The 56524-nt window shown below is 66.3% G+C and carries 53 protein-coding genes (2 of these 53 cut by a window edge); 27 read left to right on the top strand and 26 right to left on the bottom strand.

All coding sequences use genetic code 11. The features are described from left to right. The 3 genes from QW861_RS21135 to QW861_RS21125 form a co-directional block, all read right to left on the bottom strand. Positions 1-82 carry the 5' portion of a hypothetical protein gene (locus tag QW861_RS21135; RefSeq protein WP_315751274.1) on the bottom strand. The gene continues 485 nt to the left of window position 1, outside the view, so the window shows 82 of its 567 coding nt (coding positions 1-82); the start codon lies at positions 80-82; the stop codon falls past the left edge of the window. A gap of 272 nt (positions 83-354) precedes the next feature. Further along, positions 355-3876: a hypothetical protein gene (locus QW861_RS21130; RefSeq protein ID WP_315751276.1), complete on the bottom strand. Its 3522-nt coding sequence runs from the start codon at positions 3874-3876 to the stop codon at positions 355-357. 188 nt (positions 3877-4064) lie between these two features. Continuing rightward, positions 4065-4652 (bottom strand): PadR family transcriptional regulator, encoded by a 588-nt coding sequence (locus tag QW861_RS21125; protein ID WP_315717938.1) that lies wholly within the window; start codon positions 4650-4652, stop codon positions 4065-4067. A 137-nt stretch (positions 4653-4789) separates the two neighbouring features. On the opposite strand from QW861_RS21125, the gene QW861_RS21120 reads away from it, so the two are divergent. From QW861_RS21120 to QW861_RS21105, 4 genes are all read left to right on the top strand, one after another. Continuing rightward, the gene (locus QW861_RS21120) at positions 4790-5188 is read left to right on the top strand and encodes a nuclear transport factor 2 family protein (RefSeq protein ID WP_315717936.1); all 399 of its coding nucleotides are present in this window, start codon (positions 4790-4792) and stop codon (positions 5186-5188) included. Positions 5189-5317: 129 nt separating this feature from the next. Then, positions 5318-7108 carry an acyl-CoA dehydrogenase C-terminal domain-containing protein gene (locus QW861_RS21115; protein ID WP_315751277.1) on the top strand — a complete coding sequence of 597 codons (1791 nt, stop codon included), beginning with the start codon at positions 5318-5320 and terminating at the stop codon, positions 7106-7108. 83 nt (positions 7109-7191) lie between these two features. Next, positions 7192-8400, top strand: coding sequence for an acetyl-CoA C-acetyltransferase (locus tag QW861_RS21110; protein WP_315717934.1), 1209 nt, complete (start codon positions 7192-7194; stop codon positions 8398-8400). Between the two features lie 168 nt (positions 8401-8568). Beyond that, entirely contained in the window at positions 8569-10782 is a 2214-nt protein-coding gene (locus tag QW861_RS21105) for a 3-hydroxyacyl-CoA dehydrogenase NAD-binding domain-containing protein (protein WP_315751279.1), read from the top strand. Positions 10783-10970: 188 nt separating this feature from the next. Here the strand turns inward: QW861_RS21105 and gstA are convergent, their stop codons facing one another. Next, positions 10971-11585, bottom strand: coding sequence for a glutathione transferase GstA (gstA, locus tag QW861_RS21100; RefSeq protein ID WP_315717932.1), 615 nt, complete (start codon positions 11583-11585; stop codon positions 10971-10973). A gap of 147 nt (positions 11586-11732) precedes the next feature. Here gstA and QW861_RS21095 point away from each other — a divergent pair, with 147 nt between their 5' ends. From QW861_RS21095 to QW861_RS21085, 3 genes are all read left to right on the top strand, one after another. Beyond that, a complete protein-coding gene (locus tag QW861_RS21095; RefSeq protein ID WP_315717931.1) occupies positions 11733-12221 on the top strand; it encodes a helix-turn-helix domain-containing protein in 489 nt (162 codons plus the stop codon). A gap of 96 nt (positions 12222-12317) precedes the next feature. Further along, positions 12318-13688, top strand: coding sequence for a glutamate--cysteine ligase (locus tag QW861_RS21090; protein WP_315717930.1), 1371 nt, complete (start codon positions 12318-12320; stop codon positions 13686-13688). 234 nt (positions 13689-13922) lie between these two features. Continuing rightward, entirely contained in the window at positions 13923-14564 is a 642-nt protein-coding gene (locus QW861_RS21085) for a PAN domain-containing protein (protein ID WP_315717962.1), read from the top strand. 269 nt (positions 14565-14833) lie between these two features. Here QW861_RS21085 and QW861_RS21080 read toward each other — a convergent pair whose 3' ends face one another. The 4 genes from QW861_RS21080 to tldD form a co-directional block, all read right to left on the bottom strand. Further along, entirely contained in the window at positions 14834-15403 is a 570-nt protein-coding gene (locus QW861_RS21080) for a nucleotidyltransferase family protein (protein ID WP_315717961.1), read from the bottom strand. 76 nt (positions 15404-15479) lie between these two features. Beyond that, positions 15480-15818: an MmcQ/YjbR family DNA-binding protein gene (locus QW861_RS21075; RefSeq protein ID WP_315717929.1), complete on the bottom strand. Its 339-nt coding sequence runs from the start codon at positions 15816-15818 to the stop codon at positions 15480-15482. A 10-nt stretch (positions 15819-15828) separates the two neighbouring features. Beyond that, positions 15829-16617, bottom strand: a complete 789-nt coding sequence (lepB, locus tag QW861_RS21070) for a signal peptidase I (RefSeq protein WP_316204550.1) — start codon at positions 16615-16617, stop codon at positions 15829-15831. A gap of 11 nt (positions 16618-16628) precedes the next feature. Then, entirely contained in the window at positions 16629-18053 is a 1425-nt protein-coding gene (tldD, locus tag QW861_RS21065; RefSeq protein WP_315751283.1) for a metalloprotease TldD, read from the bottom strand. An 84-nt stretch (positions 18054-18137) separates the two neighbouring features. Between tldD and QW861_RS21060 the strand changes: the two genes are divergently transcribed. Next, positions 18138-18638 carry a GNAT family N-acetyltransferase gene (locus QW861_RS21060; RefSeq protein WP_315751517.1) on the top strand — a complete coding sequence of 167 codons (501 nt, stop codon included), beginning with the start codon at positions 18138-18140 and terminating at the stop codon, positions 18636-18638. A gap of 83 nt (positions 18639-18721) precedes the next feature. On the opposite strand, the gene QW861_RS21055 is transcribed toward QW861_RS21060, so the two are convergent. Continuing rightward, positions 18722-19303, bottom strand: coding sequence for an invasion associated locus B family protein (locus tag QW861_RS21055; protein WP_409998641.1), 582 nt, complete (start codon positions 19301-19303; stop codon positions 18722-18724). A gap of 525 nt (positions 19304-19828) precedes the next feature. Here QW861_RS21055 and coxB point away from each other — a divergent pair. From coxB to QW861_RS21005, 10 genes are all read left to right on the top strand, one after another. Continuing rightward, a complete protein-coding gene (coxB, locus tag QW861_RS21050) occupies positions 19829-20665 on the top strand; it encodes a cytochrome c oxidase subunit II (RefSeq protein WP_315717925.1) in 837 nt (278 codons plus the stop codon). Positions 20666-20732: 67 nt separating this feature from the next. Next, positions 20733-22346: a cytochrome c oxidase subunit I gene (gene ctaD, locus QW861_RS21045; protein WP_315717924.1), complete on the top strand. Its 1614-nt coding sequence runs from the start codon at positions 20733-20735 to the stop codon at positions 22344-22346. A 146-nt stretch (positions 22347-22492) separates the two neighbouring features. Next, entirely contained in the window at positions 22493-23431 is a 939-nt protein-coding gene (locus QW861_RS21040; RefSeq protein WP_315751287.1) for a heme o synthase, read from the top strand. A gap of 20 nt (positions 23432-23451) precedes the next feature. Then, a complete protein-coding gene (locus tag QW861_RS21035; RefSeq protein WP_315717922.1) occupies positions 23452-23628 on the top strand; it encodes a CoxF protein in 177 nt (58 codons plus the stop codon). 8 nt (positions 23629-23636) lie between these two features. Continuing rightward, positions 23637-24296, top strand: coding sequence for a cytochrome c oxidase assembly protein (locus QW861_RS21030; RefSeq protein ID WP_409998642.1), 660 nt, complete (start codon positions 23637-23639; stop codon positions 24294-24296). An 87-nt stretch (positions 24297-24383) separates the two neighbouring features. Further along, positions 24384-25241, top strand: a complete 858-nt coding sequence (locus tag QW861_RS21025) for a cytochrome c oxidase subunit 3 (protein ID WP_315751289.1) — start codon at positions 24384-24386, stop codon at positions 25239-25241. A gap of 166 nt (positions 25242-25407) precedes the next feature. Next, entirely contained in the window at positions 25408-25797 is a 390-nt protein-coding gene (locus QW861_RS21020; protein ID WP_315717920.1) for a DUF983 domain-containing protein, read from the top strand. A gap of 205 nt (positions 25798-26002) precedes the next feature. Beyond that, complete coding sequence (locus QW861_RS21015) at positions 26003-26764, top strand: SURF1 family protein (protein WP_316170723.1); 762 nt, start codon at positions 26003-26005, stop codon at positions 26762-26764. Positions 26765-26848: 84 nt separating this feature from the next. After that, positions 26849-27316: a MerR family transcriptional regulator gene (locus QW861_RS21010; protein WP_315751293.1), complete on the top strand. Its 468-nt coding sequence runs from the start codon at positions 26849-26851 to the stop codon at positions 27314-27316. After that, entirely contained in the window at positions 27255-27659 is a 405-nt protein-coding gene (locus tag QW861_RS21005; RefSeq protein WP_315751295.1) for a carboxymuconolactone decarboxylase family protein, read from the top strand. The genes QW861_RS21010 and QW861_RS21005 overlap by 62 nt, the downstream gene beginning before the upstream one ends. A 25-nt stretch (positions 27660-27684) precedes the next feature. On the opposite strand, the gene QW861_RS21000 is transcribed toward QW861_RS21005, so the two are convergent. The 4 genes from QW861_RS21000 to QW861_RS34045 form a co-directional block, all read right to left on the bottom strand. After that, positions 27685-28272: an NAD(P)H-dependent oxidoreductase gene (locus tag QW861_RS21000; protein ID WP_315828026.1), complete on the bottom strand. Its 588-nt coding sequence runs from the start codon at positions 28270-28272 to the stop codon at positions 27685-27687. An 86-nt stretch (positions 28273-28358) separates the two neighbouring features. After that, on the bottom strand, positions 28359-29192 hold the full coding sequence (locus QW861_RS20995; protein WP_316172612.1) for a PhzF family phenazine biosynthesis protein: 834 nt from the start codon (positions 29190-29192) through the stop codon (positions 28359-28361). 267 nt (positions 29193-29459) lie between these two features. Then, positions 29460-29687 (bottom strand): hypothetical protein, encoded by a 228-nt coding sequence (locus QW861_RS20990; RefSeq protein ID WP_315735893.1) that lies wholly within the window; start codon positions 29685-29687, stop codon positions 29460-29462. After that, positions 29684-29851, bottom strand: coding sequence for a heavy metal-binding domain-containing protein (locus tag QW861_RS34045; protein WP_409998643.1), 168 nt, complete (start codon positions 29849-29851; stop codon positions 29684-29686). The genes QW861_RS20990 and QW861_RS34045 overlap by 4 nt, the downstream gene beginning before the upstream one ends. A 1801-nt stretch (positions 29852-31652) precedes the next feature. Between QW861_RS34045 and thrC the strand changes: the two genes are divergently transcribed. The 4 genes from thrC (at position 31653) to QW861_RS20965 (ending at position 35819) form a co-directional block, all read left to right on the top strand. Then, complete coding sequence (thrC, locus tag QW861_RS20980; protein ID WP_315717913.1) at positions 31653-33068, top strand: threonine synthase; 1416 nt, start codon at positions 31653-31655, stop codon at positions 33066-33068. Beyond that, a complete protein-coding gene (locus QW861_RS20975) occupies positions 33068-34357 on the top strand; it encodes a pitrilysin family protein (RefSeq protein WP_315751523.1) in 1290 nt (429 codons plus the stop codon). Before thrC ends, QW861_RS20975 begins: the two co-directional genes overlap by 1 nt. 114 nt (positions 34358-34471) lie before the next feature. Next, entirely contained in the window at positions 34472-35059 is a 588-nt protein-coding gene (locus QW861_RS20970) for a GNAT family protein (RefSeq protein WP_315717912.1), read from the top strand. A gap of 142 nt (positions 35060-35201) precedes the next feature. Further along, complete coding sequence (locus QW861_RS20965) at positions 35202-35819, top strand: hypothetical protein (RefSeq protein WP_315717956.1); 618 nt, start codon at positions 35202-35204, stop codon at positions 35817-35819. 107 nt (positions 35820-35926) lie between these two features. Here QW861_RS20965 and QW861_RS20960 read toward each other — a convergent pair whose 3' ends face one another. The 5 genes from QW861_RS20960 to QW861_RS20940 all read right to left on the bottom strand — a co-directional run bounded on the left by QW861_RS20960 (position 35927) and on the right by QW861_RS20940 (position 38498). After that, positions 35927-36418: an ATP F0F1 synthase subunit B gene (locus tag QW861_RS20960; RefSeq protein WP_315717911.1), complete on the bottom strand. Its 492-nt coding sequence runs from the start codon at positions 36416-36418 to the stop codon at positions 35927-35929. Further along, a complete protein-coding gene (locus QW861_RS20955; RefSeq protein WP_316172613.1) occupies positions 36418-36993 on the bottom strand; it encodes a F0F1 ATP synthase subunit B' in 576 nt (191 codons plus the stop codon). Before QW861_RS20955 ends, QW861_RS20960 begins: the two co-directional genes overlap by 1 nt. 28 nt (positions 36994-37021) lie before the next feature. Next, positions 37022-37249, bottom strand: a complete 228-nt coding sequence (locus QW861_RS20950; protein ID WP_006615622.1) for a F0F1 ATP synthase subunit C — start codon at positions 37247-37249, stop codon at positions 37022-37024. A gap of 40 nt (positions 37250-37289) precedes the next feature. Continuing rightward, the gene (locus QW861_RS20945; RefSeq protein WP_315735910.1) at positions 37290-38033 is read right to left on the bottom strand and encodes a F0F1 ATP synthase subunit A; all 744 of its coding nucleotides are present in this window, start codon (positions 38031-38033) and stop codon (positions 37290-37292) included. Positions 38034-38120: 87 nt separating this feature from the next. Continuing rightward, positions 38121-38498, bottom strand: coding sequence for an AtpZ/AtpI family protein (locus QW861_RS20940; RefSeq protein WP_315717908.1), 378 nt, complete (start codon positions 38496-38498; stop codon positions 38121-38123). A gap of 284 nt (positions 38499-38782) precedes the next feature. Here QW861_RS20940 and QW861_RS20935 point away from each other — a divergent pair, with 284 nt between their 5' ends. The 3 genes from QW861_RS20935 to QW861_RS20925 all read left to right on the top strand — a co-directional run bounded on the left by QW861_RS20935 (position 38783) and on the right by QW861_RS20925 (position 40567). Beyond that, positions 38783-39406 (top strand): 2-hydroxychromene-2-carboxylate isomerase, encoded by a 624-nt coding sequence (locus QW861_RS20935; RefSeq protein ID WP_315751301.1) that lies wholly within the window; start codon positions 38783-38785, stop codon positions 39404-39406. 102 nt (positions 39407-39508) lie between these two features. Further along, the gene (locus QW861_RS20930; protein ID WP_315751303.1) at positions 39509-40075 is read left to right on the top strand and encodes a hypothetical protein; all 567 of its coding nucleotides are present in this window, start codon (positions 39509-39511) and stop codon (positions 40073-40075) included. A gap of 24 nt (positions 40076-40099) precedes the next feature. Further along, positions 40100-40567, top strand: coding sequence for a secondary thiamine-phosphate synthase enzyme YjbQ (locus tag QW861_RS20925; RefSeq protein WP_316193452.1), 468 nt, complete (start codon positions 40100-40102; stop codon positions 40565-40567). A 107-nt stretch (positions 40568-40674) separates the two neighbouring features. Here QW861_RS20925 and QW861_RS20920 read toward each other — a convergent pair whose 3' ends face one another. After that, positions 40675-42345: an MFS transporter gene (locus QW861_RS20920; RefSeq protein WP_316165574.1), complete on the bottom strand. Its 1671-nt coding sequence runs from the start codon at positions 42343-42345 to the stop codon at positions 40675-40677. A 352-nt stretch (positions 42346-42697) separates the two neighbouring features. On the opposite strand from QW861_RS20920, the gene QW861_RS20915 reads away from it, so the two are divergent. Beyond that, positions 42698-43372, top strand: coding sequence for a response regulator transcription factor (locus QW861_RS20915; protein WP_315717903.1), 675 nt, complete (start codon positions 42698-42700; stop codon positions 43370-43372). A gap of 1106 nt (positions 43373-44478) precedes the next feature. Here the strand turns inward: QW861_RS20915 and QW861_RS20910 are convergent. Both QW861_RS20910 and QW861_RS20905 read right to left on the bottom strand, forming a co-directional pair. Beyond that, positions 44479-44853 (bottom strand): alpha/beta fold hydrolase, encoded by a 375-nt coding sequence (locus QW861_RS20910; RefSeq protein ID WP_315717902.1) that lies wholly within the window; start codon positions 44851-44853, stop codon positions 44479-44481. A gap of 26 nt (positions 44854-44879) precedes the next feature. Continuing rightward, complete coding sequence (locus QW861_RS20905) at positions 44880-45851, bottom strand: alpha/beta hydrolase (RefSeq protein ID WP_315717901.1); 972 nt, start codon at positions 45849-45851, stop codon at positions 44880-44882. A 103-nt stretch (positions 45852-45954) separates the two neighbouring features. Here QW861_RS20905 and QW861_RS20900 point away from each other — a divergent pair, with 103 nt between their 5' ends. Next, the gene (locus QW861_RS20900) at positions 45955-46887 is read left to right on the top strand and encodes a LysR family transcriptional regulator (RefSeq protein ID WP_316193451.1); all 933 of its coding nucleotides are present in this window, start codon (positions 45955-45957) and stop codon (positions 46885-46887) included. Between the two features lie 14 nt (positions 46888-46901). On the opposite strand, the gene QW861_RS20895 is transcribed toward QW861_RS20900, so the two are convergent. The 5 genes from QW861_RS20895 to QW861_RS20875 form a co-directional block, all read right to left on the bottom strand. Continuing rightward, complete coding sequence (locus QW861_RS20895; protein ID WP_315717899.1) at positions 46902-50420, bottom strand: PAS domain-containing hybrid sensor histidine kinase/response regulator; 3519 nt, start codon at positions 50418-50420, stop codon at positions 46902-46904. 269 nt (positions 50421-50689) lie between these two features. Next, on the bottom strand, positions 50690-51919 hold the full coding sequence (gene hemA / locus QW861_RS20890; RefSeq protein ID WP_315717898.1) for a 5-aminolevulinate synthase: 1230 nt from the start codon (positions 51917-51919) through the stop codon (positions 50690-50692). A gap of 209 nt (positions 51920-52128) precedes the next feature. Beyond that, positions 52129-53187, bottom strand: a complete 1059-nt coding sequence (locus QW861_RS20885) for an MBL fold metallo-hydrolase (protein ID WP_316193450.1) — start codon at positions 53185-53187, stop codon at positions 52129-52131. Between the two features lie 274 nt (positions 53188-53461). After that, entirely contained in the window at positions 53462-55600 is a 2139-nt protein-coding gene (locus QW861_RS20880) for a methyl-accepting chemotaxis protein (protein ID WP_316193449.1), read from the bottom strand. A gap of 243 nt (positions 55601-55843) precedes the next feature. Then, positions 55844-56524, bottom strand: the 3' portion of a protein-coding gene (locus QW861_RS20875; protein WP_315717895.1) for a porin family protein. It continues 54 nt past the right edge of the window; only the last 681 of its 735 coding nucleotides appear in the window; the start codon falls outside the window, past its right edge — the gene reads right to left on this strand; the stop codon is at positions 55844-55846.

Raw genomic sequence — 56524 nt, 5'->3', positions numbered from 1 at the left:
CTCCGCCGAGCACGATTGCAACGAAGAAGATGACGGAAGCCAGCCGGCGCCATCGGAACGCCGCAGGATAGCCGTCGGTCACTTGCTGCATTCGTTGGCGAGGAGGCGGAGCAGCGGCGACGTTCGCCGTGGTCCGCGGCGGCCCGTCGGCGACTGCAGGAAGCGCGCGCCGTCCTGTTGGTCGTTCCCCGCTGACACCCGTCGATGCTCCCTCGCGGCGCTCGTGATGATCCGCCGCGACAACCTATATCGATCGACCGCGCGACACTATGGCGGCGCGATCGCAAGCCGGGAGGATTTTTCAGGCTGTGCGCGGACGCTCGTCCATGTCGAAAGAGGGGCAATATGCCCTTGTCAGCGCGGCGCCGTCGCAGCCGCGCGCTTCGCCAGCGCCGCCTTGGCCGCGGCTGCCTTGGCGATCGCCTGCGTGCCATCCCAGCCGCCGACGGGCGCCGGCACGTTCACGGCGTCGTCGGGCTGCGGTTCGACCGTGAAGGTCTGGATCGCGAGCTTGGCCGCGGCGAGCGACTGGACATCGAGCCGCTTGGCGACATCGTCGCGCTTGCGCCCCGCGTCGACGTCACCCTGCGCTGCGGCCAGGGTGAACCATTTGTAGGATTCGGCGAGGTTCTGTTCGACGCCGATGCCACGGGCATAGAGGATGCCGAGGTTGAACTGGCTATCGGCGACGCCGCGCTCGGCGGCCTTGCGGAACCATTGCGAGGCGCTCTTGTAGTTCGCGCCCTTGCCGCCGCCGTCGGCGTCCAGCACGGCGAGATTGTGCATCGCCTTGGCGTTGCCGCGCTCGGCGGCGACCACGTAGTAGCGGCGGGCGATGTCGGCGTCCTTCTTCACGCCGAGACCCTTCTCGTAGAAGGTGCCGAGACGGAAGACGGCCGGGATCAGCCCCGCCTGCGCGGCGCGGTCATACCACTTCGCGGCTTCCTCATAGTTCGCCGCGACGCCCTTGCCCTCGGCAAAGCGCACGCCGACTTCGTAGGCGGCGGTCGGATCACCCTTCAGGGCGGCATTGCGCAGCGCCAGTCCGCCGATGGCATCGGGCAGCTTCTCGGAGGCGGGCACTTGCACCAAGCCGAGCTTCTGGCCGTTGGCAGCGGTTGGGATCGTGCCGGTGATATCAGTGGGGACGGCAGCAGGTAATGTGGCTGGCTTTTCGACGTCCTGCGGGATCGCGAGCATTGCGATCGTCTCCGCTTCGCTCGGCATGGCCCGATTGTAGGACTGACGGTCGATCGGCGTCGGCGACGTCAACGACGGCACGCTCTGGTCGGGCGTCGTCGGCCGCGGCGACAGGCTCGGCGAGGCCGACGGCATCTGCGCGCGCGGCGCCTCGCCCTGGGTTTCCATCGGCGAGATCGGTGGCGGCGTGCTGCCGCTGTCGAGCAGCGACATCGCGAATTTGAAAGTGCCGAGCACGATCACGACGACGCTGGCCCCGACCAGGAGCGAGCGGATCTTCGACCCAATGGTCGAGACTTCCTCGTCACCCTCGGCGGTGAGAGCGAACGTCGGCTTGTCCTTGGGTTTGGCCTTGGGCTTGACAGCGTCGCTGGCGACGTCCTTGGGGAGGTCTTTCGGCGGTTCCTTGGCCTTCTCCTTCGGCTTGTCCTTCTTCGCCTTCTTGGCGTCCACGGGCTGTGCAGCCGCCGCGGCCTGCGCCGCGCGGCGCGCAGCCGCGATGAAGCTCGACGTCGACACCGGCTCCCGCTTGCCGGCGGGAAGCTCGCTCAGCGCATCCTCGGACGCGGCGATCCGCTCGGCGGGCGATGCGGTCCGGCCAGGCGGACGGGTGCCGGGTTCGAGCGGATGATCCGGCGGCAGCTCGGGGACGATGACGGTCGGGCGGGGCGCCTGTGCTGTGTGCGGCTCGAGGATGTCGGCGATCGCCTTCGGCGGAATCGGCGGCGGCATGGCGGCCGCCGGCGCCTGCGCGGCGTGGAAGTCGCGCGAGGCGGCCGCGAACGCCTGTTGACCCGCGGCCGGAGCGACAATCTGTCCCGCTGGCTGCTCGGCCGCCGGATTGGGCAGCTCAGGCCGGTAGGCGGGCTCTGGCCTGGCCGGCTCGGCAAAGGCCTGGGGCGCCGGCGCGCGTGCGGCCGGCATCGGCGACTCGATTGGCGGTGCCAGCGGCGGCAGCGCGGCCGGCGGGCTCGCGGTGGCGCGCACATTGCGCAGGTCGCCTTCGATCATGGCGAGGCGGTCGACGACGTGCCCCAGCGTGTTGTGGACGGCCTCGAGCGAGTCCTGGGTGTTGCGGTCGGTCTCGGTCTGGCTGAAGCGGATGTCGGACAGCTCGCGCTTGACCATGTCGATCAGGCCGCCGTCCTGCGACGTTTCGCGCTGCGACCGGCTCTCCGCCAGCGCTGCGAAGGTCGCCTGCTGCCGTTCGAGATAGCGCAGGATGTCCTGCAGGCCGTCCTCGACGCGGGTCATGTTGCCGCCGCGCGGGTCGTTGGCGGCCTCGAGCCGCTCCAGCAGATAGCTGATCCGCTGTTCGAGATGGGTGATCGCCGATGAGCCGTCGTTGCCGACCTGCAGGCGGTCGATGCGGTCGGACAGGCCGCGCAGCGCGTCCTCGATCTGGGCCGTGTGGTCGGGCGCGGCCGCCGGCGGCTCGCGGCTTTCCAGGGTCGAGGTCAGCGCGGCAATGCGCTGTTCGAGCGCCGCAAACGACTCGTGGAACGAGTCGTGATTGTCGCGCGCCTGTGTGACCTGGTCGACCTTCGACGACAGCTGGCGGAGATCGTCCGACAGTCGTTCCAGCGCGTCGTTGGAGGCGACATTGGCGACGATCGCACGCAGCGCCGCGATGGCGCTTTCGAGCTGCTGCACGGTGCCAGGGTCGTCATTGGCGCGCAGGATCAGGTCGAGCTTGGCGCCGAGATTGCGGATCGCCTCGTCATAGACGGCGAGCTGCTCGGCAGGCTTCAGCGAGCCGACGACCTCGCGGATGTCGGTCAGCGCGCGCTCGATCCCGGCCAGTGCGTGGCCGTCGACGCCGGTGTTGCGGTTCTCGTCGATACGGCGCGACAGCGAGCGAATCTCGTTCTCGATCGACTCGATCGCCCGGCGCGGCATCGCCTCGGTGATGGCGTGACGAATTTCGGAGAGCTCGTTGCGGAAGCCGGCGATCGACTGCTCGATGCCGTCGTCGGGGCGATGCAGCGCCTCGATCTGGCTCGTGATCTTCAGCAGATGGCGTTCGAGCAGCGAGAAATCGGGAGTGGGGGCTGCCGGTTGCGGCGGCGTCAGCGGCGCGCTGATCGGTGTCATCAGCGGCGCTGCTGCGGATGCCATGGCAGGCGCGGTCGGCGGTGCCTGGTGCGGCGGCAGCGGGCGCGCATTGTCGAGCTCGCTCTGGCGGGCGCTGATCTCGGCCACGGCCACGTCGAACGAACCCGCGCTGAGCGGCTGGGCGGGCCGGTAGAGCTGCGCAGCGGCGCGCTCGACGCCGTCCGGACCACGATAGCGGTCCTCGGTGTCCGGCTTGCGCTGCGGCGTCGAGATCTGTGACAGGCGGGCGTCGAGCCGCGAGATCGCGTCGTTCAGCTGACGCGCGACGCCCTGCTCGTCGCGTGGCCCATCCTTGCGCGCGACGGGGCGCGACATTTGCTCGATCTGCCGTGCGATGGAGTCGAGCCGCTGATGGATGTCGGTCACCTCGCGGGCATCGCGGCTGACGGTCGGCGTGCTGCGTGGCGCGGGGCTGCCGCGGAAATCGGGCGGGGTCGATGCGCCGAGCGTGGAGTTGATCCAGTCGTTCAGCGTCATTCCGGCGCGTTGCGCCGCGGCCTCGGCCCTCTCGCGGACGGACGGGTCGATGCCTTCATTACTCCACGGTACGCGCGAATTCATGTCTCGTCCGGTTCCGCTTCCAGCGCTCCACCAAGCGCCTCCAGCCTCCCCACGCGTCCCGGACATGAACATGAACGGGTCCGCGCAGATCGTCTGCTCCAGGTCCCGACTTTTGACTTTTACGGTAAATAACGCGTTAAGTTTACCGCCGGCGCGGCCAGAAGTTTTGCCCTATCAAACGGCGGGTATCAGCCGGCATTTTCACGCGATGATGGATCGAGCGGCCGCACGCTGCTCGCGCCGGATATCGTCGACAGCGCGGTGATCGCTTCCTCGCACCATTCCGCCACCATGCGTTCGTGGCGCAAGCCGAGACGCAGGTTGAGGAGCTTGCCCATATCGGCCGGGGCCACGTTGCCGTCCGCATAATGCTTCTTGAGGATGCGATCGTAGCGCTCGGCGCGGTCGCGATGATGCTCGAGCCGCGCCATCAGGTCGGCCCGGATCGGCCCGATGTCGGCGGCGCCCAGTGCATAGAGCCGGACGAGAAGATCGTCCTTCGTCGAGGCCGGCGTGCTCGGCCGCGCCGCCCAGCTGCGAAACGCCGCGCGGCCCTCCGCGGTCAATGTGTAGACCAGCTTGTTGGGCTTGCCGGTCTGCACCACCTCGCGCCCCTGGATGTAGCCGCGGTCGCGCAGCCGCGACAGCTCGCGGTAGATCTGCTGGTGGTCCGTCTTCCAGAAGAAGCCGATCGAGGAGTCGAACGTCTTGGCGAGCTCGTAGCCCGTCATCGGATGTTCGGTGAGGCAGGCGAGGATGGCGTCGCCGAGGGCCATGGCCGGAAACTGCTCCCGTTTTTCTGATCGTGTTCTGCCCCGCTCCACGCTTGACATTATGCACACTAGCGCATATGCGTCAATGTGCATATGGGGTGGTTGTGGTGCTGGCCTGTTCCGCCCCGAGGAGACGCCCAATGACAATGACCGGCCTCGATGGATGGTACGGCTACATGAGGTCTCACGATCTCGGCGCTTTGCGGGAGCTGCTGCATCCCGACGCCGTGTTCGAAAGTCCCGTCGTGCACACGCCGCAACGCGGCCGCGACATTACCTTCAAATATCTCGCGAGTGCTGAGAAAGTCTTAGGCGGTCCCGGATTCAAGTATGTCGGGGAGTGGCGTAACGCCACGGGCGCCGTGCTCGAATTCGAGAACGAAATCGAAGGGATCAAGCTCAACGGCGTCGATATCATCAGCTTTGACGACGCCGGTCTGATCACACATTTCAAGGTCATGGTGCGCCCGCTCAAGGCGATCAATCTGCTGCACCGCCTGATGGGCGAACAGCTCGCCGCCATGAGCAAGCCGTCGTGACGCGACCGACAGTCGCAAACTAACGGCTGCCGCAAGCCTTGAGAAATCGCTACAGTCCGCGGCCTGCATTGCCTGCCGCGTCCGTGGAATTCCCCGTCTGAAACTTCAGCCTTCCTGCCGGAGACGCCAATGCCGATCTACAAAGCCCCCGTGGAAGATGTCACCTTCCTGCTCAACGACGTGTTCCAGATCGACCGCTACGACAATCTGCCGGGATTCTCCGATGCCTCGGCGGATGTCCGCGAGGCGATCCTCGGCGAAGCCGCCAAGCTCGCCGAGGAGGTGCTGCATCCGCTGAATCGCGTGGGTGATCTCGAAGGCTGCAAGCGCCATGACGACGGCAGCGTGACCACGCCGAAAGGCTTCAAGGACGCCTACAAGCAGATCGTCGAGGGCGGCTGGCTCGGCCTGTCGGCGCCAACCGAATATGGCGGGCAGGGCCTGCCGGTGACGCTCAGCCAGACCGTCAACGAATTCCAGTGCTCCGCCAACATGGCGTTCTCGATGTATGGCGGCCTCACCATGGGCGCCACCGCCGCGCTGATCGTGCATGGCAATGAGGAGCAGAAGAAGACCTACGTGCCGAAGATGGTCGCCGGCGAGTGGACCGGCACCATGAACCTCACCGAGCCGCATTGCGGCACCGACCTCGGCCTGCTCCGCACCAAGGCGGTGCGCCAGGCCGACGGCAGCTTCAAAATCTCCGGCACCAAGATCTTCATCTCCGCCGGTGAGCACGACTTGGCCTCCAACATCATCCATCTCGTGCTCGCCCGCATCGAGGGCGCGCCGGCCGGCATCAAGGGCGTGTCGCTGTTCGTGGTGCCCAAGTTCATGGTCAATCCCGACGGCACGGTGGGTGCGCGCAACGGCGTCACCTGTGGCTCGATCGAGCACAAGATGGGCATCCACGGCAATTCGACCTGTGTGATGAACTACGACAACGCCACCGGCTGGCTGATCGGCGAAGAGAACAAGGGCATGCAGGGCATGTTCGTGATGATGAACGAGGCCCGGCTCGGCGTCGCCGTGCAGGGTCTCGCGCAGTCCGAGGTGGCCTATCAGAACGCGGTCGCCTATGCGCGCGAGCGCATCCAGGGCCGCTCGCTGACTGGGCCCAAGGCGCCCGACAAGGCCGCCGATCCGATCATCGTGCATCCCGACGTACGCCGCACCCTGCTGTCGATCCGCGCCTTCAACGAGGCGGCGCGCGCGATGGTGGTGTGGACCTCGCTGAAGAGCGACGTCGCGCACCGCTCGCAGGACCCGAAGGACCGCCAGGCCGCCGACGACCACATGGGCCTGATGACCCCGGTCATGAAGGGCTACATGACCGACATGGGCTTTGCCAACGCCGTCCAGGCGCAGCAGATGTATGGCGGCCACGGCTACATCGCCGAGCACGGCATGGAGCAGTTCGTGCGCGATGCCCGCATCGCCATGATCTACGAAGGCGCCAACGGCATCCAGGCGCTGGATCTCGTCGGCCGCAAGCTGCCGCGCGACGGCGGCCGCGCCGTGATGGCCTTCTTCAACGAGGTCGGCTCGTTCGCCAAGGAGCAGGGCGGAAACGATGCGATGAAGCCGTTCGTAGCCCCGTTGTCGACCGCGCTCGGCCATCTGCAGCAGGCCACCACGTGGCTGATGCAGAACGCGATGACCAAGCCGGACAATGCCGGCGCCGCCGCGACCGACTACATGCATCTCTTTGCGCTGGTCACCTTCGGCTACATGTGGGCGAAGATGGCGAAGGTGGCGCAGGACAAGATTGCGGCCGGCGACGGCTCGACCTATCTCACCACCAAGCTGGTGACGGGCCGCTTCTTCATGGAGCGCGTGCTGCCCGAAACGGCGGCGCATCTCGCCCGCCTCCAGGCCGGTTGTGCGACCGTGATGGAACTGCCGGCGGAAGCCTTCTGAGGATCAGACGAGAGCCGGTGCGCGCCGCGCGCCGGCACCGTCGTCAATGCGAACAACAAATCTGACCAGATGAGGAGGGCGTGATGCCTGAGGCCTTTATCTACGACCACGTACGGACTCCCCGCGGCCGCGGCAAGGCCGACGGCAGCCTGCATGAGGTGACCGCGCTCGCGCTCGCCACCGTGCCTTTGAAGGCGCTGAAGGACCGCAACAACATCCCCGAGGACGCGGTCGACGACGTCGTGCTCGGCGTGGTCGATCCGGTCGGCGAGGCCGGCTCCGACATCGCGCGCTTCGCCGCGCTGAATGCGGGTCTCGGCGATGCCGTTCCGGGCATTCAGATCAGCCGCTTCTGCGCCTCCGGCCTCGACGCCGTGAACTTCGCCGCGGCGCAGATCATGAGCGGCCAGCATGAGCTGGTCATCGGTGGTGGTGCGGAATCGATGAGCCGCGTCGGCATCGGTGCGTCCGGCGGCGCCTGGCCGATGGATCCGTCGATGGCGGTGCCGTCCTACTTCATGCCGCAGGGCGTCTCGGCGGACCTGATCGCGACCAAATACGGCTTCTCCCGCGACGACGTCGACGCCTATGCGGTGCAGAGCCAGCAGCGCGCGGCGAAGTCCTGGGAGGAAGGCCGCTTCGACAAGTCGGTGGTGCCGGTCAAGGACATCAACGGCCTGACCATCCTCGCCAAGGACGAGCACATGCGTCCCTCGACGACCATGCAGTCGCTGGCGCAGTTGCAGCCGTCGTTCGTGCAGATGGCGCAGATGGGCGGCTTCGATGCGGTGGCGATCCAGTCGCATCCGGAGATCGAGCGCGTCAACTACGTGCATCACGCCGGCAACTCCTCGGGCATCGTCGACGGCGCCGGTGCGGTGCTGCTCGGCAGCAAGGAGGCAGGCGCGAAGTACGGCATGAAGCCGCGCGCGAAAATCCGCGCCTTCGCCAATATCGGCTCGGAGCCCGCGATGATGCTGACGGGCCCGGTTGACGTTACCGAGAAGCTGTTCGAGCGCTCGGGCATGAAGAAATCCGACATCGATCTGTTCGAGCTCAACGAGGCGTTCGCCTCGGTCGTGCTGCGCTACATGCAGGCGTTCGAGATCGACAAGGACAAGATCAACGTCAATGGCGGCGCGATCGCGCTCGGCCATCCGCTGGGCGCCACCGGCGCGATGATCCTCGGCACCGTGCTCGACGAGCTCGAGCGCACCGGCAAGGCGACCGCGCTGGTGACGCTGTGCATCGGCGGCGGAATGGGCACCGCGACCATCATCGAGCGGGTGTGACGGTGTGCTCCCTCCCCCCTTGCGGGGGAGGGTCGGGGAGGGGGGTGCCACGCGCTCCACTGCCCGTGAGGACCCCCACCCCCGACCCCTCCCCGCAAGGGGGAGGGGAGACGAAACATCGGGGCTGACGCAGCACAGACGCGCCCCTGCCAAATCTGGGAGCACCACATGGCCTTCAAGAACTTCAAACTCGAAACCGATGCCGACGGCATTGCGCTGATCACCTGGGACATTCCGGGCCGTTCGATGAACGTGCTCGACGAGACCTCGGCGATCGAGCTCGAGACCATCGTCAAGGAGACGACCGCCGACGCTGCCATCAAGGGCGTCGTCATCACCTCGGCCAAGGAGGCGTTCTGCGCCGGCGCCGATCTGTCCATGCTGGAAGGCATGAACCGCACCTATCTGGACGTGCTGAAGAGCAAGGGCGAGGAAGCCGCCAACCAGATGCTGTTCGACAACAGCCGGCGCTTCTCGCAGATCTACCGGGCGATGGAAACGTCGGGCAAGCCGTGGGTCGCCGCCATCAATGGCCTCGCGCTCGGCGGCGGCTTCGAGCTAACCCTGGCCTGCCACCATCGTGTCGCGGCCGAGAACCCGAAGACCCGGCTCGGCCTGCCCGAGATCAAGGTCGGCCTGTTCCCGGGCGCCGGCGGCACCCAGCGCGTGCCGCGCATCGTGCAGCCGCAGGACGCGATGAACCTGCTGTTGAAGGGCGAGGCGCTGACGCTCGACAAGGCCAAGGCCATGAAGCTGGTCGATGCGATCGTGCCGGCGGCCGACCTCATCAAGGCCGCGAAGGATTGGATCAAGGGCGGTGGCAAGGCTGTCGCACCGTGGGACGAGAAGGGCTTCAAGCTGCCCGGCGGCCCGGTGTTCTCGAAGAACGGCATGATGATGTTCCCGGCCGGCAACGCCATCTATCGCCGCGAGACCTACGACAACTATCCGGCCGCGCGCGCGATCATGAGCTGCGTCTATGAAGGCCTGCAGCTGCCGATCGATGCCGCGCTGCGCGTCGAATCGCGCTACTTCACCAAGATCCTGCGCTCGAAGGAAGCGGCGGCGATGATCCGCAGCCTGTTCCTGTCGATGCAGGAGTTGAACAAGGGCGCGCGCCGCCCGGCGGACGTGCCGGCGACCAAGATCAAGAAGATCGCCGTGATCGGCGCCGGCTTCATGGGCGCCAGCGTCGGCTACGTCTCGGCCCGCGGGGGCCTCGAGGTCGTGCTGATCGACCGCGACCAGGAGAGCGCCGACAAGGGCAAGGCGCATGCGCAGAGCGTGATCGACGGCCTGGTCAAGAAGGGCCGCGCCAAGCCGGGCGAGGCCGAGGCGATCATGGGCCGCATCACTGCGACCGCGGACTACGCGGCGCTGAAGGAATGCGATCTCGTCATCGAGGCCGTGTTCGAGGACCGCAAGGTCAAGGCAGAGACCTACGCCAAGGCGCAGGCCTATCTGAAGGACGGCGCGATCTTCGCGTCGAACACTTCGACCCTGCCGATCACCTCGCTGGCCGAAGAGTTCAAGGACCAGGGCCGCTTCATCGGCATCCACTTCTTCTCGCCGGTCGAGAAGATGATGCTGGTCGAGATCATCATGGGCAAGAACACCGGCGACGTCGCGCTGGCGACCGCGCTCGACTACGTCCGCGCCATCGGCAAGACGCCGATCGTGGTCAACGACTCCCGCGGCTTCTTCGCCAATCGCTGCGTGATGCGCTACATCGCGGAAGGCAACGAGATGTTCCTCGAAGGCGTGCCGCCGGCGATGATCGAGAACGCCGCCAAGATGGCCGGCATGCCGGTCGGCCCGTTGTCGCTGTCTGATGAGGTCGCGCTCGACCTCGGCCTCAAGATCATGAAGGCGACCGAGCATGATCTCGGGCCCAACGCGATCAACCAGGACCACAAGAAGCTGATGGTCGAGCTGGTCGAGAAGCAGGGCCGCTTCGGCCGCAAGAACGCCAAGGGCTTCTACGACTATCCCGAGAAGGGCAAGGGTCAGAAGAGCCTCTGGCCCGATCTCGCCAAGCTGCAGCCGAAGCATCTCGATCCCGACACGCTGGATGTCGAGGAGCTGAAGCAGCGCTTCCTGGTGGTGCAGGCGGTGGAAGCCGCGCGCACCGTCGAGGATCACGTCATCACCGACGTGCGCGAGGCCGATGTCGGCTCGATCTTAGGGTTCGGCTTCGCGCCGTTCACCGGCGGCACGCTGTCCTACATCGACTTCATGGGGACGAAGAAGTTCGTCGAGCTGTGCCACAAGTTCACGGCGAAGTACGGCTCGCGCTTCGCCCCGCCGAAGCTCCTGGAGGAGATGGCCGCCAAGGGCGAAACCTTCTACGGCCGCTTCCCGCCGAAGAAGGCGGCGGCTTGAGACCGGAATGATGGACGGAAGCGAGCCGCGCTTGCTGTCCATTCCCTCCCCCCTTGTGGGGGAGGATTAGGGAGGGGGGTAGCCACAGGCACCAGCGCTTGTGGCTACCCCCCTCTCTATCTCTCCCCCACAAGGGGGGAGAGAACAGACTGCCCGAGAAGCAACAGCGAGTCCTTTCAAGATCTCGCTTACCCCGCCTTCATCAGCCCTTCCTTGGTCAGCGCCTCCTGCACCTTCGGCCGTGCGGCGACGCGGTTCTTGTAGGCCACGAGATTCGGCATCGCCGACAGGTCGAACTTCATCCGGTCCGCCCAGGTCAGGATGGTGAACAAATAGCCGTCGGCCACCGTGAATTGCTGGCCCATCAGGTAGTCGCGGCCGGCGAGCTGGCTGTCGATGTATTTGAACTTGCCCATCACGCGGTCCTTGAAGAACGCCTTGGCGTCGTCGGCGAGCACCGGTGAGAACATCGGGCCGAAATTCTTGTGCAGCTCGGAGGTGATGAAGTTCAGCCACTCCAGCAGCTTGTAGCGCTCGCCGCTGTCGCGCGCCGGGGCGAGGTTCTTGGTCGCCGCCTGGTCGGCGATCATCTGGACGATCACCGGGCCTTCGGTCACGATCTCCCCGCTCGGCAACCCCAGCGCCGGCACCTGGCCCTTCGGATTGATCTTCAGGTAATCGTCACCATTTTCCAGGGTCTTGGCGCGCAGATCGACCTTGACCAGGTCGTAGGGCAGGCCGGCCTCGAGCAGGGCGATATGGGGCGAGAGCGAGCAGGCGCCGGGTGAATAATAAAGCTTCATCTTGTATTCCCTCCGTGAGACCGTTTTTGTCCTTGGAACCTATCGAGCGGTCACACCCGCCCTTACATGCAGGTGCATGGAATAGTCAAGATTGATGCAGCTGCATCGAATGCGCTAGACTGCGCATCCGAGGATACGAGCCGGCCCATGAAACGCAAACCATCGACCGAGGCGACCGCCGCCTGGATCCGCCTGATGCGGGTCCAGAGCCGGGTGCTGGACTGCGTCGAGCAGGAGCTGAAGAAGGCCGGTTTTCCGCCGCTCGCCTGGTATGATGCGCTGTTGGAGCTGTCCCGGGCGCCCGCGGGCGAGCTGCGCCCGGTCGAGCTGGAGCGGCAGATGCTGATCCCGCAATATTCCACCTCCCGGCTGATCGACCGGCTGGTCGACGAAGGTCTGGTCGTTCGGCGCGAATGCAAGATGGACAAGCGCGGCCAGTTCGTCGAGATCACCGAGGCCGGACGCGAGCTGCAGAAGCGGATGTGGTCGGCCTATTCGGCCGCGATCGAGAAGCATGTCGGCTCCAAGCTGTCGGATACCGACGCTGCCAAGCTTTGCATGCTGCTGGATCGCCTTGGCTGCTCCTGTGGTCAGGCCGCTCCGTTGGCGGCTGGAGAGGGCGCGGCGACCCGATGAAGCATCCGTTCCCATTCACATCCGCGGCCCCCTGGGGTCCGCGGCCCTTCCTGTCACCCCGCGCGACCCTCGAAGCGCTTCTGAACCGAGACTCCCATGGCGCGTGACCAGATCGATATGACCCCGCTGCAGTCGCGCGACGAGCTGGTGGCGTGGATTGCGGCCGGCGTGAAGCCGCCGTCCGCCTTCCGCATCGGGACCGAGCACGAGAAGACGCCGTTCACGCTCGACGGTCACCGCCCCGTGCCCTACGAGGGCGCGCGCGGCATCGGCGCGCTGCTCGAAGGCATGAAGCTCCTGCTCGGCTGGGAGCCGATCATGGAGCGCGGCAACATCATCGGGCTCTATGACGTGACCGGCGGCGGCGCCATCTCGCTGGAGCCGGGCGGGCAGTTCGAGCTGTCCGGCGCGCCGGTCGAGACCGTGCACCAGACGCATGCGGAACTGATGGCGCATCTGGCGCAGGTCCGCGAGATCGCGACTCCGCTCGGCATCGGCTTTCTCGGCCTGGGCATGACGCCGTCCTGGTCGCGCGCCGAAATTCCCGTGATGCCCAAGGGCCGCTACAAGATCATGACCAGCTACATGCCGAAGGTCGGCCGCTACGGTCTCGACATGATGTACCGGACCTGCACCGTGCAGACCAATCTCGACTTCTCTTCCGAAGCCGACATGGTCAAGAAGCTCAGGGTCTCGGTGGCGCTGCAGCCGATCGCGACCGCACTGTTCGCCAATTCGCCGTTCACCGAAGGCAAGCCGAACGGCTTCCTGTCGTTCCGCTCCGAGATCTGGCGCGACACGGACAATCAGCGCTCGGGCATGATCCCGTGGGCGTTCGAGGATGGCATGGGTTTCGAGCGCTGGGTGGACTACGCGCTCGATGTTCCCATGTATTTCGTGAAACGCGAGGAGACCTATATCGACGTCTCCGGCACCTCGTTCCGCGACTTCTTCGCAGGCAAGAACCCGGCGATGCCGGGCGAGCGTCCGACGCTGTCGGACTGGGCCAATCACCTCTCGACGATCTTCCCGGAGGTGCGCTTGAAGCGCTACCTGGAAATGCGCGGTGCCGACGGTGTGCCATGGGGCCGGCTGCCGGCGCTGCCGGCGTTCTGGGTCGGCCTGCTCTACGACGACGTCAGCCTCGACGCGGCGTGGGACCTGGTCAAGACCTGGACCGCGTTCGAGCGCCAGAACCTGCGCGACGACGTGCCGCGCCTCGGCTTCAAGGCGCGTGTTCGCAACCGCTACGTGTTCGAGATCGCCAAGGAATGCCTGACCCTGGCGCATCTCGGCCTCCGCCGGCGCAGTCGCATCGACCATCTCGGCCGCGACGAGAGCCGCTTTCTCGAGCCGCTCGATCAGATCATCGATTGCGGCCGCTCGCCGGCCGAGGAGATGCTGGAGAAGTTCGACGGCCCGTGGGGCGGCTCGGTGGAGCCGGCCTACGACGAATATGCGTTCTGATCGGAACGGCCGAGCCTGCAGGTTCGCTGCGTCGCCTGTTCCGCGTTGAGGCGGCACGGGTCCGCTGTTTTTTGTTGCTATTTGTGTCCCAGGTTCGATTCAGCGCCTGGGCGCCGCTGCTTTGCCTTCCGCAGCTCCCGCCGGTCCGGGCCGTTCATCCGCCATACAGGTTCGTGGCGATCAAATGACTGCCTAAAAACTCGTAAGAAAACTCGAACATTAACAATGGGTCGGATGGTTCAGCGGCGGCGCGTGGGGCGCTTCATCGGGGCATGGCTGAGGGTACTGGCGTGCCTGTTCGCGGCTGCGTGCCTGACGCCGGCTTCAGCCCAGACCTATTCCGATCGTCCCGGCGGCGACTACATGAGCGCGCCGATCGCCTCCGGCGACCCGGCGGACTGCGCGCTGCTGTGCGAGCACGACCGGCGCTGCCGCGCCTGGAGCTTCAACTATCCGACCGTGATGGAAGCGGGCGCGGTGTGTTGGCTGAAGAACAGCGTGCCGGCGCGCGTGCCGGACAATTGCTGCGTTTCCGGCGTGCGCGGTGCGGGCGTCGTCGAAATCCGCAACGATGCGGTCGAGACGTCGATCGACCGTCCCGGCGGCGACTACCGCAGCTTCGACATCAAGACCACCGATCTGAAGGGCGGCGAGAAGGCCGCTGACAAGGGCAGCGACAAGGCGGCGGACAAGAAGGAAGAGAAGGCCGCCGACGCCGAGGACATCTGCAAGGCCGCATGCACCGGCGACAACAAATGCCGCGCCTGGACCTTTGCGCGGCCCGGCTATGCCGGCAAGGAAGCGCATTGCTTTCTGAAGAAGGAAATCAAGCCGCCGCGCCGGCGGGCGGGCTTTACGTCGGGCGTCGTGCGATAGTGCGCGACGATGAGTCTCGCTCCTTCTTGTCGATCGTCAGAGCCACCGTTATTGCGAGCTCTCGCAATGATGCCAACTGAAGATGCGATGTCGAAGAAGCATCGTGCACCGGTGGCGCGCCAAACTCAGTCGTCATTCCGGGACGTGACGCGCAGCGGCACGGGCCCGGAATCCATAATCACGATGGTGGTTATGGATTCCGGGCTCGCGCTGCGCGCGCCCCGGAATGACGGATGAGAGAGGGGGCTCCCGATCCTGTCTGGTCGCGCTCAATCCGCCGCGGCTATCACTGTGATCTCCGGCCACAGCGTCTTCCAGCGCGTCGCCTTGGCCGCATAGTTCGTCGCCGAAAAGTTGGCTGTATAGTTTGGCCGCACGATCATCTGCGCGATGTCAGCGAGGCCCCTGGGCGCATAGAGCTCGTATCCATCGGTAACGGGGCGGAGCCCGACCTGCGTGTTGACGGTGAGAAACCGGTCGATTCCATCGGTTGATCGCGACACGGCGGGGTAGGGACGACCGTGCTTGGCGGGATACCAGAGATGGACGCGGGCCTGGTTGCGCACCTCCACCTTGGCTTCGATGTCATGGAGGTAGGATGCGATGCGCCGGATGACGGCGTCCTCAGCATCCCACGACGTATCCGGATCGAAATAGAAGATGTCGTAGTCGTTGATGCCGTGGTCGATCGGACGGCCGGTCCGCACGTTCCAGACGCTCTGAGTCAGGCAGCCGGCGACGACCCAGGCATCGGGCACGGCCGTTTCACGCATCACGTGCATGATCGCGGCGTTGACGGGGTTGCGCAGCGCGGCTGCGATGAAATCGTCCTTGGTCATGATGGTCGAAGGCATCAGAACATGGGTGCCGTCGACACGTTCAATACACGAGATGGAGGACGGCGTGCAGCCCGTTTCAGCTGCGATCGAACACGGCGAGCGCCTTCTTCGAGGCCAATGCCCGCCACTGCCGGCGCAACAGCGGCTCTGCGTCGGCGCGCCTCGCCTTCGACAGGCGCAGCAGCACGATCGGATAGTCGCGGTAGTGATCGGTGACGTAGAACAGCTTCGGCCGGCTTTCCACCAGCATCGCGCGTTCGTCCGGCGGCACGCCCGGAAGGACGAGACTGTCCCCGTCCTCCTTCAGGCGCGCCAGCATCTTCTTGCGCACCTTCAGCGCGGGTGTCCCATAGGACGTGCCGGCCTCGACTTCCGGCCATGCCAGCGCAAGCGCCCTGACATCGTCGAAGGTCATCGGCGTTCGCTCAGCGCACCGCGGTGAAGAAGCGATCGAGCCGGAAGCCCGACAGCCAGGCCCAAACCGGCTGGTTCTTGAAGCCGAGGTCCCAGGAGCCGACCACGGCATCGGCGCGGCCGACGAGGTTGTCGATCGGCAGCAGGCCGACGCCGCCGTCGCGCAAGGCCACGCGGCTGTCGGCGGAGTTGTCTCTGTTATCGCCGAGCACGAACAGCTTGCCGGGCGGCACCGTCACCTCCGGCGTGTTGTCGAGCCGGCCGTTGTCGCGCATCTTGAAGATCAGGTGCGACACGCCATTCGGCAGCGTCTCGACGTAGCGATAGGCCGGCTCGTTGCGGCCGGTGTCGTCCTCGGCATCGCCGATGCCGTCGGGCTTGAGCGCCGCGGCCTGGCCATTGATGTAGAGCTGGCCCTGGCGCATCTGGATGCGGTCGCCGGGCAGGCCGACGACGCGCTTGACCCAGGCCTGCGAGTTGTCGCCCGGCCAGCGGAACACGACGACGTCGCCGCGCTTCGGCGTCTCGCCGAACAGGCGTCCCGTCTCCGGCAGCGTGATCTGCATCGGCAGCGACGAGGTGCCGTAGCCATAGGGGAATTTCGACGCCAGCAGGGCGTCGCCGATCATCAGGGTCGGCTCCATCGAGCCCGACGGCACGTAGAACGGCTCGGCGATGGCGCCCTTGGCGACGAACACCACCATGACGACCGCGACGAGCTGCGCGAGCTGGCCGCCCCAGGTGCTTTCCTTGCGGACGCTGCCCGTGCGCGTCGCCTTGGTGGTCTTGTCCGTGGACATCTTCTCAAGGCTCATCGGCCCGTGCCTCCCACCGTAATGCGATCCATGCGAAGCGTCGGCTGACCGACGCCGACCGGCACGCCCTGGCCGTTCTTGCCGCAGGTGCCGATGCCGGTATCGAGCGACAGATCGTTGCCGATCATGCTGATGCGGTTCAAATCCGTCGGGCCGTTGCCGATCAGCATCGCGCCCTTCACCGGCGCACCGGCCTTGCCGTTCTCGATCCTGTAGGCCTCGGTGCACTGGAAGACGTATTTGCCCGAGGTGATGTCGACCTGGCCGCCGCCGAAATTGACGGCATAGATGCCGTTCTTGACCGAGGCGATGATCTCGGCCGGATCGCGCTCGCCGGCCAGCATGTAGGTGTTGGTCATGCGCGGCATCGGCACGTGCGCGTAACCCTGACGGCGGCCGTTGCCGGTCGGCGCCATGTTCATCAGCCGCGCGTTCTGGCGGTCCTGCATGTAGCCGACCAGGATGCCGTCCTCGATCAGCACGGTCCGGCTGGTCGGCGTGCCCTCGTCGTCGATCGATAGCGAGCCGCGGCGCGAGGCCATGGTGCCGTCATCGACCACGGTGACGCCCTTGGCGGCGACCGGCTTGCCCATCAGCCCGGCGAAGGCCGAGGTCTTCTTGCGGTTGAAGTCGCCCTCGAGGCCGTGACCGACGGCTTCATGCAGCATCACGCCGGGCCAGCCGGCGCCGAGCACGACGTCCATCTCGCCGGCGGGAGCGGGGACGGATTCGAGATTGACCAGGGCCTCGCGCAGCGCGCCGTCGGCGGCCTCGCGCCACGCCTTGGTCTCGATGAAGCGGGCATAGGCCTCGCGGCCGCCATAACCCTTGCTGCCGGTCTCCTGGCGATCACCCTGGCCGGCGACCACCGAGACGTTCACGCGCACCAGCGGGCGGATGTCGCGATAGCTCTCGCCGTCGGGCCGCAGGATCTCCACGACCTGCCAGGTTGCGCCGAGGCTCACGGTCACCTGGCGCACGCGCGGATCCTTGTCGCGCAAGTAAGCGTCGATCTCGCCGAGCAGCTTGACCTTGCTTTCGAATCCGGGAGCGTCCAGCGGATTATCGTCGCCATAGAGCCGGACGTTGGTGTGCGGCGGCGGGCTCGCGAACGTGCCGGAATAGCCGCCGCGCACGGCGCTGACGGCATCGGCGGCGCGCATCAGCGCCGGCAGCGAGACGTCGGAGGAATGGGCATAGCCGACTGCATCGTCCTTCACCGCGCGCAGGCCGAATCCCTGGCTGGTGTCATAGGTCGCCTGCTTCAGCCGGCCATTGTCGAAGGTCAGCGCTTCGGTCTGGCTGTATTCGAAGAACAATTCGCCGTCATCGGCGCCAGCCAGGCCACGCGCGACCTCGCTCCGGACCGCATCACGGTCCAGATTGGCGCGTTCGAGCAGGGAAGTGGTGGGAGCAGTCATGGGTCAATCCGTTGTCGGAGCGTTCATTCCAAGATAGTTGTTTTGACGCCGGGGCGCGAGGGGCTGGATGATTACCGAACTGACATGGTTGAGATCGTTCCCATCACGTCCGCTCACATCGAGAGCTTCCACCGCACGCTCGATTACGTCGCGCGCGAACGGCGCTATCTGTCGTTCGTGCAGGCGCCGCCGCTGGAGTCGACGCGCGCCTTCATTCTGAACAACATCCACGAGGGATATCCGCAATTCGTTGCTCTCTCTGCCGGGGAGGTGGTCGGCTGGTGCGATGTGACGCCCAAATCGGGGCCAATCGATGCCCGGATCGGGGTGCTCGGCATGGGCCTAATGCCGCAGTTCCGGCACCAGGGCCTGGGCAGACGACTGATGGCGGCGGCGCTCGAGGCGGCGCGGGTGGCCGGCTTCTCGCGTGTCGAGCTCACGGTTTACCGCAGCAACACCAACGCCATCAGGCTGTACCAGAAGGCCGGATTCCTGCTCAAGGCGGTGCAGCCGCGGGAGCCCGGCGATGACGGGTTCGACAAGACCCTGCTGGTGATGGCGCTGGCGCTCGACGGGCGGCGCTGAGGCCGCTGGCGCGCATCAGACGCGCGAACTCACGGCTCGATCACGGCATCGTGCTGCGAAGGGTCTGTCAATCGCCGCCGACGTCAGGGCAGCTTGTCGAAGCCTTCGGCGAGGCCGTTGAGGCTCAGCGGGAAGCCGATGCCTTCCTCCGGCGTCTCGAAGATGATGAAGGTCGCGGTCTTCGCCGTCTTGAGCTGGCCGAGCAGCTTGTCCTCCAGCACCACCTCGGCGACGCAGCCATTGGGCAGGCAGCGCACGAAGCCGGCGCGGCCGACGTCCTGGTTGTCGAGCTTCAGGCCGAGGCCGGACGGCAGCAGCACGCCGAGCGGCGCCACGACGCGCATCAGCCGGCTCTTCTGGTCTGCGGTCTTCAGCATGATCACGGTGAGGCCGGCATTGGAACGGTCCTCGGCCACGACGCTCTGGATCAGCGCGCACTGCTCGCTCTGCGCGCCGGGCGGGGTGTCGCAGCGGATCTGCCAGTCGCCATGCACCGAGCGCACCGCGCCCTGCGCCAACGCGGCGTGCGGCAGGCCGATCACCGTCGCAGCGATCATCACGACCGCGGTCGCCGCGGAGGTCATCGCGGCAACACGCGCGAGTCGCGCACGCACCGCGCTGAATCGGTACAAACGGCGCGAGTCATTCGCAGCTGGGGTCGACATGTCAGCTGTCCTGTCCGTTGAAACCCTGATCCGGGTCGGTGCCATGACAATTTCCTGTGGGTGATCTGCGCGTCCGACGCCATGATACGGCAATGATGGCGTCTTGAGGACAGCGTCACCGGCGTACGGCACGAAACGATACCAAATATGGCCGCACCCTGGTGGGCGCTGCCGCTGCGCCTCGCCGAATCAGCCTCGCAAACGGCCGTGTCCCGTTTGCCTACATCGCGCCGCACGCCTGTCAAGCGCCCGTTGCCCGCGAAATCACGGCATGCGGCAATCTCCCGGAAAATACGCTTGTCGCGACGAACAGCGCCGCGCGCGATATCCGGCGCAAGACTGCATTGCGATAGATCAAGAATTATGGTTTGAGAAGAAAGATTTCGTCATTCCAGTGAACTGGCCCAGGTGCTTTTCTATGCATCCGCCCGAAGGCCATTTGTCAGGAGAGCGGATCGAACGGCGCGCCGCTGCGTGAAGCGGGCGGTGCGCTGAGGGGGAAAGTTCTGAAGGGAGCGCGACGGCATGAAGATGTCGAGAGGCCAATTGAGCGCCTTGCTGGGGTTGGCTGTAACGGGCATGACGCTCGTGTCGGGTGGAGCGGCGTTTGCTGAAACGGGCCAGCCGGCGCCATGGGAAGTCAAGCTGCAGGAGGCTGCGACGCCGGTGATGGAGAACATCACCTGGTTCCACGGCCTGCTGCTGACGATCATCACCATCATCACGCTGTTCGTGCTGGCGCTGCTGGTCGCCGTGGTGGTCAAGTTCAACGCGCGCGCCAACCCGGTGCCGTCGCGGACGACGCACAACACGCTGATCGAGGTGGCTTGGACGCTGATCCCGGTGCTGATCCTGGTCATGATCGCGGTGCCGTCGTTCCGGCTGCTCTTCCTCGAGCTCGATGTGCCGAAGGCTGATATGACCATCAAGGCCACCGGCAAGCAGTGGTACTGGAGCTACGCCTATCCCGACAACGGCAAGTTCGAGTTCGACTCGCTGCTGGCGCAGGACAAGCAGCCGCGCCTGCTCGCCGTCGACAACGAAATGGTCGTGCCGGTCAACAAGGTGATTCGCGTCCAGACCACCGGCGCCGACGTGATCCACTCCTGGGCGATCCCGTCGTTCGGCGTCAAGATCGACGCCATTCCCGGCCGCCTCAACGAGACCTGGTTCAAGGCGACCAAGGTCGGCATGTATTACGGCCAGTGCTCGGAGCTGTGCGGCAAGGACCACGCCTACATGCCGATCGCGGTGCGCGTCGTGAGCGACCAGGAATTCACCGCCTGGGTCGAGGACGCCAAGAAGAAGTACGCCAGCGCGCCCACGAGCACCTATGCGTCGGCTGCGGGCGTGTCGCAGTAGCCGAGCGGGATGAACGCTGAGATTGAGGGCCGCCTTGGCGGTCCACGGGGACACTGAGGATTGGACAATGGCGACGAACGCGACGACCCTGACCGGCCATGACGATCACGCGCACGACCATCCGACCGGATGGCGGCGCTGGATCTATTCGACCAACCACAAAGACATCGGCACGATGTATCTGATCTTCGCGGTGTGCGCCGGCATCATCGGCCTCGCCATGTCGGTCGCGATCCGCATCGAGCTGATGTATCCGGGTGTGCAGCTGTTCCACGAGAACCACACCTACAACGTGTTCGTGACCTCGCACGGCCTGATCATGATCTTCTTCATGGTCATGCCGGCGATGATCGGCGGCTTCGGCAACTGGATGGTGCCGCTGATGATCGGCGCGCCGGACATGGCGTTCCCGCGCATGAACAACATCTCGTTCTGGCTGCTGCCCGCCTCGTTCGCGCTGCTTTTGACCTCGACCTTCGTCGAGGGCGAGCCCGGCGCCAACGGCGTCGGCGCCGGCTGGACGATGTATGTGCCGCTGTCGACCTCGGGCCATCCCGGACCGGCGGTGGATTTCGCGATCCTGTCGCTGCACCTTGCCGGTGCGTCGTCGATCCTCGGCTCGATCAACTTCATCACCACCATCTTCAACATGCGCGCGCCGGGCATGACCCTGCACAAGATGCCGCTGTTCGTGTGGTCGATCCTGGTGACGGTGTTCCTGCTGCTGCTGTCGCTGCCGGTGCTCGCCGGCGCCATCACGATGATGCTGACCGACCGCAATTTCGGCACCACCTTCTTCGATCCGGCCGGCGGCGGTGACCCGGTGCTGTTCCAGCACCTGTTCTGGTTCTTCGGCCATCCGGAAGTGTATATCCTGATCCTGCCCGGCTTCGGCATGATCAGCCAGATCGTGTCGACCTTCTCGCGCAAGCCGGTGTTCGGCTATCTCGGCATGGCCTACGCCATGGTCGCGATCGGCGGCATCGGCTTCGTGGTGTGGGCGCACCACATGTACACGGTCGGCATGTCCTCGGCGACGCAGGCCTATTTCGTCGCCGCCACCATGGTGATCGCGGTGCCGACCGGCGTGAAGATCTTCTCCTGGATCGCCACGATGTGGGGCGGCTCGATCGAGTTCCGCGCGCCGATGCTGTGGGCGGTGGGCTTCATCTTCCTGTTCACGGTCGGCGGCGTCACCGGCGTCGTGCTGGCGAACGCCGGCGTCGACCGTGTGCTGCAGGACACCTACTACGTCGTCGCGCACTTCCACTACGTGCTGTCGCTCGGCGCCGTGTTCGCCATCTTCGCCGGCTGGTACTACTGGTTCCCGAAGATGTTCGGCTACATGTACAACGAGACGATCGCGAAGGCGCACTTCTGGGTCACCTTCGTCGGCGTCAACCTGGTGTTCTTCCCGCAGCACTTCCTCGGCCTGTCGGGCATGCCGCGCCGCTACATCGACTATCCCGATGCCTATGCGGGCTGGAACCTGGTCTCGTCGATCGGCTCCTACATCTCGGCCTTCGGCGTCCTGATCTTCATCTATGGGGTGGTCGACGCCTTCATGCGCAAGCAGCAGGCCGCGAACAATCCGTGGGGACCGGGTGCGACGACGCTGGAATGGACCCTGTCCTCACCGCCGCCGTTCCACCAGTTCGAGGTGCTGCCGAAGGTGCAGTGAACCTGATCTCTCCGACGCGGCGCCATCCGGCGCCGCGTCGATCTCTGCCGGTGGCGCGCCTGGTGCCGCGCCGGAAGCGCGGTTCTGGCACTCCCTGTCCCAGAACCTTTTGAATTGAAGTCTGTGAATTGAAGTCTGGATTCGCCGTGTCGGTCATCGATCAGAACGCCATTGCCGTCGGCCCGCGGATTTCCGAGGCCGATGTCGGCGATTATCTCGCGCTCCTGAAGCCGCGGGTGATGTCGCTCGTGATCTTCACGGCGCTGATCGGCCTGCTGATCGCTCCGGGCCATTTCCACCCGGTGCTCGCCATCACCTCACTGCTGTGTATTGCGGTCGGGGCCGGCGCCTCCGGCGCGCTCAACATGGCGCTGGAAGGCGACATCGACTCGCTGATGTCGCGCACCGCCAACCGCCCGATTCCGCGCGGCCGCGTCACCCGCCAGGAGGCGCTCGCCTTCGGCATCACGCTGTCGTTCTTCTCGGTGCTAACGCTCGGCATCCTCGTCAACTGGTTCGCCGGTGCGCTGCTCGCCTTCACCATCTTCTTCTACGTCGTCATCTACACGCTGTGGCTGAAGCGCTGGACTGCGCAGAACATCGTCATCGGCGGCGCCGCCGGCGCCTTGCCGCCGGTGGTCGCCTGGGTGTCCGCCACCGGCTCGATCGCGCCGGAGCCGCTCTGGCTGTTCCTGATCATCTTCTTCTGGACCCCGCCGCATTTCTGGGCGCTGGCGCTGTTCCGCAGCGATGATTACGCCCGCGCCGGCGTGCCGATGCTGCCGGTGGTCGCCGGCCCCGATGCGACCCGGCTGCAGATCCTGCTCTACACCATCGTCCTGGTGGCGATCGCCGCCGCGCCGTGGCCGCTCGGCTATTTCGATGCCGTCTACGGTGTCGTCTCGCTGGCGCTCGGCACGGGCATGCTGTGGCTCGCGGTCGAGGTGTTCCGCAAGCGCGAGCGCAGCGCCTCGCTACGCGCCAACCGCAAGCTGTTCGCCTTCTCGATCCTTTATCTGTTCGTGCTGTTCGCTACGCTCGGACTCGAAGCGGTCGCGCGCATGATCGCGCCGCTGATCTGGTAAGAGGCGCGAGACTGGAAAACATGGCGACCACGATGGCAGATCCGAACGAGCAAGAGGGCATCGTCCTCACCGAGGCGCAGCTGCGCAGCCGCCGTCGCCGCTCGATCGCGATTGCGCTCGCGCTCGGCGTGCTGGTGGTGCTGTTCTTCGCGGTGACCATGGTGAAGGGTCCCGCGGTGCTGAATCGGCCGATGTAGAAGACGTGATGCAGGACGGGACGAAGCAGACCGCGATGGAGACAACCGACCAGATCGTTTCGGCGACCGCGCCGGCCGCGCCGCGCCGCGGCCTCAGCCGCGATGCGCTAGTCGGCGGCATCTGCGGCGCCGTCGTGGTGCTGATGGTCGGCGCGTCCTATGCCGCCGTGCCGTTCTACAACTGGTTCTGCCGCGCCACCGGCTTCAACGGCACCACGCAGGTCGCGACATCAGCGCCATCCTCGGCGCCGCTGGCGCGCCGGATCTCCGTGCGCTTCGATTCCAATGTCGCCGGCGGTTTGCCCTGGAAGTTCGAGCCGGAGAAGACCGAGATCGAGGTCGCGATCGGCGAGGTGGTCACGGTCTACTACACCGTCACCAACCAGTCGGCGCGCACCACCATGGCGCAGGCGGCCTACAATGTGTCGCCGCTGACATCGGGCGCCTACTTCCAGAAGATCAACTGCTTCTGCTTTACCGAGCAGACCATGGCGCCGGGCGAGACCCGCGAGATGCCGGTGGTGTTCTACGTCGACCCGGCGATAACAGCCGATCACGAGAACGACAGTTTGAAGACGATCACGCTGTCTTACACCTTCTATCCCGTCCGCGACGCACCGAAGCCGGTCGCGGCGGGCGAGCCGGACAAACCGCGGGGCAGCCTATGACCGCGCGGACGTCCGATATTCGGGGACCATCGCCGTTGAACGACACCGTGCCGGCGCGACCGGCATCGATCTGGGGAGAGACTTGCCATGGCTGAGGCGCACGCCAAGCATCACGACTACCATCTCGTCGATCCGAGCCCTTGGCCGTTCGTCGGCTCGGTTTCGGCCTTCATCATGGCGTTCGGTGCGATCGGCTGGATGCACAAGATGTTCGGCGCCGCGCCGATCGTGTTCGGCATCGGCACCATCGGCGTGCTCTACACCATGGCGAGCTGGTGGGGCGACGTCATCAAGGAAGCGCAATACAAGGGCGACCACACCCGCGTGGTGCAGCTCCATCACCGCTACGGCATGATCCTGTTCATCGCCTCCGAGGTGATGTTCTTCGTCGCCTGGTTCTGGGCCTATTTCAATGCCGCGCTGTATCCGAACTTCGAGGTGCAGGCCACCCGCGAGGCCCTGTTCGGCGGCGTCTGGCCGCCCAAGGGCATCGAGACCTTCGATCCCTGGCACCTGCCGCTGCTCAACACGCTGATCCTGCTGACCTCGGGCACCACGGTGACCTGGGCGCACCACGCGCTGCTCGAGGGCGACCGCAAGGGCCTGAAATATGGCCTGATCCTCACCATCCTCCTGGGTGCCACCTTCACCTGCGTGCAGGCCTATGAGTACAGCCACGCAACGTTCTCGTTCGCCGGCCACGTCTACGGCTCGACCTTCTTCATGGCGACCGGCTTCCACGGCTTCCACGTCCTGGTCGGCACGATCTTCCTGACCGTCTGCCTGGCGCGCGCCTATGCCGGCCACTTCACGCCCAAGCAGCATCTCGGCTTCGAGTTCGCCGCCTGGTACTGGCACTTCGTCGACGTGGTCTGGCTGTTCCTGTTCATCTGCATCTACGTCTGGGGCCACGGCGCCGAGGCGATGGCCCACGGCGCGCACTGAAGCCGGCGCGCACCGGTTCCGTCGAACGTGCTAAGAAGGGGCGGCCGTCGGGCCGCCCTTTCTCGTTGCAGCGGCGCCCGGCGGTTGATCGAAATGTGATCCGCTCTCGTCGCCTCCGGTTGTATCACCATGAGGCGTCGCGCGGCCGCCCAGGGGGCAAGACACCATGACCACCCATCCGCCCGTCACTTTGGCCCAGACCGTCCTGCGCGGGCTCGCCTGCCGCTGCCCGCGCTGTGGCCAGGGCAAGCTGTTCGACGGCTTCCTCAACCTGCGCAAGCGCTGCGAAGCCTGCGATCTCGACTACGCCTTCATCGACACCGGCGACGGTCCGGCGATCTTCATCATGATGCTCGCCGGCGCCATCGTGGTCGGCGCCGCGCTGATCGTCGAGGTGAAGTATCAGCCGCCGTTCTGGGTCCATGCCGCGCTCTGGGGACCGCTGATCCTGGTGACGACGCTGCTGCCGTTGCGCGCGATGAAGTCGCTGCTGATCGCCCTGCAATTCCACCACAAGGCCGCCCCCGGCCGCCTGGTGGACAAGACGCCGCGATGAGCTGGCGCCTGCGCGTGCGAGTCGCACATCTGAGCGGCGCCGAAGGTGTGCTCCCTCCCCCCTTGTGGGGGAGGGCCGGGGAGGGGGGTAGCCCCAGCGGCAGTCTTTGTTGGGCCACCCCCACCCCCAACCCCTCCCCGCAAGGGGGAGGGGAGCGCACCGTTCGCTCCGGCAAAGCGTTCACCTCGCCGCGGACATCTGCGCAATGACGAGTGCGCCCAGCCGCAAAACGTCCTCCCGCGCCTTCGCCGCCTTCACCGTCGTCATGGTCGCGCTGTTCGCAGGCCTCGGCATCTGGCAATTGCAGCGCCGTGCGGAAAAGCACGCGCTGATCGCAGCGCTCACCGATCGCGTTGCTGCTGCGCCCGCACCGCTGCCGCCACAAGACGAGTGGCGTATGCTCACTCCGGAACGCGACGAATTCCGTCGCGTCAGCTTCACCGCCACCTACGCCGGACTGCCCGATGCGATGGTCTACAGCGCCGGCTCCGCCGTGCGCGAGGACGTCTCCGGGCCGGGCACCTGGGCGTTCCTCCCTGCGCGCTTGCCGTCCGGCGAGACCGTCGTGATCGACGCCGGCTTCGTCGCCAACACGATGCAGGAACGCGCGGTGCAGGACCGCGCCACCGCCAAGCTCGTCACCGGCGAGCCCGTGACCCTGACCGGCTATCTGCGCTTTCCCGAGGCTGCCGGTTTGCTCACCGCCGCCGAGAGCCGCGAAAAGCGGCTGTGGTTCACGCGCGACCATCGCGCGATGGCCAAGACGCTCGGCTGGGGCGAGGTCGCGCCGTTCTACATCGATCTGGAATCGCCGGTGCCCGACAATGGCATTCCCAAGCCCGGCCCGCTGTCGCCGCATCTGCGCGACGAGCACATGCAATACGCGATCACGTGGTTCTCTCTGGCCGCCGCGTTGATCGTCGCGTTCGCGGTGTGGGCGCGGGGTCGGCGCGCAGCGAACCGATGAGCCCGTAGTCCGCGAAACGTCGCTTGACTTAGAGCGCACTCGAACCCGTAGCCTGCGTGGCGTCGTGAATGGGGATAGGGGCGCATGAAGATCGGCGAACTGGCCAGGCAGTCGGGGCTGACGCCCCATACGATCCGCTACTACGAGCGGATCGGGCTGCTGCCCAGGGCCGATCGCGATCATGCCCGCCAGCGGGACTACGACGCATCGATCCTGACCTGGATCGAATTCCTCGGCCGTCTCAAGGCCACGGGAATGCCGATCCGGGACATGCTGCGCTACGCCGAGCTGCGTGCGGGCGGCGCTGCTACGGAGCCGGAACGACGCCGGCTCCTGGAGCGGCATCGCGACGCGGTCCGGGCGCGTGTCGCCAGCCTGCAGGACTGCCTTCTCGTTCTCGACGGCAAGATCGCCGGCTATGCCGGCAGCAGCGAGAGGACGAACGATGATGACGCGATCCACGCCCAACCAGGCCACGACGACGAGCCCGATGCCATCCAGCGCCAACAACGATCAGGATCGGCTGGCGCGCGGCCGGCGCGCGCTCGATAGCATCGACGGCGAGGCCGGCCGCAATGTGATCGCGGCGCTCGCCGACATCGCGCCGGATTTCGCGACCTACGTGATCGAGTTTCCGTTCGGCGACATCTATTCGCGCCCCGGCCTCGATCTGCGCAGCCGCGAGATCGCGACCATCGCAGCGCTGACCGCGCTCGGCAATGCCAGCCCGCAGCTCAAGGTGCACCTCCATGCGGGCCTCAATGTCGGCCTCAGCCGGGCGGAAATCACCGAGGTGATCATGCAGATGGCGGTCTATGCCGGCTTCCCCGCCGCGCTCAACGGCCTGTTCGCGGCCAAGGCGGTGTTCGCGGAAGCGGACGCGAAGCCCGCATGAATTCGGGCGCCCGCGGTGAGCCCAGTCATGACGATGGCTGGGTGTTCTCATCGCCTGCGGACGCGGCCAAGGCCAGTGCGGCGATCGCATCCGCGATGGCCGCACGCATGTCGGGGGCCGCGATGCGACCATCTGCGGTCATTGCCGTCGGCGGCACCGGTACGGCGACGCAAGCCTCATCGACGATCGTCGCGCCCGCGCGCTCCAGCACCCTGCGCAGGTCGGCATGGGCGTCGTGCGCGCCACCATGGGCCGAGCAGTTGATCCAGCCGATCGGCCGTCGATAGAGGCTGCCGGCACTGACGGTCCAATCGATCATGTTCTTGAAGCTGCCCGGCAGCGAGCCCGCATATTCCGGGGTCGACAGCATGACGGCGCGGGCGTCGCCGAGCAGCTTGCGCAAGCGAATGACCGGCTCGGGCAAGGGATCGCAATCGTGGTCGGGATTGAAGTGCGGCAGCTCGCTCAGCCCGACGTAGATCGCCGGCGTGACATCCGCTGGCGCCAGCTCGGCCGCGGCGACGATCGCTGCACGGCAGGCCGAGCGGGCGCGCAGGCTGCCGCTGATCAGAACGATGAGCGATGTGTCCTGCTGCATCTCGGTCGACATCATCACGGCGTGCTCCGCTGGCGAACGAAGCGCTCGTTCTTGCAGCCCGCGCACTATGGCAGCCAAGCGCCCCGGGATTTCAAATCAAATCACGCGTGAATCAACCGGGCTCGCCCGGACACCCGGACCGGCGCGCCTGGAGGGCCGTCGAGATCGACCTGCAGGCAGCAGGGCACGCCCATGTCCTCGCCCTGGCGGATCACGATCGGCCGCTCGGTCGCCCAGGCGAGCTCGCGCAGATAGCCGGCCAGCGCCGCGGCCGCCGCGCCCGTCGCCGGGTCCTCGTAGACGCCGCCGAACGGAAACGGGTTGCGGGCGTGAAACAGCTGCGGCGTCTCGGCGTGCACGAGGGCGAAGGTGCAGAAGCGCTCACGCTGTGCCAGCACCTGGCCTCGAGCGAAGTCGTAGCTGATGGCAGCCAGGCGGCTGCGGTCGCGCAGGGCAATCACTGGATGATCCATGCCGGCGTGAGCGATCACCGGCGGGATCCGCTCGTCGAGTTCGTCTTGCGACAGCCCGAACAGCGCCAGGATCTTGTCGAGCGCCGCAGATGGCAGGGCCCGGGTCAGCGTCGGCGGCGATCGAAACGCCGCGCTCCAGTCGGTCGCCGAATGATGCCCGTCGACAGTGATTTCGGCATGGTTGAGCGTCAGTGCGAACGTGCCGGAGCGCTCGTGCCTCGCCAGCGCCGCGCCGAGCGCAATCGTCGCGTGGCCGCAGAAATCCACCTCGGCCTGCGGCGCGAAATAGCGCACCCGCCATTTGTCGCCGATGGGCGCCGCGAACGCCGTCTCCGAATAGCCGATCTCCGCCGCCGTCGCCTGCATGGTGGCGGCCTCGGGCAGCGCCTCGCAGATGACGACCCCGGCCGGATTGCCGCCGCGTGGGCCGTCGGTGAAGGCTGCGATGTGCTGGATGATCATGGAGGTCTCGCGCTCGATCTCTGTGTTGGCGATGCTAGGCTTTCAGCGCTCGCAAGTGAAGATGTGCAAGACGTGACTCCACGCACCGCTGTCGTCCCTGCGAACGCAGGGACCCATACCGCGGAATCTATCGGTGAAGCGCAACTGCCAGTCGTCGTCCCACCGAAGCCGGTGGTTATGGGTCCCTGCGTTCGCAGGGACGACAGCGGAATGTGACGCGGCTTCCCTGTGTCGTCGGTGCGATGGTCTCCCGCGTTCGACCGCGGTCTACACGGATCGGCCCGCCCTCACATACGCCCGCTCGCCGGTCCGCGGATGAAACCACACGTCCAGCGTCTCGCCGCTGGTGGGATCGACGAAGCGCTCCTCGGTCTTGATCCAGTCCGGGCCTGGCGGCGCCGAGAGCGCATCGCGCTTGTAGCCTCCCTGGCGGAAGACGAACCACACCAGGACGACCGCTGATATGACCGCGAGCCAGAGCACGAGATCGATCACGGCGCGGGTTCGATGACGGCGGCGGTGCCATAGGCGACGATCTCGCTCATGGTCTGGCCGATCTCGGCGCTATCGAAACGCATCATCAGAATGGCGTTGGCGCCCATCGACGTGGCGTTGGAGACGAGCCGGTCGAGCGCATGGCGCCGCGCCTCCTCCAGCATCTGCGTGTACTCGTGGATCTCGCCCCCCGACGATCGAGCGCAGGCTGGCCACCAGATTGCCCCCGAGCCCGCGGCTGCGCACCACCACCCCAAAACACTGCCCCAGCATCCGCACCGTGCGGTAGCCGGTCACGTTTTCCGTCGTTACGACGATCATGGAAGGCTCCTGTTGTGGTCCTATTTGGTCCGAGCGAGCGCTCCTGAGGTTCGAAGTCGCCAAGGTCCGGGCGAGTCCTAACGTTCCGTTGTCGCCCTCCCTCGGCCAAATTCATCGAATCTTACCCCCAGATAGGCTCTGATGATGCGGTGGGGTACCGAGCGTCCGCGTGGGCAGTATCGTCGGGTGAAATCGTGCGCTTTCGAATCTTGCTGAACGGCAAGGACTTCGTTGTTCTGATGGATGGGAAGCCGACCAGGTGCGGCTTCTTCACGACGTGTGTCCTGAATGCGCCGACAGCGGACGTGGCAACCGAACGAGCGATCCGCCGTGTCATGGCCGATCATCGCTGGCGTGATCCTGGTCGAGTTGGAACGGTCGCCGTCCAAGACGTGTATCCGGTCGGTTGGTTCTATCGACGCTTCAATCCGCCATTCGGATACACATTCTATCTCCCAGACGATTCTGGTGGTTGATGTGAAGAGGCCCGTGCTGCGCTCAAGCGGGGCGCGGCATCGAGGTGGCGGCCCTCAAGATCCTGATCCGAGTCGCCCGACGGGCTGTTCGCGGCGGCATGCGCGCGCGCCGGAAGATCGGCATTCGGTTGCGCCGAGAGACTAATTTCGTGAGCCCGCGCAACACGATCACCCGTGTAGTATGGTCTCACGGACATTTTTCTATTTCATTTTTTCCGAAATCATGCTTGTCTATCGCCATCCCGCCTCGTTGCGAGGGGCGTACGCGTCGTCACGGACGTGAGGTGGGGTGCGATGGACGGGTCGGCTGCAACTGACGAGTGCGGCCGGCACGGACGGTGAAGTCGCGTGGTCCTGATACCCCGACGCTGGTATCAAGTTGGCGCTGGTGCCCATGCATCGCGTCGATGACGGTGGCCAACAAGCCCGGTGCACCGAGGAGATCGCGTATAAGTCGTAAGCCATCGCGCAGGGAAGGCCGGGTCGCTCTGGCTGAACCTGTGGTTCCTGCCCCGTGCATTCTTGTTCGCACGGGGGCCGCGGGTGCCAGCCGGCATCCGGTCTTCCCTGCGCCCTCCGATTCGGAGGGAGGTATGCTTGCAAAGCTCGGGCGCTCATCGCGCCGCGAGAACGCTTCTCCACGCACCGCCGTCATTCCGGGGCGCCCGCAGGGCGAGCCGGAATCCATACTCCCGGTCGTGGTTATGGATTCCGGGCTCGCGCTCCGCGCGCCCCGGAATGACGAGGTGGAGAGATCGTGCCGATATCCCATAGTTCGTTCGCGTGCTCGAAGTGCCCGGCCGGAAGCCGCAGGCACCGCCGTCATCCCCGCGCAGGCGGGGATCCGGGACGCCGCGGCGGTGCGGTCGACCGCGGCCGCCGCGGCGTACGGGATCGCCCGGTTGAACCGGGGATGAAAGCGGTGGGGCGGATGGTCCGCTGGACCGGCCCGGGTCAGCCGTTGCGACCCAAGTCCCGTAACCGATGCCCCCTGACCCATGCTCCGTAACGCCGCCGTAACCCGCAGCCGTGACCATCGCTGCGGCAACAACCGGTTTCGCAACAAGGTCAAAACCATTATGGTGCCGGACCATGTTGCCGCAAGGCGGTTCCGATTTCGAATTCAATCAACGGGTTATGGCCTGGTGACGCAGGTCAGGAGAGCGGTTTGACGCGCTATGTTTCGACCCGCGGGGAAGCCCCCGCGCTCACCTTCTGCGATGTGATGCTGACCGGGCTCGCCCGTGACGGCGGCCTGTACGTGCCTGAGACCTGGCCGCAGCTGACGCCCGCGACGATCGCGTCGTTTTTCGGCCGGCCCTATTGGGAGGTCGCCGTCGAGGTCATCAAGCCGTTCGTCGCTGGCGAGATTTCCGACGAAGAGCTCGGCCGCATGGCCAACGAGGCCTATGCGACGTTCCGTCATCCCGCCGTGGTGCCGCTCGACCAGATCGCGCCGCATCAGTTCGTGCTGGAGCTGTTCCACGGCCCGACCTTGGCGTTCAAGGACGTGGCGATGCAGCTGATCTCGCGGCTGATGGACCACGTGCTGGCCAAGCGCGGCGAGCGCACCACGATCGTCGTGGCGACGTCAGGCGATACGGGTGGCGCGGCGGTCGAGGCCTTCGCCGGCCGCGACAATGCCGACCTCATCGTGCTGTTCCCGCATGGCCGCATCTCCGAGGTGCAGCGGCGGATGATGACGACGTCGGGCGCGGCCAACGTCCATGCGCTGGCGATCGAAGGTCATTTCGATGACTGCCAGGCGATCGTGAAGGGCCTGTTCAACCATCACGGCTTCCGCGATTCGGTCAGGCTGTCGGGCGTCAACTCGATCAACTGGGCGCGCGTCGTTGCCCAGGTGGTCTACTACTTCACCTCGGCGGTCGCGATCGGGGCACCCCACCGCGCCGTCGACTTCACCGTGCCCACCGGCAATTTCGGCGACGTCTTCGCCGGCTATGTCGCCAAGCGCATGGGCCTGCCGGTGCGCACGTTGCGCGTCGCGACCAACGTCAACGACATCCTCGCCCGGACGCTGACGACCGGCATCTACGAGGTGCGCGAAGTGCATGCGACGGCTTCGCCCTCGATGGACATCCAGGTGTCGTCGAATTTCGAGCGGCTGTTGTTCGAAGCCGGCGGCCGCGACGCCGGCACCGTGCGGCGGCTGATGGACAGCCTCAAGCAGTCCGGCCGCTTCGTGCTGCCGGATGCCATGCTGGCGGCGATCCGCGCCGATTTCGACGCCGGCCGCGCCGACGAGACCGAGACGGCGGCGGCGATCCGCGCCGCCTTCCGCGAGGCCGGCGATCTCGTCGATCCGCACACGGCGGTGGCGCTGGCGGTGGCCGATCGCGACGGCACCGATCTGTCGGTGCCGAACATCGTTCTGTCGACCGCGCATCCCGCCAAATTCCCCGATGCGGTCGAGGCCGCCTGCGGGATGCGGCCGCATTTGCCGGTGTGGCTCGAAGGGCTGATGAGCAGGCGCGAGGACATCAGGATCATGCGGAACGACCAGGCCGAGGTGGAGAAGTTCATCCGCTCGGTCAGCCGGGCCGCCAAGCAGGGAATTGCATGATGGGCGTGGAAGTCACCAAGCTGCCGACGGGGTTGACGGTCGTCACCGACACGATGCCGCATCTGGAGACGGCGGCGCTCGGGGTCTGGGCCGGCGTCGGCGGCCGCGACGAGAAGCCGGACGAGCACGGCATCTCGCATCTGCTCGAGCACATGGCGTTCAAGGGCACGACCACGCGCAGCGCCCGCGAGATCGTCGAGACCGTCGAGGCGGTCGGCGGCGATCTCAATGCCGGCACCTCGACCGAGACCACGGCCTATTACGCCCGCGTGCTGAAGGCCGACGTGCCGATGGCGCTCGACGTGCTCTCCGACATTCTCGCCAATCCGTCCTTCGTGCCGGAGGAGCTGGAGCGCGAGAAGAACGTGATCGTGCAGGAGATCGGCGCGGCACAGGATACGCCCGACGACGTCGTGTTCGAGCATCTCAACGAGCTCTGCTTCCCGGACCAGCCGATGGGCCGCTCGCTGCTCGGCACCGCCAAGACGCTCGAGGCGTTCGATCGCGACAAGCTGCACGGCTATCTGTCGACGCATTATCGCGGGCCCGACATGGTGGTCGCCGCGGCCGGCGCCGTCGATCATCAGCGCGTGGTCGAAGACGTGACGAAACGATTTGCCAGCTTCAATGGCGGCCCGGCGCCGAAGCCGCTGCCGGCGGCGTTCGGCAAGGGCGGCTCGCGCGTCGTGCATCGCGATCTCGAGCAGGCGCATCTGACGCTCGCGCTCGAAGGCGTGCCGCAGGCCGACCCGTCGCTGTTCTCGCTGCAGGTGTTCACCAACATCCTCGGCGGCGGCATGTCGTCCCGGCTGTTTCAGGAGGTGCGCGAGAACCGGGGGCTCTGCTACTCCGTCTACACGTTCCACGCGCCCTATAGCGACACGGGATTCTTCGGCCTCTACACCGGGACCGATCCGGCCGACGCGCCCGAGATGATGGAGGTCGTGGTCGACATCATCGGCAACGCGGTGGAGACCTTGAGCGAGGCCGAGGTCGCCCGCGCCAAGGCGCAGATGAAAGCCGGGCTGTTGATGGCGCTCGAGAGCTGCAGTGCCCGTGCCGAGCAATTGGCGCGGCATATCCTGGCCTATGGCCGGCCGCAGACGTTGCAGGAGATGGTCGCCAAGATCGAGGCGGTCAGCGTCGAGAGCACGCGCGATGCGGCGCGGGCGCTGCTCGCACGCAGCAAGCCGGCGGTCGTCGCGCTCGGCACCGGCAGGGGTCTGGACACGGCGGTCACTTTCGCCGAAGGTCTGACCGGTTCGAGATCGAAAGCCCAACTGCACTGAACGTGGTGCGGCTCGGTGCGGTCCGCGCATTGCAATCCGCCAGCGCTCGGCATCGGAGATCTGGGGTGGGTCGGAGCAGGCTTCGACCCGGAAAGAGCAGGGGGAGCATCACAGATGGCCCTGTTTCGCTTGCCATCCAACGGACCGGCTGCGCTGGCTCCGCGCGGCCAGGGCCTGCTGTTGCGCGCGCCGCAGATGGCCGATTATGCGCAATGGGCGCGGCTGCGCGAGATCAGCCGCGACTATCTCACGCCCTGGGAGCCGATCTGGCCATCCGATGACCTGACGCGCTCGGGCTTCCGCCGTCGGCTGCGCCGCTATGCCGAGGACATCTCGGCCGACCGCTCCTATCCGTTCATCGTCTTCCGCGAGCAGGACGGCGCCATGCTCGGCGGCATCACGCTCGCCAATGTCCGCCGCGGCATCGTTCAGGCCGGCACCATCGGCTATTGGATGGGGCAGCCGTTCGCGCATCATGGCTACATGACGGCGGCGCTGCGGCTGCTGCTGCCGACCCTGTTCGGCGAGCTCAATCTGCACCGGGTCGAGGCGGCCTGCATCCCGACCAATACGCCGTCGATTCGCGTGCTGGAGAAATGCGGCTTCACCCGCGAGGGCCTGGCGCGTCGCTACCTCTGCATCAACGGGGTCTGGCAGGACCATTACCTCTACGGCCTGTTGCACGAGGATTTCCGGGGGTAGCAATCGTGATCGGGATCGCCGCGGGAGTGGCCGATCGGGGCTGGTTCCGGCCTCTGAAATGGGTATAGACGCCTGGGCTGGGCGACCGAGTTGCCGGGGATATCAGACGATGCGAGAGACGAGCGTGATCAGGGCTGGAACGTTGGCAGCCGTGCTGCTGGCCTTGGGAGCCGCCGGCGCGGCGCCGCCGGCAGCCGCCCAATCGCTGACCGACCGCTTCAAGAGCCTGTTCGGCGGGGGCTCCGACAACAAGGGGCAGGAGAACCTGCCCGCCAGCGGCGGACCGCCGGTCGATCCGACCGAGGGCCTGACCTGTCCGCCGGTCAGCATTCGCGCCGGCGCCTCGACCTACGCCGTGGCCGCGCCCGGCAAGCAGGCCGTTGGCAACGACGTCCGGTTCCAGGCGTCGATCACCAAGACCGCGCGCGAATGCAGTCTCAACGGGGCCGAAATCACCGCCAAGATCGGCATCCAGGGCCGCATCGTTGCCGGCCCCGCGGGCGCGCCGGCGAGCGTCGACATTCCGATGCGCATCGCCGTGGTCCAGGGCGGCATCGGCGAGAAGGTGATCGCGACCAAGTCGTATCGCACCACGGTGCAGATGACCGAGGACGGCAGCGTGCCGTTCACGATCGTCGCCGAGGACATGGTCTATCCGGTGCCGCCGCCCGGCGCCAATGCCGACAATTACGTCTTCTACATCGGCTTCGACCCGCAGGCGCTGACCCCGGAGCGGCCGCACGGCAAGAAGCGGCGGTGACGATTGCCGTAGCGCGAGGCGCTCGCCGGAGAGCGTGAACAGCAAAAGGCCGGTGCGATGGGATCGCACCGGCCTTTTGAAGTTGATGGATGGAGACGGACTGCCGCTCAGTTCAGCTTGCGGCCGACTTCCGCGATGCCTTTGGCGACGAGGTCTTCGCCAAGAGCGCCCTTGACCGACTGCGACAGCACGGTCGCGGCGGCCTGGACGGCGGCCTCCGCCGCAGCGGACCTGACGTCGGCGAGAGCCTGGGCCTCGGCGAGGGCGATCTTGCCCTCGGCGGCCTTGGTGCGACGGGCGACGAAGTCTTCCATCTTGGCCTTGGCCTCCGCCGCGATGCGCTCGGCTTCCGCCTTCGCGCTGGTGACGATCTCCTCGGCCTCGCGTTCGGCGCTGGCGCGGCGGGACTTGTAATCGGCGAGCACTTTGGCCGCCTCTTCCTTGAGCCGCTTGGCCTCCGCCAGCTCGGATCTGATGCGCTCGGAGCGATTGTCGAGCGCCTTCAGGACCGTGCGATGGACACCGAGATAGGCGAACAGGCCCATCAGGATCACGAAGGCAATCGCAACCCAGGTTTCCGGATCAGCGAGCAAATGCATCAGGCTGTTCCCTTCAACGATGCATCGACCGCAGCCTCGACCGTCTTGGCCGCGGGGGCCTTGCCGGTGAGCTGCTTCACGATCGCGCTGGCTGCGTCTGCGGCGATGCCGCGGACATTGCTCATTGCGGTCGTGCGCGTGGTGGCGATGGACTTCTCAGCCGCCGCGAGCTTGGCCGCGAGGCTGTCTTCCAGCGCCATGCGCTCGGCGTCCGAAGAAGCCGCGAGCTTCTCGCGGGTCTCCGCTCCGATCGCCTGGGCACGGGCACGAGCCGTCGCCAGCTCGCTCTCATACGCCTTCATCGCGGCTTCGGATTCATCCTTCAGCCGCTGCGCTTCAGCCAGATCGCCGTCGATCGACTTCTGGCGGGTGTCGATGACGGCCCCGACCTTCGGCAGCGCCACACGCGAAACGATCACGTACAGCGCCACGAAGGCGATCACCAGGGAGACGATCTGGGAGGGAAAGGTTTCCTTCTGGAAGGGAGGGAAACCATGCCCGCCATCGGCCTCAGTATGGGCGCTTGCGGTGCCCTTGGCCTCGCCGCCCTTGGCCTCGCCATGACTTTCAGCCACGGGCTTCTCCTGTCCGGCTCAGGCCGTCTTAGACGGCGTACAGCAGGAGCAGGGCGATCAGCAGCGAGAAGATGCCGAGCGCTTCGGTCACCGCGAAGCCGAAAATCAGGTTGCCGAACTGGCCCTGAGCGGCCGACGGATTGCGCAGAGCGGCCGACAGGTAGTTGCCGAAGATGATGCCGATGCCGGCACCCGCGCCACCCATGCCGATGCAGGCAATGCCCGCGCCAATGTACTTCGCTGCAACCGGATCCATGAAACGAACTCCTTTGAGGGGTTTGGTAGAGAGGGCCGGATCAGTGGCCCGGATGGATAGCATCGTTGAGATAGATGCAGGTGAGGATCGTGAACACGTAGGCCTGGAGGAACGCGACCATCAGCTCGAGGCCGGTCAGCGCGACCGTGAGGCCGAGCGGCAGCAGCGCGCCGACCTTGCCGACGAAGCCGAGCGCGCCGAGCATGGTCACGAAGCTCGCGAACACCTTCAGGGTGACGTGGCCGGCCAGCATGTTGGCGAACAGACGGACGCTGTGCGAGATCGGGCGGGAGAAGAAAGAGATGATTTCGATCACGACCACCAGCGGCAGGATCACCGCGGGGATGCCGGACGGCACGAACAGCTTAAAGAACTTCAGGCCGTTCTTGTAGAAGCCGTAGATGATGACCGTCAGGAACACCAAGAGCGCCAGCGAGAAGGTGACGATGATGTGGCTGGAGACGGTGAAGGTGTAGGGGATGATGCCGACGATGTTCGAGACGAAGATGAACATGAACAGCGAGAACACCAGCGGGAAGAACGTCATGCCGTGCGAGCCGGCGCTGGTTCTGATGGTGTTGGCGACGAATTCGTAGGACAGCTCGACCACCGACTGGAACCGGCCCGGCACGAGCGCGCGCCCGGCGGCCATCATCATGACGGCGATCAGCACGACCGCGAGCAGCATGTACGCGGACGAGTTGGTGAAGGTGATCTCCTGATTGCCGATATGGCCGATCGTGAAGATCTTGTTGAGGTGGAATTGATGGATCGGATCGATCATCCGCGTGGCGTCTCATTGTTCACCGGCCACGCCGGCGCTTTGCAATTCACTCGTTGGTCTTCCGCGCCGAGGTCTTCCGCGCATGCCTCACTGGCGGGGCCTGTCGGGAGCTATGCCTGCGGATCTCACCACGTTCAACACGCCGGCGGCGAAGCCGAGCAGGAAAAACACGATGAATCCGAAGGGCGATGTCGACAGCAAGCGGTCGAAGCCCCATCCAAGCACCGCGCCGACGAGGACACCGGCAATCAACTCGGACGACAGTCGCAGGCCACGCGCCATGGCCGAAGCCCTGGCTGCAGTGTCACCGCTGCCGATTCCAGGTTGATCAGTCCCGATCGAGCGGCCGTCGCGAATTTCGGACAACCGTTGGTCGAGACTTCCGAGCCTTGCGGAAAGCGCAACCTCATCGGGCGACTTGTCGCGATCCTTGTGTCCGCTGCTCTCGTTCGTGTCATCCGCCATGTGCCATCCGCCACGTGTGGAGACCCGACCCGGCCGCGAGTTTCAGGAATTAGCGCCCCATCGCCCTTTAAAGCCGGGCGGACCATACTGACCGCATCCCCCCAAGTCAAGATTGCGTGTTGAACTGTTAGATGCCTGAATTTACACGTTTTCTCGGCTTTTTCGTCAGATCGGTCGCGCGTGTCACCGCGCCGCATCAACAGTGTTGTGTGCGGCTGCGATCTTGCACCTGTCAGTGCCCTCTGATCCGATGTCGCTGACCTCCAACCGGCACGGGAACCCGCATGTCGCGCCAGATCGATTACTATTTCTCGCTGCAGTCGCCATGGGCCTATATCGGCCACCGGCTGTTCCGCGACATCGCCGCGAGCCACGGCGCGACCGTCAACCTCAAACCGGTCATGCTGGTGGATCTGTTCGCCGAGACCGGCGGGCTTCCGCTGGCCAAGCGCCATCCGGCGCGGCAGCGCTATCGCATCGTCGAGCTGAAGCGGTGGCGCGACAAGCGCGATCTCGATTTCCACATCCAGCCGAGCAACTGGCCCTTCAACGCCCGGCTCGCCGACGGCGTCGTCATCGCGGCGCAGCAGGCCAGCCTCGATCCCGAGCCCTATCTGCAGCGCGCCTTCCCGGCCATCTGGGAGCAGCAGCTCAATCTTGCGGATGCCGAGGTGATCGCCGGCTTGGCCGATGCAGCCGGTCTGCCGGGCCGCGATCTCGTGACGCAGGCGGCGACGGACGTGGTCGGGGCGGCCTACGAGCAGAACCGGCAGGACGCGATCGCGGCCGACGTGTTCGGCTCGCCGGCCTATGTGCTGGACGGCGAGATCTTCTGGGGGCAGGACCGCCTCGAGCTGCTGGCGGACGCGTTGAAATCCGGTCGCTCCGCCTATACGTCCGAAGCATAGGTGCGGCCTGTGGCAGGGGATCGCACCTGAGGCAACGTCATGGCCGCGACACAATGTCGGCGTGCATGGCGGCGGTTGCGAATGCGCCTGGGAGAGCCAGCCATGAGTCTCACGAAGCCGTACCGGCCGTCCCTCCTCGCGCTGCTGGCGTTGAGCTGCCTGGGCGGAGAGGCGTTTGCGGTCGAGGACACCGCGCCTGACGGCGACAAGGGACGCTATACGATGTCGACGACATCGGACGGCGTGATCCGGCTCGATACCAAGACCGGTGCGGTCTCGATGTGCAACAACAGCAGTGGATCGGGCTTTGCCTGTTACGCGGTGCCTGATGAGCGCGCCGCGCTGGACGTCGAGATCGGCCGTCTGCAGGCGGAGAATGAAAAGCTCAAGGGCCAGCTCGCGTCGCGCGATCAGAGCATCTCCGGCAAGATTGATGAGCCGCTGCCGAAAGATCAGGCGCTGCCCAAGTCCGATCAGTTGAGGAAAGCCGAACCCAGGACGGGGGACAAGCCGGGTGAATCGAAATCCTCCGATGGAACGCGCAAGCTCGAGATCCCGCTGCCCAGCGACCAGGACATGGACCGCATGATGGGGTTCCTCGAGCAGGCCTGGCGCCGGCTGCTCGACATGGCAACACGGGTGCAGAAGGACGTCTCGGGCAGGATCTGACCCCGGGGCGAGGAGGTCAGGCAGATGCCGGCAGCATCGATGTCGCGGACGGCGCCGTCGGCCGTCGCCGTCAACACGGTCGTGACGGCGGCCCTGACGGTGCAGACCTCCGGCCGCGGCTTCACCGACCTGACGCGCGAGGTCGCGGCGTTCCTGCGCGAGGTCCGTGCGAAGGAAGGGGTGGTGACCGCGTTCATCCGCCACACCTCGGCGTCGCTGACGATCCAGGAGAATGCCGATCCCACCGTGCTGCACGATCTCACCACGGCGCTGGCGCGGCTGGCGCCGGAGGATGCCGGCTGGATGCACGACACCGAGGGGCCGGACGACATGCCGGCTCACATCAAGACCCTGCTGAGCTCGGTGTCGCTGCAGGTGCCGGTGAGCGACGGTCGCATGCTGCTCGGCACCTGGCAGGCTCTCTATCTGATCGAGCATCGGTCTCGTCCGCATCGGCGCGAGGTGGTGTTGCAGTTCATCGGGGCGGTCTGACCGGCAAAAAGAGCAAACGCCTGGCCTGAAATGCGGAACGGCCGCGGAGTGATCCGCGGCCGTTCGTCGGAAGGGATGCGAGCGGATGGGGCCGCTCGCAACACGGGTCACTTCGCCTGGATGTCGACGTCCTTGGTTTCCGGCAGGAACAGGAAGCCGACCACCGCAGTGATCACGGCGAAGAAGATCGGGTACCACAGGCCGGCATAGATATCGCCGGTCGAGGCCACGATCGCGAAGGCGGTTGCGGGCAGGAGGCCGCCGAACCAGCCGTTGCCGATGTGATACGGCAGCGACATCGAGGTGTAGCGGATCTTGGTCGGGAACAGCTCGACCAGCATCGCGGCGATCGGGCCGTACACCATGGTGACGAAGATCACCAGGATGAACAGCAGACCGATGATGGCAGCGACCTGCGGACGGAAGATGTCGAAGGGATGCGCCATCTTGACGATGCCGGCATCACCCGCCTTCGGATAGCCGGCCTCGCCGATCGCGGCCGTCAGCGCCGGGTTGCTGGTCTTCGCGTCGGTGTAGGGCACTTCCTTGCCGTTGAAGGTGACCTTCACGCCGGAGCCGGCCGGGCCATAAACCGTCGAGTACCTGACCGAGGACTGGGCCAGGAAGGCGCGGGCGGTGTCGCAAGGCGCGGTGAAGACGCGGGTGCCGACCGGGTTGAACAGATCGCCGCAGCCGGCGGGATCAGCCACCACTTCCACCTTCGTCGCCTCGATCGCCTTCTCCAGCGCCGGGTTGGCGTTGGTGGTGATCATCTTGAAGATCGGGAAGAAGGTCAGTGCCGCGATCAGGCAGCCGCCCATGATGATCGGCTTGCGGCCGATCTTGTCGGACAGCATGCCGAACACGATGAAGAAGCCGGTGCCGAGCAGCAGCGACCAGGCGATCAGCAGGTTGGCGGTGTAGCCATCGACCTTCAGGATCGATTGCAGGAAGAACAGCGCGTAGAACTGGCCGGTGTACCAGACCACGCCCTGGCCCATCGTGGCGCCGATCAGCGCCAGCAACACGATCTTGGCGTTGCCCCAGTTCGCGAACGCTTCCGTCAGCGGCGCCTTCGAGCTCTTGCCCTCGTCCTTCATCTTCTGGAACACGGGCGATTCGTTCAGGCGCAGACGGATCCAGACGGAGACGCCGAGCAGCAGCACGGAGACCAGGAACGGAATGCGCCAGCCCCATTTGGCGAAGTCGGCCTCGCCGATGATGGTGCGGGTGAACAGGATGACCAGCAGCGACAGGAACAGGCCCATCGTCGCCGTCGTCTGGATGAAGGAGGTGTAGTAGCCGCGCTTGCCCATCGGGGCGTGCTCGGCGACATAGGTCGCGGCGCCGCCATACTCGCCGCCGAGCGCGAGGCCCTGCAGCAGGCGCAGGCCGATCAGGATCACCGGTGCCGCGAAGCCGATGGTCTCGGCGTTCGGCAGCAGGCCGACGATGAAGGTCGACAGGCCCATGATCAGGATCGTGACCAGGAAGGTGTATTTGCGGCCGACGATGTCGCCGATGCGGCCGAACACGATCGCGCCGAACGGGCGGACCAGGAAGCCGGCGGCGAACGCGAGCAGTGCGAAAATGTCGCGGGTGGCTGCCGGATAGCCGCTGAAGAACTGCGCGCCGATGATCGAGGCCAGCGACCCGTAAAGATAGAAGTCGTACCACTCGAAGACGGTGCCGAGAGAGGAGGCCAGAATGACGAAGCGTTCGTCCTTCGTCATGCCTCCCGATCTCGCTTGTGTGGCTACCATTGTTGACATCGGCATTCGCTCCCCATGATTGTTGTGATGATGGCTTTCGCCTCCGCATGCCGGACTTGGACGGCGCAGGTCGCGGAGACCTTGCTCTTCAGTAACATTGCAGTGAAACCCGCCCCAATACGACTTTCGGCTCTGCCCTCTGCGGCGCGCGGGAAAGATGGGGACATTGCGCCGGATCAAGTTCGGTGAGCGGCCGTCGCGCTATCGATGTTGCGTTGCACAAGGTTCGGATTAACCGCCTTCCCTGCAAGTGGAATTGGACGCTTGCATGCAACCGGTGGCCGGGCGAGTATTTCCGGAAAACCGGGCGCGTGCAGTTGCAGCACGTCGTCGGTCTCGCAAGGTCAAGTCTGGATTCATGGCGGCTGCCAGCACCCATCTCGTCATTGCCGATGATCACCCGCTGTTCCGCAACGCTTTGCGGCAGGCGGTCGCGAGCGTGCTCGCGGAGGCCGTGGTCGACGAGGCCGGTTCGTTCGAGGACCTCACCGCGCTGCTGGAAAAGGATTCCGAGGTCGATCTCGTACTTCTCGACCTCACCATGCCCGGCATCTCCGGCTTCTCGGGCCTGATCTATCTGCGCGCGCAATATCCGGCGATCCCGGTCGTCATCGTGTCGGCGAGCGACGATGGCGCGACGATCCGCCGCTCGCTCGATTTCGGCGCCTCCGGCTTCATCCCGAAGCGGTTCGGCGTCGACACGCTGCGCGATGCCATCAAGAAGGTGATGGACGGCGACGTCTGGGTGCCGCCCGACACGGACTTGGCCGCCGGCGCCGATCCGGAGATGACCAGGCTGCGCGACCGTCTGGTGACGCTGACCCCGCAGCAGGTGCGGGTGCTGATGATGCTGTCGCAGGGGCTGCTCAACAAGCAGATCGCCTACGAGCTCGGTGTCTCCGAGGCGACCATCAAGGCGCATGTGTCGGCGATCCTGCAGAAGCTCGGTGTCGAGAGCCGGACGCAGGCGGTGATTGCGGCGGCGAAGATCGCGGGCAGCGCCTGGCGGCAGGACGCGCCGACGGGGAAGTAAGCGACGGGAAAATCTGGATGAGTCGTCATTCCGGGTTCGGCTCTGCGAGCCGCCCCGGAATGACGACACCCCGCAGCTGTCTGCCGGAGGCGCCATTGGCCGGCGCTTGATGCCGTCTTGCAGTGTATGTGGACAGCGTCCATTCCGCACGCCTTCTGCTTCACTCGCGACACACCTTCACGGCCTCGCGGCGCATCGCGCGTCCGAGCTTTGCCGATCATCCACCCTCTTGAACAGAGGGCGCAGGGAAGGCCGGGCGCTGGCCGCGCCCGTGGCCCGCCTGCAGAAAAAAGCAGGCGGCAGTCACCACAGGTCTGGCCGAACACACCCGGCCCTCCCTGCGCGATGGTTTTGACGGCTGCTCCGAGCTCTCCCCGGGGACCGGCGTTCTTGCCCCCGTCGTCGGCAACATCGTCGTCACCGACTTGGCATCAGCACCGGGATGCCAGGACCACACGGCTTGACCGTGCGCGCCGGATCGTTCGTCGGCAGGACCAAGCCCGCTGCGACCCGACGCGCCCACCGCATCCCGCGCCCCACGTTCGTGACGATCGCGAAGCGCCCCTCATGGCGGGCACGGGACGACTCAAGGGGTAGCACGATTTCGGGGAAAAAGAAAGTCTGTATCTAGGGGGACGCAGAGCAAAGTGCGCAAGCTTCGCTTAGGCCCATCTCCGTGCAAGTCTCCCCAAAGCCACGGTAAGATTCCGCAGGTGTGCCGAGGCGCCCTGCCGCGAGGTTTGCGACGTTGAGTTTTGTTGGACTGTTACCGAGGCCTTCCAGTCTTGTGGAGCAAGTGACGCCTTGTTGGTCCGTACATCAATCCGGTCGGCTAGACCTGATCTTTGAGATCGAGTGTAGCAATCTCCTCCCTCACTTCGTCGCTAAGATAATTGGGATTGACCGTTCGCAGATATCGAAGTGCTTCTACGTCATTGGCCTTGTACTCCAGGCGTCGCTTGTAAAATGTTAGGCGACCTTCGGATTCCGAGATTATCTGACCCCAGGTCTTTACCCAAACTCGAACCTTCGGCTCGTCATACTCGGCCACTAAGCCGCGTGCTTTGCCAGTCTGGCGCGTCTCAATTTCGGTGTCGCGAGTCAAGCTATTCGATATTGCAACGAAGTCCCATTCCACATTGGGAGCCTTGAACCTGTCGTCCGAAGCAACTGCCTTTGCGTACGAGGATCTGCGCGATCAGGCCGCCGAAGGAATGGCCGATGAGGGCGGGGCGCCGGTCGAGTGCGCCCGCGATCGCGGCGAAGTGCGCCGCTACCTCGCCGATGGTTTCGGGCGCGGCGGCGCCACCCATCTCCGCCGGCCAGCCGGGCGCCAACCCGGCGTAGCCGGCGGCGTCGAACAGCTCGACCCACCGATCCCACGAGCCGGGCTTCAGCCACAGGCCGTGGATGAAGATGATCGCGCGCCTTTGCGAGGCGTTGGCCCCGCCGATCGCATCATCGCATGTGTGGGTCGACATGATCGGCGCCCTTCTGCTGCGTTGGATCAGTTGCGCGGCGGCGTGGCGGCGGACTGCCCGTTGAGGAAGGCGTCGATCGCAGCGACCGTCGCGGCCGGCTGCTCCTCCATCAGCCAATGGCCGGAGCCGGGGATGACCTGCTCCTGCACGTTGGACGCGCCGGCCCGTGCCACCACCGCCATGGTCGGGCCGAAGGACGCCGCGCCACCGATCGCCAGCACCGGCATCGTCAGCTTGCCATGCGCCGCGAGCCAGGCGCGGTTGTCGATCGCGTCCTGATCGAAGGCGGCGAACTGGCTGAAGCCCGCATGCATCCGCCCCGGGCCGGCATAGAGCTGCGCGTAATGGACGCGCGCGGCCTCCGGGAAGTGGGCAGGGTTAGCCGAGAACTCGTTCCAGAAGCGGTCGAGATAGATGCGCTCGCGCCCCTCCACCAGGCGCTCCATGTCGGGGCCGCCGAAGCGGAAGTGCCACAGCAGCGGGTTCTTCAGGATCTCCTCCCACGGGCCGATGCCCGGCACCGGCGCATCCATCAGCACCAGCTTGGTCACGCGGTCGGCGTGCCGCGCCGCCAGCGCATAGGCGACCATGTTGCCGATGTCGTGCGCCACGACCTCGGCGGTGCGCGCGCCCAGCGCGTCCATGACGCCGGTGATGTCCTCGGCCTGGTTGGCCTTCTCAAAGCCCCTGTCGGCGCGGGCGGACAGGCCGAGCCCGCGCAGGTCGGGCACGATCACGGTGTGGTTCTCGGCGAGCTTAGCGGCGAGCGGCACCCACATGTCGCCGGTGTCGCCATAGCCGTGCAGCAGGACGACCGCCGGTCCGCTGCCGCCGACGCGGACATGGATCGTGGTGCCGTTGGTCGGGATCTCCTGGGTGCGGAAGGTCTTCGGGAAATTGCCGGGCGCGTCGGTTGCGTCGGCGAGGGCGGCGCTGGTCAGCATCGTGAGCGCGCTGGCGGCGAGGGCGGTTCGTTGCAGCAGGCGGGGAAGGGTCATGGCGATCTCCTCATTGGGCGTGTTGATGCACGCAAAGCTAGACGAGGGAGGTGCGCGGTATTAGAGGGTAGCCGCGCCAAGGATTTTTGATCGGGACGCAAAGATGGTACTGGCCAGCGCGGATCGTGCCAGGGATCTCGAAGTGTTCTGCGCCGTCGCCGGCAGCGGCAGCTTCTCGGCCGCCGGTCGCAGTCTCGGGCTGACGCCATCGGCTGTGAGCCGGACGCTCGATCGCATCGAGGCGCGGCTTGGCGCACGGCTGCTGTTGCGAAGCACGCGGGCGCTGACGCTGACGGCCGAGGGGCAGGCCTATCTCGCGGCCGCCCGCCGCATCCTCGCCGACCTCGACGAGGCCGAGCAGGCGATCGCGGATCAAGGCGCGCCGCGCGGGCGCATCCGGGTCAGCGCCGCCCTCTCGCACGGCCGCGTCTGCATCGTCCCTCTGCTCGGCGAGTTCGTGCGGCGCTATCCAAACATCCTGGTCGACATCAATCTGAGCGACGGGCTCGTCGACGTGGCGGCGGGGCAGGCGGATGTCGCGATTCGCGGCGGTCCGCTGCCCGACAGCGCGCTCACCGCGCGCCGCCTCGGCGACAACGGCCGCACCATCGTCGCCTCGCCCGACTACCTGGCGCGCTGGGGCGTGCCGGAGGCGCCGGAAGACCTCTACAACCACAATTGCCTGAACTTCAGCTTTCGCCGCGCCGAGCCGGTGTGGCCGTTCCGCCGCGATGGCGTCGACTATGCGCTGAAGGTGCGCGGCGCCGTCGAAGCCAACAGCGGCGACACGCTCAGCCAGCTGGCGCTCGGCGGCGTCGGCATCGCCCGCGTCGGCGATTTCAGCCTCGGCAACGCCATCGCCGAGGGGCGGCTGGTGCCGCTGCTCGAAGCGTTCAATCCCGGCGACAGGGAAGTCTTTCACGCCGTCTTCGTCGGCGGCGCCAACACGCCCGCGCGTGTTCGGGTGTTCGTGGACTATCTGGTCGAGCGGATGGGGGACAGTCCCGGCAAGGCAGCAACGCGGCGAGGGTCGTGACTTGGCAGCCGCCCTTACTCCGCCGCGACCATCTGCTGAATCCGCCACTGCCCGAGCAGCGCCCGCAGCGATGCCGGCTTCAGCGGCTTGTTGAGCACGGCGATGTTGTCGTCGCGGGCGGCGGCGCGGACGTGGGGGCTGCGGTCGGCGGTGATCAGGATCGCGGGCAGCGCCTCGTTGAAGCGGCGGCGGATGTCGCGGATGGCGGCGATGCCGTTGCCGCGGTCGAGATGGTAGTCGACGAGCAGGCCGGTGACGGCGCCGTCGCGCGCCGCGATCGCCTCCATCGCGGACTCCGGATCAGGGACGGCGATCACCTCGGCGTCCCACGCCGTCAGCAGGGTCTTCATGCCGTCGAGGATCGCCGGGTCGTTCTCGATGCAGACGATCAGGGCGCCCGCAATCGGCGTCGTCGCCAGCGGGGTTGCGGTGGTGACGGCGGCGGTGTGGTTGATCGCCTTGGCGATCGGCACCGTCACTGAGAACACCGAGCCGCGGCCGGGCCGCGAGTCCAGCGCAATGCCGTGATTGAGCACGCGCGCGATGCGCTCGACGATCGACAGCCCCAGGCCGAGGCCGCGCGCGATCCGCGCGCCCTGCTCGAGGCGGTGGAATTCCTTGAAGATCTCGCCGCGCTTGACCGGGGGGATGCCGACGCCGGTGTCGTAGACGCCGATCTGCAGCGACTGGCCGTGGCGGCGGCAGCCGACCAGCACGCGGCCCTTGGGGGTGTACTTGATGGCGTTGGAGATGAAGTTCTGCAGCAGCCGGCGCAGCAGCAGACGGTCGGACTCGACCGGCAGCGATGACGGCACGAACACCAGCTCCAGACCCTTGGCGCGCGCGGCGGGCGCGAACTCGATCTCCAGCGAGCGCATCAGGTCGGCCATCTTGAAGCTCGAGACCTGCGGCGTCATCGCGCCGGCATCGAGCCGGGAGATGTCGAGCAGCGCGCCGAGAATCTCCTCGATCGCCTCGAGCGAGTCGTCGATGTTCTCGACCAGGCGCGAATCCTCGCCGGCCGTCTGCCGCTCGACCAGGCTCGTCACGTAGAGCCGCGCCGCGTTCAGCGGCTGCAGGATGTCGTGGCTGGCCGCCGCAAGGAAGCGCGTCTTGGAGATATTGGCGTCCTCGGCGGCGCTCTTGGCCAGCGCCAGCTCCGAGTTCAGCCGCGTCAGCTCCTCGGTGCGGTCGCGGACGCGCTTCTCCAGCGTCGCATTGGCGCGCTCCAGTGCCTCGGCGGCTTCGAACGAGGGCGTGACGTCGGTGAAGGTGATGACGAGGCCGCCATCCGGCATGCGGTTGGTGCGGACCTCGATCACCATGTGGCGGTCGGCGAGGCGTTCCAGATAGGGCTCGCCCTCGGTGGTGTAGGCGGCGAGCCGCCGCGCCAGCAGCGCCTCGCCGTCCTCATAGGTGGGCGCGCCGATCGTGCCCATGAATTCGAGGATTTCCTTCAGCGGGCTGCCGATCTGCACCAGATCCGGCGGCAGCCCGAGCAGGTCGACGAACTGGCCGTTGGAGCAGATCAGTTGCAGGTCGGCGTCGAACACCGCGATGCCCTGACGCACATGGTTGAGCGCGGTCTGCAGGATCTCGCGGTTGAAATGCAGCGCGGCATGGGAATCGTCGAGCAGCTTGAGCGCGGCCTTGGCGGACACCGTGCGCTTGCGCAACAGCAGCGACATCACGAGGCGCGACGACGCCGCGCCGATCGAGGAGGCGATCAGGTGCTCGGCATGGCGCAGCAGCTCGAAATCGGCCGGCGCGGCCGGATCGAGCGGGAGGTTGCGCTGGGCGGCGAACGCCTCGAACGAGGCGCGGGCACGGTCGGGACCGAGATATTGGCCGACCGTGCTCTGGATGTCCTGCACCGTCACGGTCGAGCGCCAGCGCCGGAAGCTCGGCGCACTCGGCGTCAGCTCGGCCGGCACGAAGATGTCGGCCTGCAACAGCTCGATCGACGACGGCTGCCGCGCCAGCGACAGCACGACGTAGGTCAAGAGATTGAGCGACAGGCTCCACAGCACGCCGTGCAGCAGCGGCGGCAAATCGGTGCCGAGCAGCGCCTGCGGCCGCAGCGGCTCGAAGCCGAACGGACCGTGCTGCAGGAACAGGATGCCGGCGGTGGAGGTGTCGAGGAAGCTCGGGATGAACAGCGTGTAGAGCCAGACGGCGAAGCCGACCAGCATGCCGCCCATCGCGCCGCGCGCGGTCGCGCGCCGCCAGAACAGACCGCCGAAGAAGCTCGGCGCGAGCTGCGCGATGGCGGCGAACGACAGCAGGCCGATCGCGGCGAGCTGGGTGTTGCCGAGCGCGCGGTAGTAGAAATAGGCCATCACCATGATGGCGAAGATCGCGATGCGGCGGGTGCCGAGCAGGAAGCCGGCGAAGTCGCGGCCGATCTCGCGCTGCTCCTGGCGCTGCAGCACCAGGGGCACGACGATGTCGTTGCACACCATGATCGACAGCGCCACGCATTCGACGATCACCATCGCGGTCGCCGCCGACAGGCCGCCGACGAAGACCAGGATCGACAGCCATTGCGAATTGGCTTCGATCGGCAGCGCCAGCACGTACATGTCGCTGTCGACGGCGCCGAACGGGAAGGTGATGAGGCCTGCGAGAGCGATCGGGATCACGAACAGATTGATCGCGATCAGATAGAGCGGAAACAGCCAGCGCGCACGCGACACCTCGGCATCGTCGGCGTTCTCGACCACGCTGACATGGAACTGGCGCGGCAGCAGCATCGCGGCGCAGAACGACAGCAGGGTCATGGTGAGGAAATTGCCGATGCCCGGCACATATTCCAGCGCGCGCTCGGCCTCCGGCGATTTCATGGCCCGCTCGATCAGCTCGACCGGCGAGAACATCCAGAAGGTGACGAAGGCGCCGGCGGCGATGAACGCGACCAGCTTGATGATCGACTCGGTCGCGACCGCCAGCATCAGGCCGTGCTGGTGCTCGGTGGCGTCGGTCTGCCGCGTTCCGAACAGCACCGCGAAGACAGCCATCGCCAAGGTGACCATCAGCGCCATGTCGCCGACGAAGGGGATGTGGGCGAAGGCGCGGTCGTCGATCAGGATGGTCTGCAGCGACGAGGCGACGGCCTTGAGCTGCAGCGCGATGTAAGGCACCGAGCCGATGATCGCGATCAGCGCCACGGTGGCCGCCACCGCCTGGCTCTTGCCGTAGCGGGCGCCGATCAGGTCGGCAACGGAGGTGATGTTCTGCGACTTGGCGAGCCGGATCACCCGGCGCAGCAGCGGCGTGCAGGCGCCGACCATCAGGATCGGCCCGAGATAGATCGCGAGGAAGTCGACGCTGGTGCGGGAGGCAAAGCCGACCGAGCCGAAGAAGGTCCAGGACGTGCAGTAGATCGCCAGCGACAGCGGGTAGATCAGCCCGGCCAGCCGACCGCGGCTCTCTGCCGGCCGCCGTTCGCCGGCCCGGTTGCCGCGGCTGGCGACCAGGAACAGGAACCCGATATAGCCGAACGCGGCCAGGATCACGCCCCAGTCGTGCAGCATCTCCTACGCGTCTCCGACGTCTTCCTCGAAGGCTCCGGGCTGATCCCGTTGTCCGGGAAATCTAGCCGGTTGCTGGAGGCAGGGCGATAGCGATCTTGCCGAGAGAGCGCGGAGCTGGAGTCGTCGTTAGCGCGGGAGACCCCGCAGTCTCCGCCGTCCTTCCGGAGCGCCCGCAGGGCGAGCCCGGAATCCATGTCGCCTCATGCCGTGCTGCCCGATGGATTCCGGGCTCGTGCTTCGCACGCCCCGGAATGACGGAGAGAGCGATGCTACTCCGCCGCCAGCGGCTTCTTGTGCAGCGCGAGTCCCAGGCGTTCCCAGACCTGCAGCAGGGCTTCCGCCAGGCGGTCGATCAGGCCGTCGTCGTGGTAGGGCGAGGGCGTGATACGCAGGCGCTCGGTGCCCTTGGCGACCGTCGGGTAGTTGATCGGCTGGATGTAGATGCCGTGCTCTTCCAGCAGGAGATCGGAGGCCTGCTTGCACTTCTCGGGATCGCCGACGAACAGCGGCACGATGTGGGTGTCGTTGGTCATCACCGGCAGGCCGGCGGCGTTGAGGACTGCCTTCACCCGCGCGGCGCGGTCCTGGTGGCGCTCGCGCTCCCAGCTCGACGATTTCAGGTGCTTGATCGCAGCCGTGGCGGCCGAGCAGATCGGCGGCGGCAGCGCGGTCGTGAAGATGAAGCCCGGCGCATACGAGCGAACCGCGTCGATGATCTCGCCCTTCGCGGCGATGTAGCCGCCGAGGCAGCCGAACGCCTTCGCCAGCGTGCCTTCGAGGATGTCGATGCGGTGCATGACGCCATCGCGCTCGGCGATGCCGCCGCCGCGCGGGCCGTACATGCCGACCGCGTGCACCTCGTCGACATAGGTCATCGCATTGTAGCGCTCGGCGAGATCGCAGATCGCCGCCAGCGGCGCGACGTCGCCGTCCATCGAATACAGGCTCTCGCAGGCGATCAGCTTCGGCCTGTTAGGACCGGCGGCGATCAGGAGCTGTTCGAGATGGGCGAGATCGTTGTGGCGCCAGATCTGGCGCTCGCAGCCGGACTGGCGCACGCCCTCGATCATCGAATTGTGGTTCAGCGCGTCCGACAGGATCAGGCAGTCGGGAATCAGCTTGGCGAGCGTGGCGATGCCGGTCTGGTTCGACACGTAGCCGGAGGTGAACAGCAGCGCCGCTTCCTTGCCGTGGAGGTCGGCGAGCTCGGCCTCGAGCTGCACCAGGGGATGATGGGTTCCGGCGATGTTGCGGGTGCCGCCGGCGCCGGTGCCGACGCGGGTTGCGGTCTCGACCATCGCGCCGACCACCTTCGGGTGCTGGCCCATGCCGAGATAGTCGTTGGAGCACCAGATCACGACATTGCGCGGTCCGCTCGGCGAGTGCCAGGTCGCGTGCGGGAACCGGCCGGCGATGCGTTCGAGATCGGCGAAGACTCGGTAGCGACGCTCATCATGCAGGCGACCGAGGGCGGCACTGAAGTACTGGCTGTAGTCCATCACGAAACCCGAACTGGCGCGCTGCAGTGCAGCACCTGAAGCGAAAACCTCGCGGCATGCGTGGCGTGAAGTCTTCTTAGAGCGTTTCCAGAGCGGCTGTCGAGCCGGAATCCCAAGGCAGGAATTGGGCGATTTGTCCAAGGGGGGAGTGATCTCGGCCGAACGGCGCCGGGATTGCGGCGACGCGGCGGCGTCGCGGCCCCGCAGCCTCAGGTGGTGCGATAATGCAGCACGCCGTCGACGTCCTGGCTGGTCAGGCGGCCCTCGACCAGCATGTAGTTGACATGGGCGATCAACTCGCCGGCGGCGAAGCCCATCTGGTGCGGGTCGAGCACGTGCTTGTGGAACACGACCGGCACGAGCTGCGCCGAGGTCTTCGGCTCGTCGCGGCAGGCGTCCGCGATCATCCGGCAGCGCTCCTCGTGGTGGTCGGCGAGCTGCTTGATGCGCGTCTTCAGCCCGTAGAACGGCACGCCATGGCCTGGCAGCACCAGCACGTCATAGGGCAGGGTGGTGGTGAGGCTCGCCAGCGAGGCCAGATATTCGCCGAGCGAGTTCTGGTCCGGCTCGACCGCCCAGACGCTGACATTGGGCGAGATCTTGCTCAGCACCTGGTCGGCGGACAGGAACAGCTTGTCGGCGGCGCAGTACAGCATGACCTGGTCGAGCGCGTGCCCGCCGCCGGTGATGACCTTGAAGCGCCGGCTGCCGATCTGGATCTCGTCGCCGTGGGAGATGCGGCGGTAGGAGGCCGGCAGCACCGAGACGCGCTGCAGATATTCCTGGCCGCGACCGAGCAGCTTGTCGGTCAGGGTCTCGTCCATGCCGTGACGGCGGAAGAACAGCCGCTGGGCATTGCGGCGCTCCTCGGTGCCGCGGTTCTGGTGATAGACCGACTGCAGGTACTCGACCTGCGACATCACCAGCGGGCAGTTGAAGCGCTCGACGATCCAGCCGGCGAGTCCGACATGGTCGGGATGTGAATGCGTCACGATCAGCCGGCTGATCTTGACGTGCTTCAGCGGGCCATCGAGCAGCCGCGTCCAGGCGGCGATCGACTCCTCGTTGCCGAAGCCGGAATCCACCGCGACCCAGCCATCGCCATCGGCGAGCAGATAGATGTTCACATGGTTGAGGCGGAACGGCAGCTTCAGGCGCAGCCACAGCACGCCGGGCGCGACCTCGACGACCTGATCCTCACCGGGATGCTGCTCCCAGGGATAGCGCAGGGCTTCGGCGGAGGAGTGAACGGTGTCTGTCTTCGTCATGCCTCATCGATTAACGACCGCCGCGCGCGAGCGCCAGCCGAAAAACACATGGCTGGACGGCATTCCGGGGTACGGAAGCTGCTTCGGGTCGCGCCAGCATGACCTGCCTCGACGCCTTCTGCTTCGCCACGCCCCCGTCATTCCGGGGCGAGGCCGCAGGCCTCGAACCCGGAATCGCGAGATTGTCTTGCGCTCATCAGCTCGAGATTCCGGGTTCACTCGCCAATGCGTAGAGCGCATTGACGATTGCCCCGGAATGACCGGCGAGTAGCAACTACGCCGCCCGGATGTTGGTCAGGAACGCGTCGACCTCGGCGCGCAGGGTGTCGGCCTCGCGGCGCAGCGCTTCGGAGGCACTGAGCACCTCGTTGGCGGAGGTGCCGGCCTGGGCCGAGGCGCTGGAGACGCCTGTGATGTTGTTGGAGACCTCGGTGGTGCCGGAGGCCGCCTGCTGGATGTTGCGGGCGATCTCGTGCGTCGCGGTGCCCTGCTGCTCCACGGCGGCGGCGATCGCGGTGGTGACGTTGTCGATCTCGGCGATGGTCTCGCCGATGTTGCGGATCGCCGACACCGCCGACGAGGCGACCTGCTGCATGCCCGCGATCTGGGTGCGGATCTCGTCGGTGGCCTTGGCGGTCTGGCTCGCCAGGCTCTTCACCTCCTGCGCGACCACCGCGAAGCCGCGGCCGGCCTCGCCGGCGCGCGCCGCCTCGATGGTGGCGTTGAGCGCGAGCAGGTTGGTCTGCGAGGCGATCGCCTGGATCAGGTCGACGACGACGCTGACGCGGCTCGCATTGTCGGCGAGTCCCTGCATCGTCGAGTCGGTGGCGCCGGCTTCCTCGACCGCCTTCTTGGCGATCTGGGCCGAGGTCACGACCTGGCGGCTGATCTCCGCGATCGACGACGACAACTGCTCGGTGCCGGCCGACACGGTCTGGACGTTGACCGAGGTCTCCTCGGCAGCCGCCGCGACCGCATTGACCAGCGAGTTGGACTGGTCGGCGGTCTGCGACATGCTCTGCGCGGTCGCCTGCATGGCCGTGGCGGAGCTCTGCAGCGTGCCGAGGGCGCTGCGCACCGTCGCCTCGAACGTGGCGATCTGGGCCTCCATGCGCGCGGCGCGCTCGGCCTTGGCGGCATTCTCGCGGTCCTGCTCGGCGGCCAGGGTGCGGGCGCGGACCATGTTCTCGCGGAACACCTGCAGGGTGTCGACCATCGCGCCGATCTCGTCGCGCTGCTTCGAGGTCGCAATCTCGGTGTCGAGATCGCCGCTCGACAGCGTCTGCATCGCCTGCTGCAGCCGCTTGATCCGGCGCAGGATGTTGCCGCCGACATAGAGCCAGACGAACAGCACCGAGCCGAGCAGCGTGGCTGCGCCGGCACCGGCCATGCCGAGCGTTGCCAGCTCGATGTCACGGCCCGCCGTGCCGGTGGCGCTTTCGGTCGACTTGCGCACGCCTTCGACGAGCTGCTGCACGCTGATGTCGAGACCGACATTGAGCTTGCGCGTCTCCTCCAGCACGGTCTGTCCGTAATCGTTGGCGTCGAGCTCCTTCTCGCGCGTCTTGAACACGCGGGCCTTGCCCTCGCCGAGTGCTGCGAGCTTCAGCGCGGCATCGTGGATTGCCTTGGTGCTGCGGCCGGTCGGCAGCAATTCGAGATTGGATTTGAGCTGCGCCAGCGCCTCCTTGAACTGTCGCTCGATCGTCTCCAGCGTGTCGCTGTCGTTGGCCGATAGCGCGGCGGCCATCTGCGCCACCAGCAGGTTGCCGGACGCGATCACGTTGCCGAGCTGCTCGACGAACCGTGCGGCCGCCGTCGCGTCGTCTGCCGACACCTCGGCTGCGCCGAGCACGGCGTTGAGCTGCGTCTGGGCATCCAGCATCGGCTCGTTGGCGGCGGCAGTGAAGTCCGCCTGCGCCTTGCGCAACGCGTCGTACTGCTTGTTGTGCAGGGCCGCGACTTCGAGACGCTCGCGTGCGGCGGACACCAGGCTCTGATTGGCCTCGTTGATGTTCTTGATGGTCTCGGCGAGCGGCGCCACCACGCTCTTCGCGGCGCCGAGCGCGCTGATCTCGCTCAGGCGCTCCTGCGTGGTCTTCTGGATCTCCTGCATCTTCTTCAGGCGCTCGTTGAGCGCGTCCTCGCTCTGGGACTGCAGCAGCGCCGGGCCGAGGCTGGCCAGGCCGGAGCTCTGCGCCAGCAATTGCAGGCTCGAGGTCAGGCGCGGAATCTCGCGGCCCGAGAGTTCGACCATGGTGCCGCCGACGTGTCGCAGCATCAGTCCCGCAGCGACGCTGATCGCGATCGCCATGCCCGCGATCACTGCGAAGGCTGCGAACAGGCTGCCGCGGACGCCCCATCTGGGTCGCAGGACTCCGAGCACCCTGCTGAAGCTGAACCGAATCGCCATCTCTGGTGTCCCCCGATATGCACTACTTGGAGCTGTTGCTTGCAGGCAGTATCGCGGCGGGCGGTTAACAAATCCGGGAAACTACTCGGGCAGTGCTGAGTTTTCTCGCATTTTCGCATTTCACCGTGCGGCATTTAACGGGACGGAAGGGATTGTTGGGCCGCGCTTTCGATAACCTATGACAGAAAAGGCCGGCATCGCTGCCGGCCTTCCCGTCGTTTGTTGTTATTTGACGCCTGCGGATCAGTAGCGGGCCGCGAGCGGAGCGCCCCAGTTGAAGCGGTAGTTCACGCCAGCCTTGAAGGTGTGGTCGTCGGTGGTGAAGCTGCCGGTCGGCACCAGCGCGGCGGGCGCCGTGAAGGTGGCGCTGCCGAAATTGTAGTACTGATACTCGGCCTTGGCCGACCAGTTCGGCGCGAACATGTATTCGAGTCCGCCGCCGACGGTCCAGCCGTTGCGATGGTCGCCATTGGTCGCGAAGCCGACCGGCGTGCCGGCGAACGTCACCTTCTCGTTGTTGTCGGAATAGGCGTAGCCGCCCTTCACGTAGAGCAGGCCCGGACCCCAGGTGTAGCCGAAGCGGCCGGTGATCGAGCCGAGGCCGCGCTGGCTGTTGGTGTAGACGAGGCCGCCGGGGAAGGCGGCGCCGACGCTGCCGCTCAGCCAGCTGTACTGGCCCTCGGCGCCGATCACCCAGGTCGGTGCGAACTGCCAGTCGGCGCCGACCTGCAAGCCGCCCAGGAAGCGGCCGTTGGAGTTGTTGCCGGTGGCGAGGCCGGAGAAGTTGTTGTCGCTCGAGAACGCGCCGCCGAGATGGGCGCCGAGATAGAAGCCGGTCCAGTTGTAGATCGGGGCGGCGTAAGCCGGCGGCGCCTTGGTGGCGTAAGGATAGGTCCGGGCGCCGAGATCGGCGGCGACAGCGGA

This window comes from Bradyrhizobium sp. SZCCHNRI1029, assembly GCF_032487555.1.
Lineage (GTDB): Bacteria > Pseudomonadota > Alphaproteobacteria > Rhizobiales > Xanthobacteraceae > Bradyrhizobium.
The sequence above is the reverse complement of the archived record's forward strand: the minus strand, read 5'-3'. Positions and strand labels throughout refer to the sequence as shown.

What these genes read in the sequence shown, in the direction of transcription:
- QW861_RS21130 (WP_315751276.1), bottom strand. Translation starts at nt 3,876, where the DNA reads ATGAATTCGCGCGTACCGTGGAGTAATGAAGGCATCGACCCGTCCGTC.
- QW861_RS21125 (WP_315717938.1), bottom strand. Translation starts at nt 4,652, where the DNA reads ATGGCCCTCGGCGACGCCATCCTCGCCTGCCTCACCGAACATCCGATG.
- QW861_RS21120 (WP_315717936.1), top strand. Translation starts at nt 4,790, where the DNA reads ATGACAATGACCGGCCTCGATGGATGGTACGGCTACATGAGGTCTCAC.
- QW861_RS21115 (WP_315751277.1), top strand. Translation starts at nt 5,318, where the DNA reads ATGCCGATCTACAAAGCCCCCGTGGAAGATGTCACCTTCCTGCTCAAC.
- QW861_RS21110 (WP_315717934.1), top strand. Translation starts at nt 7,192, where the DNA reads ATGCCTGAGGCCTTTATCTACGACCACGTACGGACTCCCCGCGGCCGC.
- QW861_RS21105 (WP_315751279.1), top strand. Translation starts at nt 8,569, where the DNA reads ATGGCCTTCAAGAACTTCAAACTCGAAACCGATGCCGACGGCATTGCG.
- gstA (WP_315717932.1), bottom strand. Translation starts at nt 11,585, where the DNA reads ATGAAGCTTTATTATTCACCCGGCGCCTGCTCGCTCTCGCCCCATATC.
- QW861_RS21095 (WP_315717931.1), top strand. Translation starts at nt 11,733, where the DNA reads ATGAAACGCAAACCATCGACCGAGGCGACCGCCGCCTGGATCCGCCTG.
- QW861_RS21090 (WP_315717930.1), top strand. Translation starts at nt 12,318, where the DNA reads ATGGCGCGTGACCAGATCGATATGACCCCGCTGCAGTCGCGCGACGAG.
- QW861_RS21085 (WP_315717962.1), top strand. Translation starts at nt 13,923, where the DNA reads ATGGTTCAGCGGCGGCGCGTGGGGCGCTTCATCGGGGCATGGCTGAGG.
- QW861_RS21080 (WP_315717961.1), bottom strand. Translation starts at nt 15,403, where the DNA reads ATGACCAAGGACGATTTCATCGCAGCCGCGCTGCGCAACCCCGTCAAC.
- QW861_RS21075 (WP_315717929.1), bottom strand. Translation starts at nt 15,818, where the DNA reads ATGACCTTCGACGATGTCAGGGCGCTTGCGCTGGCATGGCCGGAAGTC.
- lepB (WP_316204550.1), bottom strand. Translation starts at nt 16,617, where the DNA reads ATGTCCACGGACAAGACCACCAAGGCGACGCGCACGGGCAGCGTCCGC.
- tldD (WP_315751283.1), bottom strand. Translation starts at nt 18,053, where the DNA reads ATGACTGCTCCCACCACTTCCCTGCTCGAACGCGCCAATCTGGACCGT.
- QW861_RS21060 (WP_315751517.1), top strand. Translation starts at nt 18,138, where the DNA reads ATGGTTGAGATCGTTCCCATCACGTCCGCTCACATCGAGAGCTTCCAC.
- QW861_RS21055 (WP_409998641.1), bottom strand. Translation starts at nt 19,303, where the DNA reads ATGTCGACCCCAGCTGCGAATGACTCGCGCCGTTTGTACCGATTCAGC.
- coxB (WP_315717925.1), top strand. Translation starts at nt 19,829, where the DNA reads ATGAAGATGTCGAGAGGCCAATTGAGCGCCTTGCTGGGGTTGGCTGTA.
- ctaD (WP_315717924.1), top strand. Translation starts at nt 20,733, where the DNA reads ATGGCGACGAACGCGACGACCCTGACCGGCCATGACGATCACGCGCAC.
- QW861_RS21035 (WP_315717922.1), top strand. Translation starts at nt 23,452, where the DNA reads ATGGCGACCACGATGGCAGATCCGAACGAGCAAGAGGGCATCGTCCTC.
- QW861_RS21030 (WP_409998642.1), top strand. Translation starts at nt 23,637, where the DNA reads ATGCAGGACGGGACGAAGCAGACCGCGATGGAGACAACCGACCAGATC.
- QW861_RS21025 (WP_315751289.1), top strand. Translation starts at nt 24,384, where the DNA reads ATGGCTGAGGCGCACGCCAAGCATCACGACTACCATCTCGTCGATCCG.
- QW861_RS21020 (WP_315717920.1), top strand. Translation starts at nt 25,408, where the DNA reads ATGACCACCCATCCGCCCGTCACTTTGGCCCAGACCGTCCTGCGCGGG.
- QW861_RS21015 (WP_316170723.1), top strand. Translation starts at nt 26,003, where the DNA reads ATGACGAGTGCGCCCAGCCGCAAAACGTCCTCCCGCGCCTTCGCCGCC.
- QW861_RS21010 (WP_315751293.1), top strand. Translation starts at nt 26,849, where the DNA reads ATGAAGATCGGCGAACTGGCCAGGCAGTCGGGGCTGACGCCCCATACG.
- QW861_RS21005 (WP_315751295.1), top strand. Translation starts at nt 27,255, where the DNA reads ATGCCATCCAGCGCCAACAACGATCAGGATCGGCTGGCGCGCGGCCGG.
- QW861_RS21000 (WP_315828026.1), bottom strand. Translation starts at nt 28,272, where the DNA reads ATGATGTCGACCGAGATGCAGCAGGACACATCGCTCATCGTTCTGATC.
- QW861_RS20995 (WP_316172612.1), bottom strand. Translation starts at nt 29,192, where the DNA reads ATGATCATCCAGCACATCGCAGCCTTCACCGACGGCCCACGCGGCGGC.
- QW861_RS34045 (WP_409998643.1), bottom strand. Translation starts at nt 29,851, where the DNA reads ATGCTGGAGGAGGCGCGGCGCCATGCGCTCGACCGGCTCGTCTCCAAC.
- QW861_RS20975 (WP_315751523.1), top strand. Translation starts at nt 33,068, where the DNA reads ATGGGCGTGGAAGTCACCAAGCTGCCGACGGGGTTGACGGTCGTCACC.
- QW861_RS20970 (WP_315717912.1), top strand. Translation starts at nt 34,472, where the DNA reads ATGGCCCTGTTTCGCTTGCCATCCAACGGACCGGCTGCGCTGGCTCCG.
- QW861_RS20960 (WP_315717911.1), bottom strand. Translation starts at nt 36,418, where the DNA reads ATGCATTTGCTCGCTGATCCGGAAACCTGGGTTGCGATTGCCTTCGTG.
- QW861_RS20950 (WP_006615622.1), bottom strand. Translation starts at nt 37,249, where the DNA reads ATGGATCCGGTTGCAGCGAAGTACATTGGCGCGGGCATTGCCTGCATC.
- QW861_RS20945 (WP_315735910.1), bottom strand. Translation starts at nt 38,033, where the DNA reads ATGATCGATCCGATCCATCAATTCCACCTCAACAAGATCTTCACGATC.
- QW861_RS20940 (WP_315717908.1), bottom strand. Translation starts at nt 38,498, where the DNA reads ATGGCGGATGACACGAACGAGAGCAGCGGACACAAGGATCGCGACAAG.
- QW861_RS20935 (WP_315751301.1), top strand. Translation starts at nt 38,783, where the DNA reads ATGTCGCGCCAGATCGATTACTATTTCTCGCTGCAGTCGCCATGGGCC.
- QW861_RS20930 (WP_315751303.1), top strand. Translation starts at nt 39,509, where the DNA reads ATGAGTCTCACGAAGCCGTACCGGCCGTCCCTCCTCGCGCTGCTGGCG.
- QW861_RS20925 (WP_316193452.1), top strand. Translation starts at nt 40,100, where the DNA reads ATGCCGGCAGCATCGATGTCGCGGACGGCGCCGTCGGCCGTCGCCGTC.
- QW861_RS20920 (WP_316165574.1), bottom strand. Translation starts at nt 42,345, where the DNA reads ATGCCGATGTCAACAATGGTAGCCACACAAGCGAGATCGGGAGGCATG.
- QW861_RS20915 (WP_315717903.1), top strand. Translation starts at nt 42,698, where the DNA reads ATGGCGGCTGCCAGCACCCATCTCGTCATTGCCGATGATCACCCGCTG.
- QW861_RS20910 (WP_315717902.1), bottom strand. Translation starts at nt 44,853, where the DNA reads ATGTCGACCCACACATGCGATGATGCGATCGGCGGGGCCAACGCCTCG.
- QW861_RS20905 (WP_315717901.1), bottom strand. Translation starts at nt 45,851, where the DNA reads ATGACCCTTCCCCGCCTGCTGCAACGAACCGCCCTCGCCGCCAGCGCG.
- QW861_RS20900 (WP_316193451.1), top strand. Translation starts at nt 45,955, where the DNA reads ATGGTACTGGCCAGCGCGGATCGTGCCAGGGATCTCGAAGTGTTCTGC.
- QW861_RS20895 (WP_315717899.1), bottom strand. Translation starts at nt 50,420, where the DNA reads ATGCTGCACGACTGGGGCGTGATCCTGGCCGCGTTCGGCTATATCGGG.
- hemA (WP_315717898.1), bottom strand. Translation starts at nt 51,919, where the DNA reads ATGGACTACAGCCAGTACTTCAGTGCCGCCCTCGGTCGCCTGCATGAT.
- QW861_RS20885 (WP_316193450.1), bottom strand. Translation starts at nt 53,187, where the DNA reads ATGACGAAGACAGACACCGTTCACTCCTCCGCCGAAGCCCTGCGCTAT.
- QW861_RS20880 (WP_316193449.1), bottom strand. Translation starts at nt 55,600, where the DNA reads ATGGCGATTCGGTTCAGCTTCAGCAGGGTGCTCGGAGTCCTGCGACCC.